Source organism: Micromonospora carbonacea, assembly GCF_014205165.1.
GTDB classification, from domain to species: domain Bacteria; phylum Actinomycetota; class Actinomycetes; order Mycobacteriales; family Micromonosporaceae; genus Micromonospora; species Micromonospora carbonacea.
The window spans coordinates 6,997,169-7,053,671 of sequence record NZ_JACHMZ010000001.1 but is presented as its reverse complement, the minus strand read 5'-3'; the positions used below and the strand labels follow the sequence as shown (position 1 = coordinate 7,053,671).

The following is a 56,503-nucleotide window of genomic DNA, read 5'->3' as shown; positions in this document are numbered from 1 at the left end:
GACCCGCCGTCCCTGTCCCGGGCACGACCAGCGGCCCGGGACGGGGACGGCGACGGCCCGGTCGGGTCCTCCGGTGGGCAATGTGCCGGATGCGCCGACACCGGGCCCGCCACCGGTGGAACCTGCGAGAGGAGCAGGATCCGCGACGGTGGCGAGGAGGCCGGGTTGACCCTGGATCGCAGGCTCGTCGCGCTGCTCGTGCTGACCGCCGTGTTCCCGGCGGTCGAGGCCACCGTCCTGGTCGCCATGGGCTTCGTGGCGGCCGAGGGGATCGCGCCCCAGGTGAGTGCCGTCTGGCCGTACGACACGTACCACGACCTGCGGTGGCTGTTCGTCTACCACCAGTGGTGGCCGGAGTTCGTCCTCTGGCTGGTCTACGTGGCGCTCACCCGGGGCGCGCTGACCACCGTCCTCGTCGTGCTGGCCTGGCCGGTCGAGGTGGTGCCCCGGCCGCCCGTACGCCAGCTTTTGAAGCGCAACGTCGGCATCTCCGTGGCGGTCACGGTCCTCGTCGTGCCGTGGGCGGTGATCTCGGTGGCCGCGTCGGTGGTGGCGCTGTCCTGGGTGCTGCTCGCGTCCCTGCTGCCGATGTTCCTGCTCGCGCCGTTCCTGCAACGGGCCGCCGCCGTCGGGCCGTGGTGGCGGGGGTTGCCCTCGCTGTCCCTGGTGGGGTGGACGCTGCTGAACTTCGTGGTGCTCACGATGGCCGGGGCGGTGGCGTGGAGCGTGCCCGGCTGGTGGACGGTGCCGGTGGCAGCGGCGGCGGGCGTGCTCAACGGCGTGCTGTGGAACCGGACGGTACGGGCGGCGGTGCTCGCGCCCCGGCTGCGGTGGGCCCGGGTGCCGGTGGCCCCGATCGCGGCGCTGCTGGCGCTCGTCGTGCCGCTGCTGATCCCGTCGCTGGTCAGCACGGTGCCCGGCAACCAGTTGCGCACCGAGGACGTGCTGCTCACCCGGCCGCTGCCGGCGGGGGTCACCGAGGCGGTGGTGGTGCTGGCCGGCTACGGCTCGGCGTACGGGGGCGAGCAGCCCCGCGACCCGAGGGTGGAACGGTTCTCCTATCGGGGGCTGGGCCCCGACGGCCGTCCCCTGCCCTACCGGCCGCAGGACACCACCATCTCGGTGGCGGACAGTGTCGGGCTGCTCGCCGCGCAGGTGGAGCGGCTGCACCGGCGTACCGGCCGGAAGGTGGCCCTGGTCGGGGAGAGCGAGGGGGCGGTCGTGGCCCGCACCTACCTCGCCCGGCGGCCCCATCCGGCGGTGGACGCGCTTGTCATGTTCAGTCCGCTGATCAACGCCGGCCGGGCCTACTACCCGCCGCGGGGGCGGGAGCACGGGTGGGGCGTGGTCACCGGCTGGACGCTGCGGGCCATGTTCGGGCTGGGGCGGCTGGCCGGCGCGCCCGGCAACGGGCCGGACGAGCCGTTCATCCGGTCGCTGCTCGACGACGCGCCGTTCTACCGCAACCAGCTCATGTGCCCGGTGCCCGGTGTGCGGATCGTCGCCTTCCTGCCGTACACGACGGCCGCCGAGGCGCCGCCGGGCGACTACGCCGGCATCCCGGTCTTCCAGACGCCGGGCGTGCACGGCGGCCTGCTCAACCGGTCCCTCGTCCAGGACCGGCTGGTCAACTTCCTCCGTGGCGAGCCGGTCCAGCGGACCCGGCGGGAGTATTCCCTGTTCCAGCGGCTCGGGGCCGCCTGGCAGGCGCCCCCGCTGGCGATCTCGGCCAACCCGGTGTGGGAGGAGAGCGAGCAGCCGGACCCGGCGCTGACCGGCAAGGTCTGCCAGCCGACCCGGGAACCCGGGTAGCGCCGGTGCTCGGGCCCGACCGGCCCGGTGAGCCGGTGCGGTGGTCAGGCGCGCGTCGGCGAGCGCCGCTGCCGCAGCACCAGGCGGGCGGCGGCCAGGGCCAGCCCGAGGACGATCAGCACCCGGAGCGGGTGGTAGGTCAGGATCAGCAGGTGCGTCGCGACGGCTGCGGCGACGGCGAACAGCGCGAGCCGGGCGGACCAGCGCCGGCCCAGCGGGACGAGCGCCCCCGCCACCACCAGCAGCACCCCGGCGGCGAGGCTCGCCCAGGCCCAGCCGGTGACGTCGTAGTGGTACATCGCGCCGCCCTCGATGGAGACGTACGGGTCGCCGACGAGGTCGCCGACGCCGGCCAGCACGTCGAAGACGCCCGCCCCGCCGAGCAGGATCCCCGCCAGCACCAGCGGGCGTTCGTTCGTGCCGCCGTCGACCACGGTGCCCCCCGTCCGGCCGTTCCCGAGGGCCACGGCCCGGCCGTTTCCCCGGATTCGGCTCCGCCCCCTCTGGGCTTCAGGCTAGGGGCCGCCCGGCCGGGTGTCCCCCGATCAGCGGGGGGAGCCGGGGTCGACTCCCCGCAGGGTCCGCCAGCCGACGGCGGCGGCCACCGAGAACACCGAGGCGGCCCCCCCAGGCGACGGGCGGCATCCCGTACGTGTGCCCGGCGAGCCCGGCCAACGTCGCCCCGACGGGCGCGGTCACCAGCCCGGCCAGCACCAGGCGCAGCACGGGCAGCGTGCCGAACCGCCCGGCCGGAAGTGCAAGATCGCCGCTTGGGGGTGGGCGGCGAACCCGGCAGGCAGAGGAGCAGGAGGGTGGAGAGGGCGAAGGTCGGGGCGTCCACGGCGAAGGGGAGCGGTACGGGTCACCGGTCGAGGGTCAAGTTCCGGGCGAATGGGGGCAGCCGGGCGTCGGTGATCACCGGTACGGTGGGCGCCGGCATCGGACCGGGGAGCAGCAGCGTTGGACCGCACCTTCCAGGTCGACCTCCGGGGTGTGGTCGACCTGCTCAGTCATCACCTGTACGGCAGCCCACGGGTCTACGTCCGTGAGCTGATGCAGAACGCCGTCGACGCGATCACCGCGCGCCGGGCGGGCGAGCCCGACGCCCCGGCGCTGGTGCGGATCTTCCCGCCCGAGCTGACCGGCGACGGGACGCTGCGGGTGCACGACACCGGCATCGGCCTCACCGAGGCGCAGGTGCACGAGCTGCTGGCCACCATCGGCCGCAGCTCCAAGCGCGACGAGCTGGGCTTCTCCCGGCACGAGTTCCTCGGCCAGTTCGGCATCGGGCTGCTCTCCTGCTTCCTGGTGGCCGACGAGATCCGGGTGGTCACCCGGCACGCCGACGAGCCGACGGTGCTCTGGACGGGCTACGCCGACGGCCGGTACGCCGTCGAGGTCGCCCCGGCGGCCCAGCAGCGCCCGGAGATCGGGACGACGGTGACGCTGGTCCCGCGCCGCGACGCCGATCAGTGGTTCGCCACCGCGACCGTCACCGAGCTGGCCCGGCTCTACGGGTCGCTGCTGCCGGTCACCGTGCGGGTCGGCGACACGGTCACCACCACCGGCGGGCCGCCCTGGCCGACCGCACCGGGCACGGGCGTCGACCGGCCGGCCCTGACCCGCTACGCCCGGCAGCTCCTCGGCGTCGACCCGTTCGACGTGGTGCCGCTGTCGGTGCCCGAGGCTGGCCTGACCGGCGTCGCGTTCATCCTGCCGACCCCGGTGAACCCGGCGGCCCGCGCCGGCCACCGGGTCTACCTCAAGCGGATGCTGCTCACCGAGCACGCCGACGGGCTGCTGCCCGACTGGGCGTTCTTCGCCCACTGCGTGATCGACGCCGGCGAGCTCCGGCCCACCGCCAGCCGCGAGGCGCTCTACGAGGACGCCCTGCTCACCGCCACCCGGGAGGCCCTCGGCGAGCAGGTGCGCGGCTGGCTGGTCCGGCTGGCCCGGCACGACCCGCGCCGGCTCGGCGAGTTCCTCCAGGTGCACCACCTCGGCGTGAAGGCGCTCGCCGTGCACGACGACGAGATGCTCCGCCTGGTCGACCGGTGGTGGCCGATGGAGACCAACGTCGGCACCCTCACCCTGGCCGAGTTCCGGCAGCGCCACGGCGTGCTCCGGTACGCGGCCAGCCTGGACGAGTTCCGCCAGCTCGCCGCCGTCGCCGCCGCGCAGGACCTGGCGGTGGTCAACGCGGGCTACACCTACGACACGGAGCTGATCGAGCGGCTGCCGACGGTGGACCGGTCGGTGCTCATCGAGCGGCTGGAGCCGAGCGACCTGACCACCCGCTTCGACGCCGTCGACCCGGCCGTCGAGTTGGCGCTGCGGCCGTTCCTCGCCGCGGCGCAGCGGGCCCTGGAGCGGCTCGGTTGCGAGGTGGTGGTGCGGGCGTACGACCCGGTGTCGCTGCCCGCGCTCTACCTGGTCAGCCGGTCGGCGGCGTTCAACGACCAGCTCGCCGCGACGCGGGACGCCGCCGACGAGCTGTGGGGCGGGGTGCTCGACGCGCTCGCCGCTTCCGCCCCGCCGGACCGCCCGCAGCTCGTGCTCAACCACCGCAACCCGCTGGTCCGCCGGGTCACCACCCTCGACGACCCGGAGCTGGTCGGGCTCGCCGTCGAGGCGCTGTACGGGCAGGCCCTGCTGCTCGGGCACCACCCGATCCGCGCGGCCGACGCCGCGCTGCTGAACAGTTCCTTCCTCGGCCTGCTCGGCCGGGCCGTACCGGGACGGGAGTGAGTGGCACCGATGAGTGACGACGAGCTGTGGCGGATGCTGCACGACAGCGGCGACATGCCGTACGGCGCCGGGCGCACGGCCGCCCTGGAGCAGCTGCTGCGCCGCGCCGACACCGGCGACGACCGGCACCTGGCGTTCGCCGTGCGGATGCACGCCACCACCGCGTACGTCTACGGCGGCGAGCCGGCGAAGTCCTTCGTCACCTTCTCCTGGTGCCTGGCCGAGTTCGACCGGGACCCGCAGCCCTACCACGAGCGCTACGCCCACCAGCTCCTCTGGCACTTCAAGTACATGGTCAACGCCATGCTGAAGTTCCCCGAGCTGCCGTTGGACCGCACCTACGCGGTGCTCGACGACATGCAGCGCCGGTACGCCAACGCGGGGCACAGCCTCCAGGCCGTGCACAAGCACCGCTACCTGGTCGCCGACCACGTGGGCGACGCCGAGGCCGCCGAGCGGTGGTACCAGGAGTGGCTGACCGCCCCGCGCGACGAGCTGTCCGACTGCGCCGGCTGCGATCCCACCACCCAGGTCGCCCACCTGGCCCACGCGGGCCGGCACGACGAGGCGGCGGCGGTGGCAGAGCCGGTCCTCGCCGGCCGGCTGACCTGCACGGAGCAGCCGCAGGCGATCCTCACCGCGCTGCTGCTGCCCTACCTCCGCTCGGGGCGGGGCGACGCGGCGCGGGACGCGCACCGGGAGGCGTACCGGCGGCTGCGGGGCAACCTGTCGGACCTGTGGGACATCGGCGACCACGTCGAGTTCTGCACGCTGACCGGCAACGAGGCGCGGGCCGTGGAGATCGTCGAGCGGCACCTCGACTGGCTGGACCGCGCACCCACCCCGGCCGCCGCGATGCACTTCGCGGCCGCCGCCGCCGCCGCGTTGCGCCGCGCCGCCGCAGCCGGCGACGTCACCCTGCACCGGCGGGCGGCCGGCGACCGGCCGGCGGGCGAGGTGTCCGCCGCCGCTCTCGCCGCCGAGCTGACCGACACGGCGACCGCGCTGGCCGCGCGGTTCGACGCCCGCAACGGCACGACCCACCAGTCGGAGTGGATCGCCCGGCGGCTGGCCGCCGCCCCCGACGGCGAGCACCTGCCGCTGTCGGCCAGCCTCCGCCGCCGCCCGAGCCGCCGGCCCGAGCCGCCGGCGACGCCGGCCCCGGCGGCCACCGTGCCGGCCGGGGCCACCGCCGACGAGCTGCTCGACCTGGCCGACGAGCGCTGGCGTACGCACGACCGGGCGGGCTTCGCCGCCGCGCTGGCCGCCTACGACGAGCGGTTCGGGGCGACCGGGCAGCCGCCCCGGACGGCGGCGCGGCGGCTGGAGCTGCGGGCCGGCGAGCTGACCGACGCCGACGGCCCGCAGGCGGCGCAGGAGGCGAACCGGGCGGCGCTGGCCGCGTACCGGGAACTGCCGGACCCGGTGCGGGAGCAGGTGGTCGCCGGCCGGCTCGGCGCGCTGCTCTGCCTCACCGGCGACGGCGAGGAGGGGCTGGCGCTGGCGCGGGACGCCGCCGACTTCCTCGCCGGGCACGGCGACGCCCGGGAGCGGGCCGCCGCGCACGACCGGCTCGCCCTCGCCCTGGCGCACCTCCACCGCTGGGAGGAGGCGCTGGCCGCCGCCGACCGGGCCGCCGCCGAGGCCGACGTCGACCCGTGGCTGGCCGCCCGGGTGGCGCTGCACCGCGCGCACGTGCTGGAGGAACTGGAGCGGCCGGCGGAGTTCCGGGCGGCGGCCGAGCTGGCCCGCCGGCTCGCCCGCGAGGTGGGCGTGGGTGAGCTGGTCACCGCCGCCACCCTGGCGTACGCGCGGGCGACGGACGACCCGGCCGAGCGGGTGGCCGCCTGCGACGAGGCGCTGGAGACGGCCCCGGCGCAGGCCCGGCTGCCGGTGCGGGTGTTCCGGGCGCGGGCCCTGCTGGGCGCGGACCGGGCGGCCGAGGCGGTGGAGGACTTCGCCGAGGCGGTGACCCTCTGCGTGGAGCAGGGCGCCGACGGGGACGCCTTCCTGCGCTGGGAGCTGGCGAACGCCTACCGGGCGGCGGGGCGGCCGGCGGAGGCGGCCGAGGTGGCGGAGGAGGCGGTGCTCGGGCTGGACCGGCTCGGGGCGCAGGCCGAGGCGGACCGCTGCCGGCACCTGCTGGCCGGGATCTACGTCGACCTCGGTGAGCTGGAGCCAGCGTTGGCCCTGCTGGACCAGCTCGCCCGCAACCTCGACGGCCCCGACAACCTGCCGCACCGGGCGCAGGTGCTGGAGGAGGCCGGGGGCCTGCTCTACGACGCCGACCGGGACGCGCTGGCCGCGCAGCGGTTCGCCGAGGCGGCCACCGCCTACCGGCTGGCCGGCGCGCCGGTCGACGAGCTGCGCGCCCGCCGCCGGGAGGCGGACGCCCTGAACTGGTCCGGGGACGTGCCGGCGGCGGTGCGTGCCGTCGGGGTGGTGGACGGGCTCGCCGCCGCGCTGACCGGTCGGCCGGAGGTGCCGCCGGTGGTGACGTACGAGGCGGCGCTCGCGGCGGAGGTCGGTGCCCGGGTGCTGGCCGCCGACGACCGGCCGGACGACGGGCTGGACCGGCTGGTCGGGGTGCCGGCCCGGCTGCGGTCGATCGAGGCGTTCGGCGAGGCGGCCCGGGTGGAGCTGCTCGGTGGCGAGCTGCTGATGCGCGCGGGCCGGCCGGGCGAGGCGGAGCCGCGCCTGCGGGAGGTGCTCGGCGGCCTGCCCCCGGGCTCCCGGCCGGCGTCCCAGGCGGCGTGGCTGCTCGCCCGGGTGCTCGACGAGCTGGGCCGCCCGGATGAGGCGGAGGCGGTCCGGGCGGAGCACGGCCTGGGCGACGACGACTGACGGGGCCGACCGGCGGGTAACCTAGGCACCCGGGCGGGTCTACGCTTGCCGGGTGACGGTGGAACAGCGGGCACGGGGAGCGGCGAGCGGCGTGGCGGGCACTGGCAGGAGACGGTCGCGGCGGGACGAGATCCTGGAGATCGCGGTCGGGCTCTTCGCCGCGCGGGGCTACCACGGCGTGTCGATGGACGACATCGGCGCGGCGGCGGGCGTCACCGGCCCGGCCCTCTACCACCACTTCGCCGGCAAGGAGGCGATGCTGGCCGCCGCGCTGATCCCGGTCAGCGAGGGGCTGCTCGACGGCGGGCGGGAACGGGTCACCGGCCGCTCCGACGACCCGCGCGGGGTGCTGGAGTCGCTGATCGACTTCCACGTCGAGTTCGCGCTGGCCAATCCGGCCGTGATCGCCCTGCACCTGCACGAGCTGGACCGGCTGCCGGACGAGCCGCGCCGCCGCATCCGCCGGCTCCAGCGGCTCTACGTGGAGCAGTGGGTGACGGTGCTGACCGCGCTGCACCCGGGCCTGCCCGACGGCGAGGCGCGGGTGCTGGCGCACGCCGCGTTCGGCCTGATGAACTCGACGCCGTTCCTCGGCGGCGAGGTGGACCGGCAGCGGCGGGCCGCGCTGCTGCGCGCCGCCACGCTGGCCGCCCTCCTCGCCGAGGCCGACGCCGACGCCTGAGCCCCTGCTCCGCGCCGGGCTCGACCGGGACAAGTCGCTCCGCGCCGGGCTCGACCGGGACAAGTCGCTCCGCGCCGGGCTCGACCGGGACAAGATCACGCTCGATCAGGGAAACAGTGGTCTCGTTCCCCGGCGGAGGCCACTCTTTCCAGGATCGAGCACGACCTTCGGCCTGCGCCGCCCCGTATGTCGGGTATATCGACCCGGGCCCTGGCCTCATCGCTCCGGGCGGTCAGTGGCGCTCGGTTCGGTGGGGGCGCGTCGGGGAGAGCCAGCCGAGGAAGCGGGCGTGCATCGCGGCCCTGTCGGGTCGGCCGCCGAGCCGGTACATGTCGTCCATGGCATCCCGCATCGCGGCGGCCAGGTAGAACGCGAGCGCGACGCTGTGGCCGTGGAACTCGGTGGGCAGGTCGAGCCGCGCGGGCGGGCAGGGCCACTGGGCGGCGCAGACCCGGCAGAGCCAGGCGGGACGCATCGGTAGGTGCCGGCGGGGCAGCACGGCACCAGCGCGGGGCACCGGGGGACCCGGGCGGGGCATCAGCGCACCCGGGCCGGGCTCGTGTTCCGGGCGGGCGCGGCCTGCCGCAGGGCCGGGCTCGTGTCCCGGGCAGGCGGGGCCTGCCGCAGGGCCCCGGCGAGCCGGTGCAACCCCGCGCGCAGCACGAACAGTTCGCGCTTGGCGACGGCGTCGCCCCGGGCGTCCAACTCGTACGCCTCGATCCACGTCCAGCCGTGGTAGGTGTGCCGGTCCGGCACCTCGCGGATGACCCGCACGGTGATCGGCTCGACGAACTGCGGGCTCGCGGCGCGGGTCAGGCGCAGCACGTCGCCCGGGGCGATCGACCGGCCGGTCACCGCCGCCTCCCGGCCCCGGCGGTCGCCGGCGCGCTGGGTCCTGCTCGGTTCGGCATCTGCTTCCCCTGTCCGTGGCCGGTGGAGAGGGGACCGCCCGCGCCTGGTGCGCAGGACCGGCCGGGCGGCCCCCTCGACGAACGCGGGCGGGGGCTTCTCCGCCCTCCCGACCCACGCCGTCCCGATGACAGCCTGCCCAGGGTTGCGGCGCAATCACACAGCGTTAGATGATTTCCTTCGGACGTTCCGTCGGTTCCTGAAGGGACTCAGGCATGAATCATGCGTTCGTCACGGCCCTCGCCGAGGCGTCGGAGACCGCTGAGAGCTTGGCAGGTCGCATAGGGCTTCACCCGAAGACCGTCGCCCGCTGGGCGAACCCCGGGCGCATTCCGCAGACCCGGCATCGTGGCGAAGTCGCGAGGATCCTCGGCAAGGATGTGGCAGACCTCTGGCCGGATGCCCTGCGCCGCGAGCCGGTGTGGTTCCGGCCGTGGGTCGACATCGAGCGCGAGGCGGTCGCCCTGCGCGCCTTCGAGTTGGCCTGGGTGCCGGGCCTGTTGCAGACCGAAGCGTACGCCCGCGTCACGTTCCACGGGCAACCCCTGTCGCCGGTCGAGGTCGACGACCTGGTGGTGGCCCGCATCGCCCGGCAGGGGATCCTCACCTGCGACCGGGCGCCCACGACCGTCGTCGTCATCGACGAGCAGGTGATCCGCCGGGTGCCGGCCGGCGGGCGGGCGATCATGGCCGACCAGCTCGCCCGCCTGGTGACCTGCGCGGAGTGGCCGACCATCCAACTGCACATCGTCCCCCGCGACGCCCCGACCTATCCGGGGCTCGACGGTCCCTTCACGATCGCCGAGCTTCCCGGCGGGACGCGGGTGGCCCACGTGGACAGTCAGGCCCAGGCGCAGATCATCGATCAGGCCGCCCAACTTGCTACGCTCGAACGACGGTGGGAGCGCATCCGGGGCGAGGCCCTGTCCCGGTCGCAGTCCCTGGATCTCCTGAGGAAAGCGGCAGCAGCATGGACATGACCGGCGCGCAGTGGCGCAAGAGCACCCGCAGCGGCGGCAACGGCGGCAACTGCGTCGAGGTCGCCGACAACCTGCCCGGCGTCGTCCTCGTCCGCGACACGAAGGACCGCGACGGCGGCACCCTCTCCTTCTCGCCGGCCTCCTGGCGCGGCTTCCTCACGCTGGCGAAGCGCGTCGCCTGACCCGCTCCACCGGCGGCCCCTCGGCCCACAGCGCTTCCGCCCGCAGTCCCTTCGCCCGAAACCCTGTCGACCCGCAACCCCGTCGATCCGCAGGCCCTCGCACCCGCCGGGGGCCTGTGCTGTGTCTGTGTCCACGGCGGTCCGACACGGGCCGCTGGATCCGCCCCGCCGCCGCGCGCTTGACTCGTGGCCGGCCCGTCACCCATGGTTCCCTGGCATCGTCCCCACCCCTGGACGCTGGAGGAGAACATGATCGAATCGCTGCTGGTGGCCAACCGCGGCGAGATCGCCCGTCGGATCATCCGAACCGCGAACCGGCTCGGCATCCGCGCGATCGCTGTCCACTCGGAGGCCGACGCCGGCCTGCCGTTCGTGACCGAGGCCGACGAGGCCGTCTGCGTGGGACCGGCGAACCCGGCCCAGAGCTACCGCAACGTCGAGGCCATCCTCGCCGCCGCCAAGTCGACCGGCGCGCAGGCGATCCACCCCGGTTACGGCTTCCTGTCGGAGAACGCCGACTTCGCCCGTACCGTCGAGAGCAGTGGGCTGATCTGGGTCGGACCCGGCGCGGACGCGATCTCCGCGATGGGCGACAAGATCAACGCCCGGAACCTGATGGCGGCGGCCGGGGTGCCGGTCGCCCCCGGCACCACCGAACCGGCCGCCGACCTGGACGCGGCGGTCGCCGCCGCCGCGGAGATCGGCTACCCGGTGATGGTCAAGGCCGCGGCGGGCGGCGGCGGCATGGGCATGGGCGTGGCCGCCGACGAGGCGGCGCTGCGCACCGAGTACGACAAGGTGCGCGCGTTCGCCGAGCGGATGTTCGGCGACGGGTCGGTGCTGATCGAGCGGTACTTCCCCCGGGTGCGCCACGTCGAGGTGCAGATCCTCGGCCTGGCCGACGGCCGGGTGGTGGCGCTCGGCGAGCGGGAGTGCTCGGTGCAGCGGCGCAACCAGAAGCTCGTCGAGGAGTCCCCGTCCCCGGCGGTCTCGCCGGAGCTGCGCGCGCGCCTCCTGGCCGCCGCCGTGCGGGCCGGCGAGGCGGTGGGCTACCGCAACGCGGGCACGGTGGAGTGCCTCTTCGACCCCGCCACGCAGGAGTTCTTCTTCCTGGAGATGAACACCCGGCTCCAGGTCGAGCACCCGGTCACCGAGCTGGTCTACGGCGTGGACCTGGTGGAGGAGCAACTCCGGGTCGCCGCCGGCCTCGCGCCGACGTTCGACCCGGACGCGCTCGCCCCGCGCGGTCACGCCATCGAGCTGCGGGTCAACGCCGAGGACCCGAAGCGCTTCCTGCCCGGCCCCGGCGTGATCACGACGTGGCGCGAGCCGGCCGGCGAGGGCGTGCGGGTCGACTCCGGCTACGTCGACGGCAACACGGTCACCCCGTTCTACGACAGCCTGCTGGCCAAGCTGATCGTCGACGGCCGCGACCGGGCGGAGGCGATCGAGCGGGCCCGCGCGGCGGTCGCCGCGTTCGAGGTGGCCGGCCCCAAGTGCAACCTGCCGTTCTTCGCCGAGCTGCTGGAGAACGACGAGTTCCTCTCCGGCGACTACGACACGGGCATCGTCTCCCGCATGCGCTGACCCCTGCTTCGCCTCGTTGATCAACTTCGGCGGTGGGGCGGCCTGGCGGCGGGGTCCGGCGTTCTGGTTGTCTGGAAGGACCACTGGTCGTCGGGCGTCGCGCCGTCGGCCGTCCCCACGAGGGGCGGCGGCGCGTGCGACACCCCCGGCGGCCCGACGTCACAGCGAGGTGACCATGAGCCAGATGCCAGCGGCGGTCTCGATCCGGGAGGTCGGGCCGCGCGACGGGCTCCAGAACGAGGAGCCCATCCCGACCGACGCCAAGGTGCGGCTGCTCGACGCGCTCTCCGGCACCGGCGTGCGCCGCATCGAGGCGGTGTCGTTCGTGCACCCAAAGGCGATCCCGCAGATGGCCGACGCGGACGAGGTGTGGCGGCGGGCGGCGAAGGTCGACGGGGTGCGCTACTCGGCGCTGGTGCCGAACACCCGGGGCGCGCAGCGGGCCCTGGCGGCCGGGTTCACCGAGATCGAGGTGGTGGTCTCGGCCAGCGACACGCACAACCGGCGCAACGTCAACCGGTCCACCGCCGAGTCGCTCGACGACATCGCCGAGCTGATCGACCTGCTGCACGGCGCCGGGGCCACCGCCGAGGTGATCGTGGCGACCAGCTTCGGCTGCCCGTACGAGGGGGACGTCGACCCGGCGCGGGTCGCCGCCATCGTCGACCGCGTGGTCCGCGACGGCGCGGACCGGGTCGCATTCGGCGACACCACGGGCATGGGCACGCCGCGCCGGGTCCGCGAGCTGATCAGCGCGGTACGCGACCGCGACGCGCACGTGCCCGTGCTGCTGCACTTCCACAACACCCGGGGCACGGCACTGGCCAACCTGTTGACGGCACTGGAGCTGGGGGTGACCGAGTTCGACGCCAGCGTCGGCGGCCTCGGCGGCTGCCCGTACGCGCCGGGGGCCAGCGGCAACCTGGCCACCGAGGAGGCAGTGCACATGCTGCACGACATGGGCATCGACACCGGCATCGACCTGGCGGCCCTCGTCGAGGTGGCGGAGCTGGCCGAGGAACTGCTCGGCAAAAAGCTGCCCTCCGGCGTCCTGCGGGCGGGCCCGCGCACCCGGCTGACGCCCCTGCCGGCCTGACGCCCCTGCCCGCCTGACCGGGCGAAGGGGGTCGGGCGACGCGGCGGAGGGGCCGGCGGTGTGCCGGCCCCTCCGGTGTTCCCGCTCGGTCAGCTCACCGGGGCGAGCGCGGCCGGCCAGCTGTCCTGGAAGACGGTCGGCCCGCTGTCCGCGCCCCGCTCGGTGCTGCGGGTGCCGGCGAACAGGCTGGTCACCCGGCTCGCCTCGGCGCTGCTCGGGTACGGGTTGGTGCAGCTCGTGCCGGCGCTGCCGCCGGACATGAGGATCGCGCAGTTGCCGTTGTAGTTGTCGGGCAGGCCGAGGATGTGCCCGATCTCGTGGGTCATGATCCGCAGCGGGCTGTACTGGGCGGCCTGCTGGGTGTCGATGTAGACCCGCCCGTTGCCGAGGCTGGTCCGCACGGCGTACGAGCCGCCGCCGGTGATCTGGTAGATCCGGAGGTTGGTGCCGCAGTTCGCGGTCAGCGTCAGGTTCGACGTGGCGTTGTTCCAGATCGTGGCGGCCTGGTTGGCGATGCTGGCGTAGCTCGGGGCCTGGCTGGTGTTGTAGCAGATGGTCATGGCAGCGGACGCGGGCGACGGGTTGGCGAGGGTGACGCCGAGGGTCGCACCGGCCGTGGCGAGCATCGCGACCAGGGTCCGGCTGATTCGTGAGGCCATCGCTGACTCCAATCCGGGAGGGGGTGACGGGAGCCTAACGATAATCATCTACGCATTTCAATATTTGGATCACGATCGGTCGATTCGTGGCGCGCCGGCGTCCGGTCCGCCCCGGGGTCGCCGATCGGGCGGCGGATGAGATAACCTAACGATCGTTCAGGGTGGCCGGCGTGCCCGTGCGGCGGCCGGCGCGGTGGCGGCGATGGGGAGTCGGCGTGACGCTCGACGGTGAGGCACTGGAGCAGCTACGCAAGCGCGCGAGGGCCGGCGGTGCGGACAAATACCACGCGGCCAACTCGGCCAAGGGCAAGCTCTTCGCCCGCGAGCGGGTGGCGCTCCTGGTCGACGAGGGCTCGTTCGTCGAGGACGGCCTCTACGCGAACGCCCTGGCCGACGGCCTGCCCGCCGACGGCGTCGTCACCGGCACCGCCGCCATCGACGGCCGGCCGGTCTGCCTGATGGCCAACGACTCCACGGTCAAGGCGGGCAGCTGGGGCGCGCGTACCGTCGAAAAGATCATCCGGATCATCGAGCGCGCCTACTCGACCGGCGTGCCGATGGTCTACCTGGTCGACTCGGCCGGCGCGCGCATCACCGACCAGGTCGACCTGTTCCCCGGCCGGCGCGGCGCCGGGAAGATCTTCTGGAACCAGGTCCGCGCCTCCGGCTCCATCCCCCAGGTCTGCGCGCTGTTCGGCCCGAGCGCGGCCGGCGGGGCCTACATCCCGGCCTTCTGCGACGTGGTGGCGATGGTCGAGGGCAACGCCAGCATGTATCTCGGCTCCGACCGGATGGTCGAGATGGTGACCGGCGAGAAGACCACCCTGGAGGCGATGGGCGGGGCGCGGGTGCACTGCGCCGAGTCCGGCGTCGGGCACTTCCTCTGCAAGACCGAGGCCGAGGCGCTCGACGTGGTCCGCCGCTACCTGTCCTACCTCCCGGCCAACTGGACCCAGCCGCCGCCGGCCGCCGAGGCGACCCCCGCGCCGGCCAAGGCCGACCTGGCCGCGCTCGTGCCGGCCAGCGAGCGGCAGGCGTTCGACATGCGCCGGTACGTCAAGGGCCTGCTCGACGACGGCAGCTTCTTCGAGATCCAGGCACTCTGGGCCAAGGAGCTGACGATCGGCTTCGGCCGGCTCGACGGCGAGGTCGTGGGCGTCGTCGGCAACAACTCGATGTTCAAGGGCGGGGTGCTCTTCGTCGACTCGGCCGACAAGGCGACCCGGTTCGTGCAGCTCTGCGACGCGTTCAACGTCCCGCTGCTGTTCCTGTCCGACGTGCCCGGGTTCATGGTGGGCAGCGCGGTGGAGAAGCAGGGCATCATCCGGCACGGGGCCAAGATGATCACGGCGATCTCCGAGGCGACGGTGCCGAAGATCTGCGTGGTGGTCCGCAAGGCGTACGGCGCGGGCCTCTACGCGATGGCCGGCCCCGGCTTCGAGCCCGACGCGACCATCGCCCTGCCCACCGCGAAGATCGCGGTGATGGGGGCGGAGGCCGCCGTCAACGCCGTCTACGCCAACAAGATCGCGGCCATCGCCGACGAGGCGGAACGGGCCGCCTTCGTCGCCGCCAGGCGCGCCGAGTACGAGCGCGACATCGACGTCGTCCGCCTGGCCAGCGAGCTGGTGGTCGACGCGATCGTCGAGCCGCACGACCTGCGCGCCGAGCTGGTCCGCCGCTACGCCGCCGCCCGCACCAAGGACCGGAGCTTCTCCCGCCGCCGGCACGGCGTCACACCGGTCTGACCCGCCGCGCCCCGGCCGGCGCCGCCACCGCGACCCCGGCCCGCCACCGCGACGCGCCCACCAGCACAGCGACGGCCACCACCGACGGCCACCACCGCGACCCAGGACCACCCCACCCCGTCGGCGTCACGAGCGCCCGGCGGAGGACTGCGTACAGGAGGAACCGATGGACTTCCGGCTCACCGAGGAGCAAGAGGCGCTGCGGTCCAGCGTGCGGGACTTCGCCCGCGAGGTGGTCGCCCCGGTCATCGCCGAGCACTACGAGAAGCACACCTTCCCGTACGAGGTGATCCGGCAGATGGGCAAGATGGGCCTGTTCGGTCTGCCCTTCCCCGAGGAGCACGGCGGCATGGGCGGCGACTACTTCGCGCTCTGCCTGGCCCTGGAGGAGCTGGCCCGGGTCGACTCCAGCGTGGCGATCACCCTGGAGGCGGCGGTCTCCCTCGGCGCGATGCCGATCTTCCGCTTCGGCACGGCCGAGCAGCGGGAGCGGTGGCTGCCGAGGCTGCTCAGCGGCGAGGCGCTCGCCGGCTTCGGCCTCACCGAGCCCGGCACCGGCTCGGACGCGGGCGGCACCCGGACCCGGGCCGTCCTCGACGAGTCCACCGACGAATGGGTGATCAACGGCTCGAAGGCGTTCATCACCAACTCGGGCACCGACATCACCGCGCTGGTCACGGTCACCGCCGTCACCGGCACCCGGCCGGACGGCAGCAAGGAGCTGTCCACGATCATCGTCCCGTCCGGCACCCCCGGCTTCACGGTCGCCCCGGGCTACTCGAAGGTCGGCTGGACCGCCTCGGACACCCACGAGCTGACGTTCGACGACTGCCGGGTGCCGGCGGCCAACCTGCTCGGCGAGCGCGGCCGGGGCTTCGCCCAGTTCCTGCGCATCCTCGACGAGGGCCGCATCGCCATCGCAGCCCTGGCCGTCGGCCTCGCCCAGGGCTGCGTGGACGAGTCGATCAAGTATGCGAAGGAGCGCCAGGCGTTCGGCCAGCCGATCGGCAACTACCAGGCCATCCAGTTCAAGATCGCCGACATGGAGCTGAAGGCGCACACCGCCCGCCTGGCCTACTACGACGCGGCCGCCCGGATGCTGGCCGGCGAGCCGTTCAAGCGGCAGGCGGCGATCGCCAAGCTGCACGCCAGCACGGTCGCCGTCGACAACGCCCGGGAGGCCACCCAGATCCACGGCGGCTACGGCTTCATGAACGAATACCCGGTGGCCCGGTTCTGGCGCGACTCGAAGATCCTGGAGATCGGCGAGGGCACCAGCGAGGTCCAGCGCATGATCATCGCCCGCGACCTCGGCCTGTGAAAGGAAGGGCCCCCTATTAACGCCTGAGGTAGAGAAGGGTCCCCTTCTCACGCCGGTAAGCTCCCGGGCGGGGCGCTGTCGGATATTTGTGCCGGTCAGCGTCGGCAGGGCGACGGTTGGCTGACGACAGTCACACCCGATCCGTACCCTTCCTGCCCATGGCTCCCGATCATGGCCGTCCGCCGGGCGCGGACGGTCGTACCGGACTGTCCGCCTTGCTGCGCGCGCACCGGCACGCCGCCGGCCTCACCCAGTCCGACCTGGCCGCCCGCGCGGGGGTCGGGGTGCGGACGGTCCGCGACCTGGAGCGGGGCCGGTCCGCGCGGCCGCAGCGGACCACCGTCGACCTGCTGGCCGGCGCACTCGGCCTCGCCGGGCCCGCCCGGGCGGCGTTCGTCGCCGCCGCCCGGGGGACGACGCCGGCCGACCCCGCCCGCGCGGCCGACGAGCCACCCGCCGCCCCGCCGCCGTCGGTCCCCCACCCGGTCGGCGTCGGGCCGTCGTCGGCCGCCCACCCCGGGGGTACGCCGATCGCGCTCCCGCCCCCCGTCGCGCTGATCGGCCGGGAGCGGGACGTCGCCGAGCTCGTCGAGCTGCTCACCACCGACCACGGCCCGCCGGTGGTCAGCCTCGTCGGGCTGGCCGGCGTGGGCAAGACGGCGCTGGCCCTGGCGGTCGCCCACGCCGTCGCCGGGCGGGCTCCCCGCGAGGTCGCCGGGGTGCTCGTCGGGGAGGGCTCGGACCCGGCCGACGTGCTCTCCGCAGCGGCGGCGGCCTTCGGCGCGGCCCGCGCCTCCGACCTCGCGGTGCAACTGGCGGCCCGCCCGGCGCTGCTGCTGATCGACGCGGTGGAGCGGGCGCCCGACCCGGTGGCCGGGGCGCTGCACCGGCTCGCGGGGGCGGTGCCCACGCTGCGGGTGCTGGTCACCGGGCGGCACCCGGTCGGCGTGCCTGGCGAGCGGGTCTGGCCCGTGCCGCCACTGGACGTGCCGCCGCCCGAGCTCGACCCGGCCGGGCCGGACGTGCTGGCCGGCTACCCGGCGGTGGCGCTGTTCACGGCGCGACTGGCCCGGGTGCGGCGGGAGCCGCCGGACCCGGACGAGCTGCCGGCACTCGCCGCGCTGGCCCGCCGGCTGGGTGGGCTGCCCCTCGCCATCGAGCTGATGGCCGCCCGGGGGCGCATCCTCGACCTCAACGAGCTGCTCGACCGGTACGGCGACCGCGTCCTCGACCTCGCCACCTCGCCGGCCCAGCGGCCCGACCCCGGGTGGACGCCGGGAGGCGGGGCGACGGTCACCCTGCGGGACGCGGTGGCGGCCAGCTACCGCCTCCTCGCCCCGGACGAGCGGGCCGCCCTGCGTCGGCTCTCCGTGTTCCGCAACCGTTGGTCGGTGGAGCTGGCCGAGGAGATGCTGGCCGACGACGCCGACCCGGAGGGCACGGTCTCGATCGATCCGGTGCCGTTGCTGGACCGGTTTCTCCAGCTCGGCCTGCTGAGCGTGCGGGGGACCGGCCCGTTCCGGTTCCGGCTGCTCGACGCGGTCCGGGAGTTCGCCACCGAGCGGAAGATCGGCGCCGGGGAACGGCACGACGTCCGGCGGCGGCACGCCGAGGTCTTCGCGCGGCTGGTGGCCCGGACCGCTCCCGACCTGGCCGGCCCGCTGCTGACCTCGGCCGTGCGCCGCCTCGACGAGGCGACCGGCGACATCACCGCCGCGCTGGCCCACGCCGCCGTCGACGACCCGACGACGGCGCTCCGGCTGGCCGTCGGGCTGGCCCGCTGGTGGCGGTTCCGGGGCCGGGACGTCGTCGGGCGGCAGTGGCTGCGGCGGCTGCTGGCCGACCCGCGTACCGCCGCCGCCGATCCGGGGTTGCGCGCCCGGGCGGTGCTGGGCGCGGCCCGGCTCGCCGTCGAGCACGGGGCTGCGGAGCAGGAGCTGGCGGCGGCACGCGACGCCTGGGCCATCCTGCACCGGGCCGGCGACGTGGCCGGGGAGCTGGAGGCGCGGGCGGTGCTCTGCGCCCTGCTGGGCGCGACCGGGGGCCACGACGAGGCGCGCGACCAGGCCGCCGCCGTCCTCGCCCTGGCCACCCGGCACGGGCGGCTGCGCGACATGGCCGTGGCGCAGCACAGCCTCGCCTGGCACGACATCCGGGTGGGCGACCTGGCCGGGGCGCGGCGTCGCCTGGCGGCCATGGACCGGTTGGCCGCCCAGTCCGGCGAGCGGCGGTTGCGCCTGCTGGCACGGGCGGACCTGGCCGAGGTCACCCGCCTGGAGGGCCGGTACGCCGACGCCGTGGAGCAGGGCCGCCGGGTGGCCGCCGGGCTGGTGGAGGTCGGCGACCCGGGGCACCGGCGGCGGGCCCTCGGCACGATCGGCCTGGCGCTGGCCCAGGACGGGCGGCCCGACGAGGCGGCCGAGGTGCTGGCGGGGCTGCGCACCTGCGCGGCGGGTGACGCGGCGCTCGGCACCGAGCTGCTGGGCGGCCGGCCGGGCGAGTCCCGGTTCGAGGACGGGATCTGTGCGCTCATCGAGGCGAACATCGCCCTGCACCGGGCCGATCGTGAGCTGGCGGCCGAGTGGTTCGCCGCCGCGGCGGAGGGCACCGTCGCCGGCCAGGACCGGCGGGACCTGGTGGAGGCGCTCGTCGGGCTGGCGGCGAGCACCCGGGACGCGGCCGTGCTCGACCGTCTCGACGCCGCCTGTCGGCGGAGCGGGATCAGCCTGCTGCCCCGGGAGGCCGAGGTGCTGGCTCCACTGCGGCGGCCCGGTCGGCCGGAGCCGACCGGGCCCGCCCGGAGATGTTGACGCGGGGGCGGCGCGAGCGAAGAAGCCCCCTGGTTTTACCCCTCGCTCATCGCCCGCGCCGGCACCCCCCGGTGCGCCCCCGCTGAGAGAACAGTAGCCACTCCCGGCGGGGAGGTTTGTCCGCTTAATGCCGTTTGTTGCCGCTGGTGGGGCGGTTCTGCCGGTCTTTCTGCCGGTGCCCCTCCCACCCGGTGCGACCGGGCCCGTGGACGTGCTGGGCCCGCCCGCCGGGGCGTCAGGAGGGGGCGGCCTCCGGCGGGACCGGATCGGTGCTGCCGGCGGTCGCGCCCGGATGCACCGCGTCGCGTACGCGCCGGAGGCCGTGGAGGAGGGCGCGCAGCTCCTCCGGCTCCAGTTGGCCCGTGAACCACTCCTCGATGATCTTCAGGTGCCCGGGGAGGGTCTGGTCCAGGCGCTGCAACCCGGCGGCGGTGACCACCGCGTACGAGCTGCGCCGGTCCGACGGGCAGGCCCGGCGGCAGAGCAGGCCGTCGCGTTCCATCCGGTCGACCACCCGGGTCACGCCGCTGGTGGAGAGCGAGGTCTGCGCAGCGAGGTCGGTCATGCGCAGCTGGTTGCCGGGCGAGCGGGCGAGACGGGTGAGCACCTCGAACTCGACCGGAGAGAGCCCGTGCTCCTCGAACTGGGCGGCGAACCGGGCCGACAGCCCGGCGTGCGCCTCGACGAGGAGACCGACGGCGGTGATCCGGGGGTCGTCGAACACGTTCTGGTCCACGAGTTCATCATAGCAATACTTGACACACGGAATATTGCTCTGTCTATAGTTGCTCTGTCAGTCGTTGGGGCACTTAACGAACTCTTCTCCTGGAGGACAGCACCATGACCAGCAGCAACGGATCGGTTACCCGCGAGTGGGAGGGCCTCACGATCCCGGCGGCCGGCACCTACCTGCTGGACGTCGCCCACAAGCGGGTCGGCTTCGTCGCCCGGCACATGATGGTCAGCAAGGTTCGCGGCGAGTTCGCCGACGCGAGCGCCACCATCACGATCGCCGAGGACCCGATGCAGTCGTCGGTCTCCGCGACCATCCAGGCCGCCAGCATCAGCACCGCCCAGGCCGACCGGGACGCCCACCTGCGCAGCCCCGAGTTCCTGGACGTCGAGGCCTTCCCGACCCTGGAGTACCGCAGCACGGGCGTCAAGTCCCGCGACGGCAACGAGTTCGTCCTCACCGGTGAGCTGACCATCAAGGGCGTGACGCGCGCGGTGGAGCTGGAGGTCGAGTTCGAGGGCGTCGGCCGCAGCCCGTTCGGCCAGGACATCTTCGGCTTCTCCGCCAGCACCGAGATCGACCGCGAGGACTTCGGCCTGACCTGGAACGTCGCTCTGGAGACGGGCGGCGTGCTGGTCGGCAAGAAGATCAAGATCGAGATCGAGGGCGAGGGCGTCCGCCAGGGCTGACCGCCCCGCTCCCCGAGACCCGGGCCCGCGTCGCACCAGTCGACGCGGGCCCGCAGTCGTCCTGCCGCGGTCCTCCCAATGGGAGCGTGCGAATTGTCACGGTGGGCCCCTCGGCGGGGGCGGTGGCGCGTGCCGCCACCTGGGTAGAGAGGCGGTCGGGAGCGCGTTCCGGGCCGGTCGCGGTCGCCACCGGGGTGACCGTCCGGCGTCGGCCTCTGGCCCGGCGCGGGGGGTGCTTTTACCGTAGAAGGTTCATAATGTGCGCTGCGGGCGGCATGCCCCGCCGCGCCTCGCGCCGGGAGGACACATGGGCAGGGACGTCGAGCAGGGCGCCTTCTCCCGAGAGGACAGGCTCCACTACCGGCAGAAGGTCCGGAGGTGCCTGGACGTCTTCGCGTTGATGCTGGACGACTTCGGCTTCGACGCCGACCGGCCGATGACCGGGCTGGAGATCGAGCTCAACCTGGTGGACCCGGCCGCCGAGCCGGCGATGCGCAACGACGAGATCCTCGCGGACATCGCCGACCCGCTCTTCCAGACCGAGCTGGGGCGGTTCAACCTGGAGCTGAACGCCGAGCCCCGGCTCATCGGGGGCACCGGCTTCGCCGACTACGAGCGCGACCTGCGCAGCAGCCTGGACCGGGCCGACGCGCGGGCGGCCCCGTCCGACGCGCGGATCGTCCTCGTCGGCATCCTGCCCACGCTGACCGAGCGGCACCTGGTGGCCGACAACCTCTCGACCGCCGCCCGGTACCGGGTGCTCAACGACCAGATCGTCGGCGCGCGGGGCGAGGCCATCGAGCTGGACATCCGGGGCGTCGAGCGGCTCCAGACGCACACCGACTCCATCGCGCCGGAGGCCGCCTGCACGAGCCTCCAGTTCCATCTCCAGGTCGCCCCGGACAGCTTCGCCGACTACTGGAACGCCTCCCAGGCCATCGCGGGGGTGCAGGTCGCCGTCGGGGCGAACTCCCCCTACCTGTACGGCCGGCAGCTCTGGGCCGAGACCCGGATCGCCCTGTTCCAGCAGGCCACCGACACCCGCCCCGACGAGCTGAAGGCCCAGGGCGTACGCCCCCGGGTCTGGTTCGGCGAGCGCTGGATCACCTCGATCTTCGACCTGTTCGAGGAGAACGTCCGCTACTTCCCGCCGCTGCTGCCGATCTGCGGGGACGAGGACCCGGTCGAGGTCCTGCACGCCGGTGGCGTGCCCGAGCTGGCGGAGCTCCGGTTGCACAACGGCACGGTCTACCGCTGGAACCGGCCCGTCTACGACATCATGGACGGTCGGCCGCACCTGCGCGTGGAGAACCGGGTGCTGCCCGCCGGCCCGACCGTGGTCGACATGCTCGCGAACGCCGCCTTCTACTTCGGCCTGGCCCGGGGCCTGGCCGAGGCGGACCGGCCGATCTGGAGCCAGCTCACCTTCAGCTCGGCCGAGGAGAACTTCCACGCCGCCGCCCGGCGCGGGATGGACGCGGTCCTGCACTGGCCGCGCCTCGGGGACGTGCCGGTGACCAAGCTGGTGCTCGACACCCTGCTGCCGACGGCGGCCACCGGGCTGGACCGCTTCGGCGTCGCGCCCGCCGAGCGCGACCGCCTGCTCGGCATCATCGAGCAGCGCTGCCGCACCGGCCGCAACGGCGCGGTCTGGCAGACCGAGACGGTCTGGGCGGCCGAACGCCACCGGGGCATGGACCGCGACACGGCCCTGCACCACATGGTGCAGCGCTACGCGGAGTTGCAGCGGAAGAACGAACCGGTGCACACCTGGCCGGTCGACTGACGGGTCCCACCCCGGCGGGCGGCCCGGAGCACGACGTCGGGCTGCCGCGCCGGCTCGGTCGGCTGGTCGGCCTCTGCGCCGGGTCGGTCACGCCGGCTGGTCGGCCTCCGCGCCGGCCGGCCGGGCCGGCCCGGGAGCGGTCGTCGCCGTCGCCTCCCCGGCCGCTGCGGAACGCTGCCGGGGCAGCGCCGCCGGCCCGGCGGAGCCGCGTCCGCCCGCCGTCGGCTGTGCGGGACCGTCCGCCGGCCCGCCCCGGTCGCGGCGGGCGCTGCGGCGGTTCGCGGAGCGCTGGGCGAGCGCCGCCGTCAGCACCGAGCCGGCCAGGCCCAGCACCACGGCGTACGGGGCGACGAGGTGCGCCGACACCTGCTCCCGGCCGAGCGTGCCCAGACCGGGCACGACCAGCAGGTACGCCAGCGCGACGAGGATCGGACCGGCCCCGCCGGAGGCCGCCGCCCCGAGCCGCTGCTCCGCCGACCGGGCCGCGCGTCGCGCGGCCAGCGCCCCGATCAGCAGCGCCGAGCCGAGTGCCAGCACCGCGCCGGGCCAGTAGAACCAGTCCCGGATCCAGAAGCCGGGCCGGTCGGCGCTGAGCTGCCAGATCCCGAGCTGGGCGGTGGTCAGCCCGCGCCCGGCGAGCACCCCGTCCACCACGGCGACCACGGCGAGGAGCCAGAGCCAGCCGACCGTGGCGATCACGTTCGCCGCCGCAGCGGGCGAGCGCAGCGCCCAGACCGCCACCAGCAGCCCGAGGAACAGGCCGGCCCCGGCGTACCCGGCGGCAATGGCCTGCGGCGCGGCGACGCCGGGCACCTCCGCCATCCGCGCCGGCACGGCGACCAGCAGCACGGTGACCAGCGCGCCGACCGCAGCGGCCAGCGCCAGCGCGACCGCTCCCGCCGCCGGGCGGGGCGGGTCGGTCGGCTCCGGGCCGGCGGCCCGGTCGGCGGCGTCGACCACATCTGGCCCCGGTGCGGCCGGCTCCGGATCGGCGGGCTCCGCGTCGATCGTGGGGTCGTCAGTTGCGGGGTCGTCGGTGAGGGCGGTGTCGGTCGGGACGCCGGTGGTCGGGACGTCGGTGGTCGTGGGGTCGTCGGTCGGGGCCGCGTCGGTCGGGGCGTCGGCCGGGCCGGTCGCGGCCGGGTCCTCGCCCCGGGCGACGGGACGCCGCAGCCGCTGGGCGCAGACCGCGCCCGCGATCGTCGAGGTGGCCGAGATCCAGGTCGCCCAGGCGAGGCTCGCCACCCACGCCGCCTCGCCCGCGCCGACGCCCGACGCCGACCAGTTGATGATGCCCAGCCCGTAGCCGAAGCCCAGTTGGGCGGCGCCCGCGCCGGCAGCGACACCGATCGCGGTGGCGATCGATCCTCCCCAGCCCCGTCTGGCCATGCCGGGCAGCGTAACCTCCCGTGGTCGGACCGGCGAGTCGTGGCACCGAACTCGGGCCTGGGCACCCGGCGCGACGCGGGTACGGTCGCCGGTGATGAGGTGGTGGACGCTATGACGGACGGGAACACCGCAGGGGAGGCGTACCCCGACGAGGCCGACCCGCCGGGCTCCGGCCGGTCGGCCAAGGTGCTGGGCGGCAGCCTGGCTGTCGCGCTCCTCGCGCTGGTCGGCGCGGCCGGTGGCTGGCTGCTGGCCGGGGAGGACGACGCCTCGCCCGGTCCGTCGGCCGCGCAGCCCGGCGTCTCGGCCCCGGCGTCCCCGTCCGAGGCCCCGGCGTCGCCGGCCCGGACGACCGCGCCGGCGACCCGGACCACCGCGCCCACCCGCTCCACCGGGCTGACCGTCCCGCCGGTGGTCGGCACGGACTTCGAGGACGCGCGGGACGAGCTGCGGGACCTGCGGCTGGGCTGGCGGCTGGTCTTCGGCACCGGGTCGGGGCGGGACGTGCGGAGCGCCGACCCGCCCGTCGGCTCCCCCGTGTCGCGGGGCACGACCGTCGCGTTGTACGTCGCCGGGCCCGCACCCGAGGTCAGCGTCCCTGACCTGGTCGGCGACGACTGCGACGACGCGGCCGAGGACCTGGTCGAGGAGGGCCTCTACCCCGGCTATCCGACGGGCCGGACCGGCGTCGTCACGGCCCAGGCGCCGGCGGCCGACAGCACGGCGCACTGGAACGACAAGGTGGCCCTGACCTGCGGCGCGGATCCCGGCGAGCCGAGCGCGGAGCCGCCGCCCACCCCGTGACGGCGGCTCGCCGTGCCGGTACCGGCCGCGCTGGCCCACAGCGGTTAGCGTGGTTGGGAGGGCCAGCCACCCGCCCGGTGTGGGAGAGGACGTGCCATGAGCGACGACCGCCAGGACCCGCCCCCCGACGACGCCGGTGACCAGACCCGACCGCTGCCGAAGCCCGGTGACGACGCCCGGCCGAAGCCGGCCGGCGGGGAGGTGTGGTCCGGTCGGGCCGGGGTGCCGCCGCCCCGACCGGCGGACTACGGGCCCCCGACCGGCGAGTGGTACGCCGAGGAGCAGCCCGGCCGGCGCTGGTGGACGCCGATCCTGCTGGGTGTCGTGGCGCTGCTGCTGCTCGGCCTGCTGGGCGTCGGCTTCTGGTTGGCCCTGTCGACCGGCGGCGACACCGACCCCGGGCAGACGCCGTCGGCGGGCCCGACCTCGGCACCGCCGACGACCGGGGCGCCGACGACCGAGGCGACGACGGGTGGGCCGTCCTCCGCCCCGGCCACGACGCCACCGGCGACGGCCCCGGCCGGGGTGCCGATGCCGCCGCTGGTGGGGCTGCCCCGGGCGACGGCCGAGCGGATCCTGGACCGGATCGGGGTCGACCACCGGGTCGAGACCCGCGAGTCGGACCGGCCGGCCGGCACGGTGCTGGAGACGGACCCGGCGGCGGGCGAGCTGGTGCCGGCCGGCGCACAGGTCACCCTGGTGGTCGCCGCGACACCGACGCCGACGAGCAGCGCGGCGGCCCCGACGGCCACGGCGACCCCGACCCCCTGACGGCGACGCCGGTCAGCACCCCCGGCGTCCGGCGTCGGCACCCCGCTCCGGGCGCGGTGCCGGTCACCACCTGCGGCGTCTGGTGCCGACCAGACCCAGGCCGGCGAGGGAGATGGCGAGCCCGAGGAGGCCGGACCAGAACAGCGAGCGGCTCGTCTCGTCCCGCAGGGAAGCGGGCCCGGCGGGGGCCCGCCCGGCCTCGACCACCGGGTCCGTTCCGACGCCGGCCCCCGCGCCGGCCGGTGGACCGGTCGGCACGCCCGGCGCGCCCGCTTCCGCGCCGATCGGGCCCGGCACGGCCGGTGGATCCACGGGGTCGGCCCAGTCCGGCTCGGGCTCCCCGTCGACGACGGTGATCTCCGGCGCGGGGACCGGCGTGGCCAGCTCGGTGGCCGACAGGGCCGGGTAGCGGACCACCACCCCGAGGGTGGTGGCGGCGCCGAGGAGCGCCAGCAGCCCGAAGGCGTAGACGGTGCGGGACCTGTGGTGCCGCCGCGCGGCGGGCAGTATGACCATGACCATCCCAGGTTCAGGGTCCGGGACGCGCGGGGTGGAGACGATCGCCGGGGTGGGCGTACCGATTCTATGGCGGTGGCACGCCCACCGGGACGGGTTTCGGCTGGTCAGCCGACCCGGGCCGGGGTACGCACCACGGGCCGGCGCGGCCGGACGGGGACGGTGCGCTGCCGGGGTTGGGCGGCGACCCGGAGCTGGCGCAGCCCCTCGGCCTGCACGTAGATCGAACGCCTGCTGACCGCGTCCCCCGCCGCGTTCAGCTCGTAGCCGTCGAGCCACATCCATCCGTCGTAGGTGGGCCAGTCGAGCACCCGGATCACGCGGAACATGATCGGTTTGAGGAACTGGACACTCGCCGCGCGCGTCACGTGCAGCACGTCACCTGAGCGGGGAAGCACAGAGGTCTCCTGGAGATCGGCCGGCGGGCATGCCGGTGGCTGGAGTTTCGGGGGATGTCTCGCCTGGTGACGGGGTTGTGCCTCGTGAACCGGCGGCGCTGGTGGTGCTGGTCGGGCCGGGCGCGTTGGTGGCGTGCCACGACCCGACCAGCACCCCGCCGCTCCCGGTCGCCGCGCCCGCCGTCGCAGTCAACCTGACGTGCGGCAGCGGGGCTCTCGCCCGGAGCGGACCTGTCGTGCGGTGCCGAGCTGGTATCCCTCGACCGGACGCCCCACCCGTCGGTGGGTCGTCCCGCCCCGGCGGCCGACCGGAACGCTGAGTGATTCGAGCCCTACGGACAGATTGCATGAGTGGCGTGCCTCATGCAAGTTGCATGTCGACTTTTGCCGATACGTGAGCGGCTCGCGGAAATAGACGCTTGATGCCGCTGTCCCCGGACCGGCACACTGGACGCCGGTTTCGCCCGTCGCGGCCGGTCGACGACCGGCACCATCACCCCTGCCGCGAACGCTCGCCCGCCGTTTCGACGGTCGCGCCCCCGGCGGGCGTCGACCCCTGGCGCGATCGACCGGAGGTAACCGGGTGAGGGCGAGCAGCGAGCGATTCGACCCGACGGGTCGCCGGGGGGCGTCGTGAGCGAGCGGCGCAGCCCGACCATCCGCCGTCGCCGGCTCGGAGCCGAACTGCGCCGGCACCGCGACGCCGCGCGCATCACCATCGAGGTGGTGGCCGAGCGACTGGAGTGCTCGGCGTCGAAGATCTCCAGGATCGAGACCGGCCACACCACGGCCACCCCGCGCGACGTCCGCGACATGCTGCTGATCTACGGGGTGTCCGGCGCGGAGAGCGACGAGCTGGTGCAGATCGCCCGGGAGGCCCGGCAGAAGGGGTGGTGGCACCCCTACAGCACGGTGCTGGTGGGTGCGTACGTCGGCCTGGAGTCGGCGGCCAGCTCCATCCGGCAGTACGAGCAGCAGGTCGTCCCGGGCCTGCTGGAGACCGAGGAGTACGCCTCAGCGATGATCCGGGCCGCCCGCCCGGACTTCACCACCGAACAGGTTCAGCAACGGGTGCGTGTCCGATTGGATCGTCAGTCGTTGTTGACCCAGGACGATCCGGTCGATCTGTGGGTGGTGCTCGATGAGGCGGTGCTGAGCCGGCCGGTGGGCGGCGACGCAGTGATGCGTGCTCAGCTCAAGCGGCTGGTGGAGGTGGCGGAGTTGCCGAACGTGACGCTTCAGATCCTGCCGTTCTCGGTCGGGGCGCACGCCGGCATGGACGGCACCTTCACCATCCTCAGCTTCCCAGAAGCCAATGATCCGGATGTCGTGTACGCGGAGAACGCCACGGGTGGGCTCTTCCTGGAGAAGAGCGACGAGCTACAGAAGTACAGCTTCATCTTCGATCATGTTCGAGCAGCGGCCATTCGCCCGGAGGAATCCATCGCACAAATCGCAAAACTGGCAGAGGAGCCGTTGTGGAAATGGCGACCAAGGGGTTCCGTGGGGACCTGACGCGGGCGACGTGGTTCAAGAGCTCGAAGAGCGGGCCGAACTGTGACAACTGCGTGGAGGTGGCGTACGTGACCGGGGCGGTCGGGGTACGGGACTCGAAGGACAAGAGCGGTCCCAACCTGGTCTTCGCTCCGGCGGGCTGGCACGCCTTCGTCGCCGGGGCCAGGGACGGCGCGTTCCTCCGGGACTGATCGCTGACCCCTAGACACGACGGGCGCGACCCCTCTTCCGGCAACGTGGCCGGGGCGGGGGTCGCGCCCGTCGCGTTTCCACCGTCGGCCCTGGTCGTTGAACCCGTCGGGACGGCGCTGGTCGACGACCCCGGACCAGCTACCGGATCGGCAACGGCCACCCGGATCGGCACCCGAGCGAGGCAGGCGAGACGATGACGACGATCGGTTCAGAGAACCTCACCAACGGTCCGGGCAAGCCGGAGCGGTTCGGCGGGAAGTACCGCGGGGCCCGCCGGGACACCGTCCTGACGGAGGTGGTCTCCACCGATTCCGAGATCGGCGCCCGGGACGACGGCTCGACCGCCCTCGACCAGGTCGGCCCGCCGCTGTCGCTGCCGTCGCTGGATCCGAACCCGCTGACCGAGCCGTCGTTCCCGCCGTCGGGCTGGTCGACCGGCTCCTCGGGCACCGACTCCCTGGTCGACCACCCGCTGCTGCGCGGGCTGCTGCTGGAGCTGCCCCCCCGGGGCAGCGTGCCGCCGCCCGGCTGGCTCGACCGCTGGTTCGAGGCCACCCGGTCGATCCTGGAGCTGCTATACGTGCAGGGCAGCGCTGGCCGCTCGCGCTGACCCGGGGCGGCGGGTCAGCGACCGCTCGGCGAGGCGGCTGTGGCGCAGCGCGTGGCGTACCCCGATCGCGGCGACGCCCAGCGCGGCCACGGTGACGGCGGCACCGGTGGCGCCGGGCCCGGCGAAGAGGTCGAGGCCGCTGGCCGACAGCACCGCCGGCACGGTGGCCAGGCCGGTGACCTGAAGCGGCAGGCCGATCAGCGGGTGCGCTGCGGCGGCGCGCAGCCCGTGCGGGGCCGGCGTCTCCGGCGCGGCGGCGAACGCCCCCGCGGCAGCCCAGAGCCGGCGCACCCGGCGGGCGGTGACGGTCGCCACCAGCAGCGCCGGGGTGGCCGCCAGGGCCAGGCCGGCCGCGGCCCGGTCGATCGTGCCGGTGCCGGCGCTGGTCAGCCCGGCGGCGAGCACGGCCGCCGTCAGGCCGAGGCCGGTCGCCGTCAGGGCGAGCAACCATCCGGTACGCCGGCGCAGCGGGCGGGCGTGGTGCGGCCGGGGCAGCCGCTCCGCGAGGAGACCCGCGGCCAGCCACACGCCGGCGATCGGCAACAGCACGATGAGATGCCCGTCCATGCCGTCAGCCTTGCCCAGTTCGACGCCCGCCGAATCCGGGTCGGCCCCCTGTTCGTCCCGCAGCCCCGCCCCGTAGGGGTGGCGCGGGGCCGGTCTAGACGGCGAAGGTGGCGGGGCGCTCGGTGGCCGGAGTGGGCGGCTTCGCCTTCCACAGTCCGGTCTTCTGCGCCGCCAGCCGGGCCAGGTACGCCGGGTTGAGGACGACGTACCGCCGCCACAGGCGCTTCGGCTCCAGGCCGAGCCGCCAGAACCACTCCAGGCCGGCCCGCTGCATCCACGGCGGCGGGTTGCGCAGCAGCCCCGCGTGGTAGTCGAAGGCCGCACCGACGGCCATCATCGGCATGTCCAGCAGCGGACGCATCGCGTAGGTGAAGACCTCCTGCCGGGGACAGCCGAGCCCGACCAGGACGAGCCTGGCCCCGCTGGACCGGATCCGGTCGGCGATCTCGGCGTCCTCGCCGGGCTGCACGGCGCGGAACTTCGACGGCTCCACCCCGGCGATCTTCAGCGCCGGGAACATCCGCTCCAGGGCGGGGATCAGCCGCGCCAGCGTCTCCTCCGTCGAGCCGTACAGGTAGACCGGAAGGCCCTCCTCGGCGAAGCGGCGCAGCACGTGCAGGGTCAGCAGCGGGCCGTAGACCCGGTCGGCCAGGTTGGCGTGGTGCAGCAGGTTGAGTGCCCAGCGCACCGGCTGCCCGTCCGGGGTGACCACGTCGAACGAGTTGAGCCGGGCGTTGTGGGCCGGGTCGAGCACCCCGGTCATCACCCCGTGCACGGCGAGCGCGGTGAGCGCCAGCGGGCGCCGCTCGTGCGCCGCCGCCACCACCCGCTCGGTCGCGGTGGCGTAGTCGGTGGCGTCGACGAGGACGCCGAGAACGTTGCGCTTGCTGCCGTCGGTCATGCCCCGGGCACCCACTTGTCCACGTTGGCCTCGTAGATCTCACGCATGATCATCGGTACGTCGTAGACCTGCTTCCAGTCCGGGTAGTCGGCCTGGAACGCCTCGTTGGAGCCGATCCACCACTTGTGGTCGCCGATCCGGTTCGCCTCGACGTACTCGGTGATCATCTCCTGGCCGGTGATCTGCTCGGCCAGGGCGAACGCCTCCCGGTTGGAGGTGTTGGAGTGCCGGCCGCCGCCCAGGTTGTAGACGGCCGCCGAGCGCGGGTCGCGGAAGAACGCCTCGAACGCCGACACCACGTCCGAGCTGTGGATCGCGTCCCGGACCTGCTTGCCCTGGTAGCCGAAGATCTTGTAGGTGCGGCGCTCCATGTTGGCGCGCATCACGTACCCGAGGAAGCCGTGCAGCTCGGTCGCCGAGTGCGCCGGGCCGGTCAGCGTGCCGCCCCGGAAGCAGGCGGTGCGCATGCCGAAGTAGCGGCCGTATTCCTGCACCATCACGTCGGCGGCGACCTTCGACGCGCCGAAGACCGAGTGCAGGCAGGCGTCGATCGACATGTCCTCGCGGATGCCCTGCGCGTACGGGTGCCCCGGCTCGATCTCCCAGCGGGACTCCAGCTCGACAAGCGGGAGGCTGTTGGGGCGGTCGCCGTAGACCTTGTTGGTCGAGCAGTGGATCACCGGCGCCTCGATGCAGTGCTCGCGCACGTTCTGCAACACGTTGAGGGTGCCGCCGGCGTTGACGTCGAAGTCGGTGAACGGGTCCCGCACCGCCCAGTCGTGCGACGGCTGCGCGGCGGTGTGGATCACCACGGCGATGTCGCGGCCGTACCGGGTGAAGAGCTTCGCCAGCGAGTCGCGGTCGCGGATGTCGATGCTGTGGTGCGAGTACGCCCCGCCGAGCTCCTCGGCCAGCCGCCGGACGTTCCACGCGGTGGACGCCTCGGCGCCGAAGAACTCCTGCCGCATGTCGTTGTCGATGCCGACGACGTCGAGACCGAGGCCGGCGAAGTGCCGGACCGCCTCGGAACCGATCAGGCCGCCCGACCCGGTCACCAACGCGACACTCACACGCCACTCCTGGTCCATCGGAGGCAGGGAAACGATCGGAGCATAGCGTGACGTCCGGCACCCGCCGGATGGGACGCCGGGCCCATGGAACGGCGAAAGGGCCCCGCGTCGTGCGGAGCCCTCGCTCTGGTGGGGAAGGGGGGAGTTGAACCCCCACGCCCTTTCGGGCACACGGACCTGAACCGTGCGCGTCTGCCATTCCGCCACTTCCCCGTGGCTTGACCGGGAACACTTTAGCCTGCCCCGGACCCGCTGTCCCCAGCGGCCCGGCACATCCTACGGTGTCCCTGGCCTGCGCCGCGACCGGTTACCGTTCGTGGCGGACGAAACTGTAGCACGCGGTAAAGGGCCCGTTCGAACGGGCCGGCGACGGCCGGCCGAGCGGCGTGTGAGCTGCGCGCGCGCCGGCCGGATACCATCATGTCCTCGGGACCCGAGGAGGAGCCGGTGAGCGTGCTGCAACGCTTCGAGAAGCGTCTGGAAGGCCTGGTGGAGGGAGCCTTCGCCAAGGTCTTCAAAGGGGTGGTGCACCCCGTGGAGATCCTCAACGCCATGCAGCGGGAGGCCGAGGCGCACAAGGCGATCCTGGCCGGCGGGCGCACGTTGGTGCCCAACCGCTACGTGATCGATCTCTCGCCCTACGACCACAACCGCCTGGCGCCCTACGCCGCCGCGCTGGCCCAGGAGCTGGCCCAGTCGCAGGCGGAGTTCATCGGCGAGCAGGCCTGGACGGTCTATGGCGACGTGATCGTCGAGATCGAGCGCGGCGAGGGCCTCGACACCGGCATGTTCCGGGTCACCGCCGAGGTCTACACCGGCGGCGACGTGGCGCCGGTCTCCGCGCCGGGCTACGACCAGGGCGGCTACGACGCCGGCCCCGCCTACCCGGCGTACGACCAGGGCGGCGGCTACGGCCCCCCGCCGGGGCACGGCGGCGGGCGCAACGTCCGGCTGGTCTCGGGCGACGGCCGCACCTACCCGCTCCAGATGGGCTCGACCGTGATCGGCCGGGGCGACCAGGCCAACCTGCGCCTGCCCGACGTCGGGATCTCCCGCCGACACGCCCGGCTGGACTTCGACGGTGGTCAGGTCGTGCTGACCGACCTCGGCTCGACGAACGGCACGATGGTCAACGGCCAGCGGGTCTCCGCCGTCGCGCTCAACCCCGGCGACATGATCCAGCTCGGCACGACCACCCTGACCTTCCGCGTGGACGGCTGATCCGCCTTGCCGGAACTCGTCATCACCGTCGCCCGGTTCGGGTTCCTGATCCTGCTGTGGATCTTCGTGTTCACGGTGGTCGGCGTCATCCGCCGGGACCTGTTCGCCGGCGCCCGGTCGGGCCGGCTGGTGGCCGCGCCCCGGGCCGTGGGCGCCTCGACCGGTCAGCCGCAGGCCAAGCCGGCCAAGGCGAAGCGGGGCAGGGCCGCGCACCAGCTGGTGGTGACCGCCGGTCAGCTCGCCGGCACCCGGATCACCCTGGGCGAGGCGCAGATCACCATCGGCCGGGCCGAGGATTCGACCCTCGTCATCACCGACGACTACGCCTCGGCGCGACACGCCCGGCTCGTGCCCCGCGACGGGCAGTGGTTCGTCGAGGACCTCGGATCGACTAACGGCACCTACCTCGATCGCGCTAAGGTCACCGGACCAACCCCCGTCCCCCTCGGCGTGCCGATCCGCATCGGGCGCACCTCTCTCGAATTACGGCCATGACTCTGACCCTGCGCTATGCGGCCCACAGCGACCGCGGTCTGATCCGAGACGGTAACCAGGATTCCGTCTACGCCGGGCCGCGGCTTCTCGCCGTAGCCGACGGCATGGGCGGCATGGCCGCCGGTGACGTCGCCAGCAACATCGTCATCGGTGCCATGGCGCCGCTCGACGAGGACGTCCCCGGTGACGCCCTGGTCGACGCGCTGCGTTCGGCCGTGGGCACCGCCAACCAGCAGCTCCGCGACACCGTGGACGCCAACCCGCAGCTGGAGGGGATGGGCACCACGCTGACCGCGACCCTCTTCTCCGGCACCAAGCTCGGCATGGTCCACATCGGCGACTCGCGGGCCTATCTCCTGCGCAACGGCGAGTTCGCGCAGATCACCAAAGACGACACCTACGTCCAGATGCTCGTCGACGAGGGCCGGATCAGCGCCGAGGAGGCGAGCAGCCACCCCCAGCGCTCGCTGCTCACCCGGGCGCTCGACGGCCGCGACATCGACCCGGAATACAGCGTCCGGCAGGTGCTCCCCGGCGACCGCTACCTGATCTGCAGCGACGGCCTCTCCGGCGTGGTGAGCGCCGAGACCATCGCCGACACCATGCGGGAATACACCGACCCGCAGCAGTGCGTCGAGCGGCTCGTCCAGCTCGCGCTGCGCGGCGGCGGCCCGGACAACATCACGGTGATCATCGCCGACGCCACCGACCGGGACATCGTCGAGGCGAGCCCGATCGTCGGCGGCGCCGCCGCCCGGGACCGGGGCATGGCCACCTCCGCCGACGTCTCCACCCCCGCCGCGCGCGCCTCCGCGCTCTCCGCCCCCCGGCCGCCCGCCCCCGAGGAGCCGGCCGACGACGACGGCGACGACGACCGCCCGAAGCGCCGCCCGCTGCGCACCGTGGCGATGACCCTCGCCCTGCTGGTCATCCTCGGCGGCGCGCTCGTCGGCGGCTGGACGTACACGCAGCGGCAGTACTACGTCGGCGCGACCGAGGACGGCCGGGTGGCCGTGTTCCGGGGCGTGCAGGGGCAGATCGCCGGGCTCGACCTCTCCGCCGAGCACTCCGTCAGCCCCGCCCGGCTCGACGACCTCACCCTCGCCGCGCAGGAGCAGGTCAAGCAGGGCATCCCGGCCCGCGACGAGCCCGACGCCGAGCGCCGGCTGGCCGAGCTGACCAGCGACGACCCGCTGAACCCCAACCTCAAGCCGATCTGCCAGCCGACGCCGACCCTGACCCCGACGCCGACCCTGACCCCGACGCCGACCCTGGCCCCGACGCCGGAGCCCACGAGGTCCCCGGACCGGCCGGGGGCGACCCGCACGGCCTCCGGCAGTCCCCGGCCCGTCGCCACCCCGACCCCCGCGCCCACCGAGACGCCCGACGTGCTGCCCTCCGACACGGTTCCGCCGGCCGACCCGGCCGGGTGCCGGTCGCCGGAGTGAGCGTCGACTGAGAAAACCGAGGACATCTCCGTGACCGCAGCCGCCGCACCGGCCGCCTCGCCCGCGACGACGGGCGAGCAGCCCGGCGTACGCCTGGCCCGGTCGCGGCGCAACGCCGAACTGTCGTTGCTGCTGCTGGCCCTGGTGATCGTCGCCGCGTACGGCGCGACGGTGGAGGCGACCGTGCTCGACACGGTCACCCCGGACTTCTGGGTCCCCACCGCCGTGCTGGCGGGCGTCTTCCTCGCCCTGCACGTCGTCATCCGGTTCCTGGCCCCCTACGCCGACCCGGCCCTGCTGCCGGCGGTGGCGCTGCTCAACGGCATCGGGGTGGGCTTCCTGCGCCGGCTCGACCTGGCCCGGGCCGCCCCCGCCGACCGGGAGTCGCTGGCGATCTTCGCCGGCAACGGCGGCCGGCAGTTCGCCTGGACGCTGGCGTCGGTGATGCTCGCCGCCGGCCTGCTGGCGCTGATGCGCGACCACCGGTCGGTCTCCCGCTACGCGTACACGCTGGGCCTCGCCGGCATCGTGCTGGTGATGATCCCGGCGGTGCTGCCGGCGAAATACTCGGAGATCTACGGCGCGAAGCTCTGGATCATCGTGCCCGGGGTGGGGCAGATCCAGCCGGGTGAGTTCGCCAAGCTCGCGCTGCTCGCCTTCTTCGCCTACTACCTGGTCCGCAAGCGCGAGGTGCTGTCGCTGGCCAGCCACCGGTTCCTCGGCATCGACTTCCCGCGCGGGCGGGACCTGGGGCCGGTGCTCGCGGTCTGGGCGCTGAGCGTGCTGGTCCTCGTCTTCGAGAAGGACCTGGGCACCTCGCTGCTCTACTTCGGCATGTTCGTGGTGACGCTCTACATCGCCACCGAACGGGTGAGCTGGCTGCTCATCGGCCTGATCCTGTTCTTCGGCGGCGCCTACCTCGCGTACGTGCTGGGCGGCGTCGTCGGCGGGCCGTTCGCCAACTTCCACCTGCGGGCGCAGATCTGGCTGGACCCGTTCGCCGACCCCTACCAGGACGGCTACCAGCTCGTCCAGGGCCTGCTGGCGCTGGGCAGCGGCGGCCTGTTCGGCGCGGGGCCGGGCGGCGGCGAGCCGCTGGAGATCCCCGAGGTGCAGAACGACTTCATCTTCGCCGGCATCGGCGAGGAGATCGGGCTGTTCGGCCTCTCCGCGCTGCTGGTGGTCTACCTGCTCATCGTGGAGCGGGGCCTGCGGGCCGCGCTCGCCGTGCGGGACTCGTTCGGCAAGCTGCTCGCCGGGGGCCTCGCCTTCACCCTCGGCCTCCAGGTCTTCGTGATCGTCGGCGGGATCAGCAAGCTCATCCCGCTGACCGGTCAGACCACCCCGTTCCTCTCCGCCGGTGGCTCGTCGCTGATGGCGAACTGGCTGCTCATCGCGGTGCTGCTGCGGGTCTCCGACGCGGCCCGCCGCCCGGTGACCGGTGGCGGCGGCCCGGCGGCCCGACCCGGGGGCGGCCCACCCGAGCAGTTGCACGGTGCCCCCACGGAGGTGATCCGGCCGTGAACGCACCCCTGCGCCGCGTCGGTGTCGTCGCGATGGTCCTGTTCGGTCTGCTCTTCGCGAACCTGAACTGGATCCAGGCCTACAAGGCCGACGAATACCGCAACAGCGACTACAACGGCCGGGTCCAGGTGGCCGAGTACGAGCGCAAGCGCGGCAACATCGAGGCCGGCGGCACGGCGCTCGCCACCAGCAAGGAGACCGGCGGCAAGCTGCGGTTCCTGCGCACCTACCCCGGCGGGGAGAAATACGCGCACGTCCTCGGCTACAAGCCGGTCAACCTCGGCGACACCGGCATCGAGCGGGTCGAGAACGACTTCCTCGCCGGCACCAGCGACGCGCTGATCGCCAACCGGATCAAGGACATGTTCACCGGCGACGAGACCGGCGGCGGCAACGTGCTGCTGACCCTCTCCAAGCGGGCCCAGGACGCCGCGTTCAACGGGCTGTCCAACAACCAGGTCGGGGCGAAGAAGGGCGCGGCGATCGCGTTCGACCCGCGTACCGGGGCGGTGCAGGCGCTGGTCTCCATGCCCAGCTTCGACCCGAACCCGCTGGCCAGCCACGACACGGACGAGGCGACGGCGGCGTACAACAAGCTGGAGGGCGCGGAGGGCGGCCCGCTGAAGAACCGGGCGCTGTCGGAGGTGCTGCCCCCGGGCTCCACCTTCAAGATCGTGGTGGCCGCCGCCGCGCTGGAGAACGGCATCGGCAAGAACACCCAGATCCCGGCGGGCCCCAGCTACACCCCGCCGACGTCGGGCACCCCGATCCGCAACGCGGTGCCGTCGATCTGCCCCGAGTCCGAGGTGACCCTGATCAGCGCGGTCACCGAGTCCTGCAACACGGGCTTCGCCAAGCTCGGCGTGGAGCTCGGCGCGGACACGGTGAAGGAGAAGGCCCGGCAGTTCGGCTTCGAGCAGGACGACCTGACCGTCGGCCAGCTCGGCGAGGACGGGCTGCCGGTGGCGGCCAGCCGCACCGGGGCCATGCAGGGCCCCGACGGCAGCACCGACCCGGCCGCGCTGGCCCAGTCCTCCATCGGCCAGCGCGACGTCAAGATGACCCCGCTCCAGGGGGCCCTGATCGCCGGGGCGGTCGCCAACGGCGGCAGCCAGATGCGGCCCTACCTGGTGCGGCAGCTCCTCGCGCCGGACCGCACCACCAGCTACTACACGGCCAAGCCGCGCGAGCTGCGCCAGCCGGTCAGCGGGCAGGTCTCGTCGGACCTGCGCGACATGATGGTGAGCGTGGTGGAGAACGGCACCGGCCGCAACGCGAAGTTCAACGGCTACACCGTCGGCGGCAAGACCGGCACGGCCCAGTCGGGCCCGCAGACCCCCGACCACGGCTGGTTCATCGGCTTCGCCCTGGATTCGAAGGGCACCCCGGTCTCCGCCGTGTGTGTGGTGCTGGAGGAGGCGGGCAGCGGCGGCAGCGCCGAGGCGGCCCGGATCGCCGGCAAGATCATGCAGGCGGCGGCCGCCGACTCCGGGGGGCGCTGACATGCTCAGCCCCGGGGTCCAGCTCGGCAACCGCTACCGACTCGACGAGCGGATCGCCAGCGGCGGCATGGGCGACGTGTGGCGCGGCACCGACCAGGTGCTCGGCCGCACCGTCGCCGTGAAGAGCCTGCTCCCGGCGCTGCTCGACGACCCCGACTTCGCCGAGCGCTTCCGCGGCGAGGCCCGCACCATGGCCACGATCAACCACCCCGGCGTGGTCGACGTCTACGACTTCGGCCACGACCAGCAGATCGCCTTCCTGGTGATGGAGTACATCGAGGGCGATGCGCTCTCCTCGACGCTGGGGCGGGTCGGCCGGCTCACCCCGGCGCGCACCATGGCCCTGCTCGCCCAGGCCGCCGACGCGCTGCACGCGGCGCACTGCAAGGGCATCGTGCACCGCGACGTGAAGCCCGGAAACCTGCTGGTCCGGCCCAACGGCACCCTCGTGCTGACCGACTTCGGCATCGCCCGGTCGGAGCTGGTCGCCCAGCTCACCGCCGCCGGCTCGGTGCTCGGCACCGCCTCCTACATCTCCCCCGAGCAGGCCACCGGCGCGGTGGCCACGCCCGCCTCCGACGTCTACGCCCTGGGCGTGGTCGCCTACCAGTGCCTCGCCGGGCGGCGGCCGTTCGAGGGCGACAACCCGCTGGAGATCGCCATGAAGCACGTCCGGGACACCCCCCGGCCGTTGCCGGCGGACATCCCGCCCCCGGTCCGGGTGATCGTCGAGCGGGCCATGGCGAAGGACCCGGCCGCCCGCTGGCCCAGCGCCGCCGCGCTCGCCGGGGTGGCCCGGCAGGCGAAGCTCGCGCTCGGGCAGCAGTCCCGGGGCGGCGGCCACGTCGGGCAGGTCTCCGCCGCACCGGCGTCCCCGGCCGGCCCGCAGGCGCGCGCCCAGGTGCCCCCCGCCTCCCGGCAGCAGCCCCGGCCGCCCGCGGTGGCGCAGCGCCCGGTGCCGACCTCCGGCCCGCCGCAGCAGCGTCCGGTCCCGGCGTCGGCCCCGCCGCAGCAGCGGCCCCCCGTGGCGGCGCCCCGACCCCCGGTCACCCACCAGCCCCCGGTGACCCACCAGCCCCGCCCGCCGGTGGTGCACCAGCCGCCCCACCCGCCGGTGGCCAACCCGCCGGCCTACCCGCGCGGCGCGGCCACCGTGCCGCCGCCGGTCCCGGTCCGCCAGGCCAACCCCCTCGCGTACGCCCGCCCGCCCGGCCCGCCCCCGGCCCCGCCGCAGCAGTCCAGGTCAGGAGCGGTCTGGCTGTTCATCCTGGTGGCCACACTGGTCCTGCTCTGCTCCGGCGTGATTTCCTACAACCTGCGGAAGAACGCGGCGGCCGGGGAGCCCGGCGGGTCCGGCGCCCGGGTCGTGGCGTCCGGCGCGGTGCAGGCCGGTGGGCGCGACGATCCGTCCGGGACGCCGTACCGTCGGGTGGAACGACCACTCCTGCCGGGCGGCGGCGAGACGACGACGAGCGAAGGACGACAGACGCGATGACAGCGCAGGCCCGCCTGCTCGGTGGCAGGTATCAGGTCGGCGAGCTGCTCGGCTACGGCGGCATGGCCGAGGTGCACCGCGGCCGTGACCTCCGGCTCGGTCGGGACGTCGCGATCAAGATGCTCCGGGCGGACCTGGCCCGCGACGCCACCTTCCAGATGCGGTTCCGCCGCGAGGCGCAGAACGCCGCCTCGCTCAACCACCCGGCCATCGTCGCGGTCTACGACACCGGCGAGGAGACGGGGCCCACCGGCGAGACGCTGCCGTTCATCGTGATGGAGTTCGTCAACGGGCGGACCCTCAAGGAGGTGCTCGGCGTCGAGGGGCGGCTCCAGCCGCGCCGGGCGCTGGAGATCTGCGCCGACATGTGCGCCGCGCTGGAGTTCAGCCACCGGCACGGGATCATCCACCGCGACATCAAGCCCGGCAACGTGATGCTCACCCAGACCGGCCAGGTCAAGGTGATGGACTTCGGCATCGCGCGGGCGCTGGCGTCCGGCGCGACCACGATGACGCAGACCAGCGCGGTCATCGGCACGGCGCAATACCTCTCACCCGAGCAGGCGCGTGGCGAGGCGGTCGACGCCCGCTCCGACGTGTACGCCGGCGGCTGCGTGCTGTTCGAGCTGCTCTGCGGCCACCCGCCGTTCGTCGGGGACAGCCCGGTCAGCGTGGCGTACCAGCACGTGCGGGAGGCCCCGCCGACGCCGAGCGACATCAACCCCGACGTCAACCCCGCGGTCGACGCGATCGTGCTCAAGGCGCTGTCGAAGAACCCCCTCAACCGCTACCAGAGCGCCGGCGAGATGCGGGCCGACCTGCTCCGCGCGGCGGCGGGCCGGCCGGTGCTCGCCACCCCGGTGATGCGGGAGGCCGAGACCGCGCCGATGTCGGCCGCCGGGTCGGGCTACCCGACCCAGGTCGTCGGTGGCGCGGCCACCCGGCAGCAGCCGCCCGCCCGGGTCGGCGACCCGCGCCAGCGCCGCGCCTCCTCCTGGGTGATCGCCACCTTCGCCGCGCTCGGCGTGCTCGCGATCATCGCCCTGATCACCGCCTTCCTGATGAACGGGAGCGGCACCGAGAAGATCGCCGTCCCCGACCTGACAGGGCAGACCCAGGCGGCGGCGGTGTCCCAGCTCGAACAGGCCGGCCTCGTCCCCGCCGTCGGCGACCCGATCGCCAACAGCACCTGCAAGAAGGACACCGTCGCGGCGCAGCAGCCGCCGCCGACCACCCAGCTGGAGAAGGGCCGGGGCGTCACCATCCAGATCTGCTCCGGCAAGCCGGAGGTGACGATCCCCAACGGGCTGGTCGGCTCCCAGTTCGACAACGTCGAGCCGCAGCTCAAGGCCCTCAAGCTCAAGGTGGTCAAGAAGGAGGTCAGCAGCTCCTCGCCGGAGGGGATCGTCACGAGCGTCTCCCCGAAGTCCGGCACCAAGGTCGCCGAGGAGAGCACCGTGACCCTGGAGGTCTCCCGGGGCAACGTCCGGCAGGTGCCGAACGTCGTCGGCTCCTCGGCCAACGACGCCAAGCGCGAGCTGGAGCAGGCCGGGTACGTGGTGCAGATCGTCGACGGCGACGAGGTCCCCGCCGACCAGGCCGGCAAGGTGTCCGGCCAGAACCCCCGGGGCGGCACGGAGCTGGAGCGGGGCAAGCGGGTCACCATCGAGGTCGACATCCCCGAGCCCACCCCCGACCCGACCGAGCCGACGGGCGGCCCGCCCACGCCCACGCCCACCCCGACCGAGGACGGCGGCGGCAACGGCGGCGGCTTCCCCTTCCCGACCCCGCCGGTGCGCCCCAACCAGGACTGACGCCGGCCGACGGGTGTCCTACCATCTGGCCGATGGAGATCGAAAGCGCACGGAGCGGATCGAGGGCGCGCACCTGGGTGACGCCGGCCCGGGTCGCGTGGCTCGGGGCGGCAGCGGTGGCGTTCCTGCTGATCGTGCCGATCCGCATCCTCGGCCCGGGTGACCACGAGCGGCAGAGCTGCGGCAATACGCTACAGACCGACCTGGACCGCTGGCGGGGCCCCTCGGACGGGGACTACTGGGAGAAGGCGTACCGGGCCTGCAACTCGGAGCGCATCGACCGGATCGGCCAGGCCGTCGGCGTCGTCTCGTTGACGGTCCTGGCCGTCACCCTGCTGACCGCCCGTGCCCGCCGGCGGGGCGACGAGCACTGACGGTACGACCCACGAGCCCGTCACACCGGGGCGAAGGCGGCCCGGCGGCGCGCGTCCACCTCGGCGGCCAGCGCGGGGGCGCGTTCCAGCGCCGCCGGGTGGCCACAGGCGGCGAGCCAGTTCGCCAGCATCAGGTGACCGCCCTCGGTCAGCACCGACTCCGGGTGGAACTGGACGCCCTCGATCGGCAGGGTGCGGTGCCGCATCGCCATGACCACCCCGGAGCCCGTCCAGCCGGTGACCTCCAGCTCCTCGGGCAGGGTCTCGGGCAGCACGGCGAGGGAGTGGTAGCGGGTGGCCGTGAACGGGTCCGGCAGACCGGCGAGCACCCCGACGCCGTGGTGGCTGACCTCGGAGGTCTTGCCGTGCAGCAGCTCGGGGGCGCGGGTCACGGTGGCCCCGAACGCCTCGCCGATGGCCTGGTGGCCCAGGCAGACGCCGAAGATCGGCAGCTTGCCCGCGTACCGGCGGATGACGTCGAGGCAGATGCCGGCGCGGTCGGGGCTGCCCGGCCCCGGAGAGAGCAGGACGCCGGCCGCGCCGACCCGTCCCACGTCCGCGACGTCGATCTCGTCGTTGCGCCGCACCTCGCAGTCCACCCCGAGCTGACCGAGGTACTGCACCAGGTTGAATACGAACGAGTCGTAGTTGTCGATCACCAGGACGCGCATCGTCACCTGCTCGGAGAGGGGGGCGGGGTGTTGTTCTGCTCGGTGTCGTACGGCAGGTCGTGCTCGTCGCCGGCCGGCGGGGCGTCGCCGTCCACGCCCGAGCCGCCGCCCGGCACCCCGGAGTCCTGGGTGACCTGGACGTCGTCGAAGGGGAGCAGCGGCTCCGCCCACGGGAAGACCACGTACCAGAGCAGGGCCACCGTGGCGGTGGCGAGCAGCAGCGAGCCGATCAGCTTGCCGGGCACGCCCAGCGGCAGCTTGCGCCAGATCCAGGCATACATCGTCAGCCCCCCAGCTCCGCCGGTCGGCCCGCCGACTTGGGCTGCGTACGGGTCAGCTCGGCGTGCACGATCAGGCGCTGGTAGTTGTCGAACTTCGGATTGCAGGTGGTCAGGGTGAGCACCTTCTTCGTCGGCTTCGCGTCCGGCTCCATCGGCACCGGGGCGACGACCTCGACCTGGTTGGGCTTGACGATGCGCGACTTGTAGACCTGGTAGACGTACCACTCGGTCTTGCCCTCGACGACGATCGCGTCGCCGGGGTCGAGCTCGTCGAGCCGCCAGAAGGTCGCCCGGTTGCGGTGGCCGGCGACGGAGAAGTTGCCCACCTCGCCGGGCATCGCGCTGTCCGGGTAGTGGCCCGGGGCATACCGGATGTCCTGCTGGGTGACCCCCTCGACCACGACCCAGTTCTTGTCGAGCTTCGGGATGTAGAGCCCGGCGAGCGGCTTGCCGTGTGCCGGCGGCTTGGCCTTCGTCGACGCGCTGGCGCTGGGCGCCACGGTCGGATCGCCGGTGGGGCCCCACGCCTGGGCGAGCTGGTTGCTGAGGTCGTTCTGGTGGGCGTCGACGATGGCCGACTTGCCCCACACCTCGTAGCCGGCGAAGAGGAGCACCACCAGGCCGAAGGTGATCAGCAGCTCGCCGGTGAACCGGACCCCGGTGCGCAGCCGGCTCCAGAACGTCGGCCGGGTCAGGTCGGAGTAGACGCTCTTGTAGCCCTCGTCGGTCTGCTCGGCCCGGAGCTGGACCACCCGCTCGCCCCGGCGTGGGCGGGGCGGCTCGGCCGGCTCCGCGCCGGTGGCGGCCTCGTCGCCGCTGTCGGGCAGGCGCGGCACCGCGCCCATCAGCGCGGTCGCGTCGGGGGCCGGAGGCCGAGGGGGCACGGCCGGGATGACGGCGGTGGCCGCCGGGTCGGCGGGGTGACCGGTGCCGCCGCCCGGCGGGACCGGACGCCCCGCGCCGGGGGGCACCGGAGCGGGCGACACCGGGCCGGGCCGGTCGGCCGGGCCGGTCGGCGGAACGCCGGGGCGGTGGCCCGTGGGCGGGGTGCCGGGGTGGCCCGTGGCGGTCGGCACCGGGCCGGGGCGACGGTCGGCAGGGGTGCGGTGGACCGCGTCGGGCGGCACGGTGCCCGGGAAGCCGGCCCCACGGGGTGCCCCGGACCGGTCGGCGGCGCGTGCCTCGACGGGGGGGAGGAAGGCCGTCGGACCGTCGGCGTCGTGCGCCGGGCGGGGTGGCGGCCCGAACTCGGCCGGCCGGCGGGCCGGGACGTCCACGGGTGGCCGGGCGGGCGTGGCCTGCGGGGGCGTGCCCATCGGGGGAGGTGCCGGGGCCGGTGGCCCGGACGCGGGTCGTTGCGGGGTGCTGGCGAACCAGTCGGGGGCGTGCCCGGGGTCCGCTGCCGGCGCGGGCCGCTCCTGGGCGGTGCGGGGCCCGGCCAGGGGCGGAGCCGCCTCGGTGGGCACCCGGTCGGCCGTCGCCGGCTGGTGGGCGTGAGGCGTCGGCCGGTGGGCGTGGGGCGTCGCCGGGCGGGGCGTCAGCACCGGGGTGGGCCAGGGGCCGGTCGGGCCGGGCCGCTCCGCGCGGACCGGGCCCGCAGGATCGGCGGTCGCCGGGCCGGGGGTCGCCGGGCCGGGGGTCGCCGGGCCGGGGGCGGCCTGGTGACGGATGGCGGCGCCCGGGTCGGCCGGACCGGCACGGTCGAGCCTGGGGAGGAAGGCGGTGTCCTCCTCCTGCCGGTCCTGGTGCCGGCCGTCCCAGCCGTCGTCCGGCCTCCGGGTCACCGGGGCACCGTCGCCGAGCGTAGGGCTGTCGAGTCCTCGAACGCCGGCACCGTGACCGTCGAGACGGTCTCCCGGTAGCCCAGCTGGAAGTCGTTGACCGCGCCCTTGAACATCTGCACTCCCTCAGACGCGGCGAGGGCCTGCCGGAGCGCAGCGGGGTCGCCGATTGCAACGATCTTGAATGGAGGGGAGTACACCCGCCCATGGAGCAGCAGGGTGTTACCTACGCAGCGTACCGCGCTGGTGGCGAGGACGCGGACGTTCATGATTGACATCGCCTCCGCGCCGCCGGCCCAGAGCGCGTTCACGACGGCCTGCACGTCCTGCTGGTGGACGACCAGGTCGTCGTTGGTGGCCCCGTCGGGCAGCTCCTGGTCCGCCCGCCGGACGGCGTCGTTCAGCTCGACCGTGACGCCCACGCCGGTGAGCGCGGTGAACCCGGCGTCCTGCCGGCTGGCGGCGGCGCGGTCCCGCTGCTCCCTGATCGGGCCGTCGGAATCGGCCAGGGTGGCCGTCTCGTCCTCGACCTCGGCCCGGAGCTGGGCGGCCCGGCGCTCGCTGGCGGCGACCTGCGTGCGGCGGTCCTCGATGAGCTGGGTGAGCTGGGGCCGGCGGTCCTCACGCAGCGCGGTGCCGCCGGCGGTCGTCGCGGTGGTGGTGAACAGCAGCCCGGCCGCGGCGGCGATCAGCGGCACGCCGATCGACCAGCCCGGCCGCCGCTGCCGGGGACGCCGGGGCAGGAGGCCGGCGACCGCCCGGCGGAGGACCTTCTGCCAGGAGGCCGCGCCTGACGTGTACTCCACCGAGCGCTCCTTCCGCGTCGTCTCGTGTCAGCCCGCGACGACGCGGGCCGGTGCGGCGACCCGAACAGTCCCGCCTTTTTCGGTCACTCCGTGCATCGGCCTGACCCCATTCATGGCCTGAACGGGTCATCCGGACTACGCTAGCTGTCGAACATTATTGGCCATGGACCGTCGCCCCCGCGCCCGGTTGTCAGGCCGGACGAGGTCGTCACCCCTCTGGAGAGCGTCGTGCCCAAGTCTCAGGTCCGCAAGAAGAAGGTGTACACCCCGCCGACGGACGTGCGTCCGACGGCGACGGCGGCGACGCGCAAGCCTAGCCCGGTCTGGCTGCCGGTGACGGCGGTCGCGCTGATCGTGAGCGGCATCGCCTGGCTGGTGGTCTACTACCTCTCCGAGCAGGAATACCCGGTGATGTCGTGGGGTTACTGGAACCTCGCGGTGGGTTTCGGCGCGATGGTCGCCTCCCTGGTCCTGCTCTCCCGCTGGCGCTGACCGGCGGACCCGGCCGTCACCTGCCGGCCGGGCGGCGTCGACCCGCCCGGCCTGCCCTTGTGGCGCGCTCCACGTCACCCCGCCGAGCCCCTGCCCGGCGTTTCGGCGTCGGGCACCCTATGGTGTCCGCAGGGCGGCGCGGCTCGGCTGCGAGATGACTCACGTTACTGCTGGGTAACTCTCGCGTAGGCTGCACTGCATGACCGAGCGGGACAAGGTCATCGACCGGTCCGGTCGGGGTGCGACGAAGGCGCAGCGCCGGTCGCGCCCCTGACCCGGCCCGGCCGCCGAGCCGCTCGACAGGCAGCAGACCGGGAGGCCAACTCGATGGGCAGCGTCCAGATCGTCACCACGATCCTCGCGGCCGCCATCACCGCCGTGGCGGTGTGGCTTGCGGTACGCGCGGTCATGAAGATCGTGGCAGTCGTCCGGCTGGGTCAGCCCGACCCGGAACGGTTCGGCGACCGGGGCACCCGCACGAAGACGATGCTGGCCGAGACCGCCGGTCACACCAGGATGCTGCGCTGGAGCGTGGTCGGCGCGGCGCACTGGTTCGTCATGGTCGGCTTCATCGTGCTGTCGCTGCTGGTCCTGGAGGCGTACTTCGAGGTCGTCTCCCCGACCGGCGGCCTGCCGCTGATCGGCGGCCTGGCGGTCTACGGCCTGGTCACCGAGCTGATCGCGGTGCTCGGCACGGTCGGCATCGTGGTGCTGATCGCGATCCGGGTCCGCAACCGGCCCACCCGGCCGGGCGGCCGGTCCCGGTTCACCGGCTCGACCATGTGGCAGGGCTACTTCGTCGAGGCCGTCGTCCTCGCCGTGCTGATCATGGGCTTCGTGATCCGGGGCTTCAAGGTGGCCACCGACCACTTCGAGTACCCGCTGTGGGCCACCCCGGTCAGCCACGCCGTCGGCGCGCTGCTGCCCGACTGGTCGGCCGGCGTCAGCATCGCCGCCCTCATCAAGATCGCCATCTCGATGACCTGGCTGATCGTCATCGCGCTGAACGTGACCATGGGCGTCGCCTGGCACCGGTTCCTCGCGTTCTTCAACATCTTCTTCAAGCGCGACCCGGGCCGGGCCGGCTCCGGGCTCGGCGCGCTGCGGCCCATGATGAGCCAGGGCAAGCCCCTCGACTTCGAGGAGGCCGACCCGGAGAAGGACCAGTTCGGTGTCGCCCAGGTCGAGCAGTTCACCTGGAAGGGCCTGCTCGACTTCAGCACCTGCACCGAGTGCGGGCGGTGCCAGTCGCAGTGCCCGGCCTGGAACACCGGCAAGCCGCTGTCGCCGAAGCTGCTCGTGCTCAGCCTGCGCGACCACGCGTACGCCAAGGCCCCGTACCTGCTGGCCGGCGGCGGCAAGGACCTCACCGGCGAGGAGAAGGCCACCGCCGCCCAACTCGCCCACATGGACGTGCTGGCGCTCGCCGAGGCCGAGAAGCCGCTGATCGGTGGTGCCGAGGATGGCGGCGTCATCGACCCGGACGTGCTCTGGTCCTGCACCACCTGCGGCGCGTGCGTCGAGCAGTGCCCCGTCGACATCGAGCACGTCGACCACATCGTCGACATGCGCCGCTACCAGGTGCTCATCGAGTCGAGCTTCCCCTCTGAGGCCGGCGTCATGCTGCGCAACCTGGAGAACAAGGGCAACCCCTGGGGCGCACCGCAGAACACCCGCGAGGACTGGACCAAGGGCCTCGGTTTCGAGGTGCCGCGCGTCGGCGAGGTCGACGACTTCGAATACCTCTTCTGGGTCGGCTGCGCCGGCGCGTTCGAGGACCGGGCCAAGAAGACCACCCGGGCGGTCGCCACGCTGCTCAACGAGGCCGGCGTCTCCTTCGCCATCCTCGGCGAGGGCGAGACCTGCACCGGCGACCCGGCCCGCCGGATCGGCAACGAGTTCGTCTTCCAGATGCTCGCCCAGCAGAACGTCGAGACGCTGAACGAGGCGTTCGACGGCCGGGAGAAGAGCAAGCGCAAGATCGTCGCGACCTGCCCGCACTGCTTCAACACCCTCGGCAACGAATACGGGCAGCTCGGCGGCGAGTTCGAGGTGGTCCACCACACGCAGCTCCTGGCCCACCTGGTCAGCGCCGGCAGGCTCACCCCGGTGCAGCCGGTCGACGGCGGCCTCACCTACCACGACCCCTGCTACCTGGGCCGGCACAACCGGGTCTTCGCCGCCCCACGCGAGGTGCTCGGTGAGTCCGTCGCGGGCGGGATCACCGAGATGCCGCGCAACAGCGAGCGCTCCTTCTGCTGCGGCGCCGGCGGCGCCCGGATGTGGATGGAGGAGAAGATCGGCAAGCGGATCAACGTGGACCGGGTCGAGGAGGCCATGTCCACCGGGGCGAGGACCATCGCCGTCGGCTGCCCGTTCTGCTCGACGATGCTCAACGACGGGGTCAACGGCAAGGGGGCCGGCGAGCAGGTCGAGGTGGTCGACGTCGCCAGCGTGCTGCTCCGCTCGCTCAAGCCGGCCGATGCCGCCGGCGAGAAGGAGACCGCCACCTCCGGCAGCTGACCCGACGAGGCCGGTGCCGCGCGTAGTGATGTGCGGCCCGGCCCGTCGTGGAACAATCCTGCCGAGGTGAACCGATCATCGACAGTCTTCTGGTTGCCACGGTGTTGCCCCTGGCCGGCTTCGTGCTGCTGACCGCGGGCAACGCGTTCTTCGTAGCGGCCGAGTTCGCCCTGGTCACGGTGGACCGGCCGGAGATCGACCGACGGGCCGCCGCCGGTGACGGCGCGGCCAGGACGGTCCGCCGCGCGCTGCACGAGCTGTCCTTCCAGCTCTCCGGCGCGCAGCTCGGCATCACCATCACCGCCCTGCTCACCGGGTATCTGGCCGAGCCGGCGCTGGCCCGGCTGTTCGCCCCGGCGCTGCACCCGCTGGGGCCGGCGGCCGACCGGTTCACCCCGTTCCTCGCCCTGGCCCTGGCGACCCTGCTGTCCATGCTCTTCGGCGAGCTGGTGCCGAAGAACCTGGCGCTGGCCCGGCCGATGCCCGCCGCGCTGGCCACCGCCCGGGGCATGCGCGGCTTCTCCCGGGCCTTCGGCTGGCTGATCCGGGGGCTGAACAACTCGGCGAACACGCTGGTCCGCCGGCTCGGGGTGGAACCGCAGGAGGAGCTGGCCAGCGCCCGGTCCCCCGAGGAGCTGGGGCTGCTGGCGGCGATCTCGGCCCGCGCCGGTGCGCTCCCGCCGGACACCGCGATGCTGCTGCGGCGCACCATCCGCTTCGGCGACAAGCGGGCGGCCGAGGCGATGACCCCCCGGGTGGACGTGATCGCGCTGCGCGCCACGGCGAGCGTCGCCGAGCTGCTGACCCTCGCCCAGCACACCGGGCGGACCAGGTTCCCCGTCTTCGAGGAGACCCTCGACCTGGTCACCGGCGTCGCGGCGGTGCCGGACGCGCTGGGCGTGCCGCTGGCCAACCGGGCCAGGACGACCGTCGCGTCGGTCGCCCGCGAGCCCGTGTACGTGCCGGAGAGCCTGGACCTCGACGGCGTCCTGGCCGCCCTCAAGGCGGCCGGCGCGGACCTGGCCATCGTCGTCGACGAGTACGGCGGCACCGACGGCGTGGTGACCGTGGAGGACCTGGTGGAGGAGCTGGTCGGGGAGATCGCCGACGAGTTCGACCCGGACGCGGTCGACGATGTCGGGCCGGTCGAGCTGACCGTGCCCGGCGGCGAGCGGACCGTCCTGGTCGACGGGGTGCTCCGCGAGGACGAACTGGTCGAGCAGACCGGCTTCCGGCTGCCCGAGGGCCCCTACGAGACGCTCGGCGGCTTCCTGATGGCTCGGCTCGGGCACATCCCGGTGGCCGGCGAGACGGTCGAGGAAGGCGGGTACGAGTTCACCGTGGTCGAGGTGGAGCGGCACCGGATCGAACAGGTGCGGGTGCTGCGCCCGGAGGAGCCCGGGGACGATGCCTGAACTGCTGGTCACCGTGCTGCTGCTGCTCGGCAACGCGTTCTTCGTCGGCAGCGAGTTCGCGCTGATCGCCTCCCGGCGGACGGTGATCGAACCGCTGGCGGCCGGCTCGAAGCGGGCCCGCTGGGCGCTGTCGGCGATGAACCAGATCCCGCTGATGATCGCCGGGGCGCAGCTCGGCATCACCATCTGCTCGCTGGGTCTCGGCGCGATCGCCGAACCGGCGCTGGCCCACCTGATCGAGCCGCTGTTCCACGCGCTGGGCCTGCCCGACGGCGCCGTGCACCCGGTGGCGTTCCTGATCGCCCTCGGTGTGGTGGTCTTCCTGCACACCGTGGTCGGCGAGATGGTGCCGAAGAACATCACCCTGGCCGGGCCGGAGCCGTCGGCGCTCTGGCTGGGGCCGGCGATGCTGGCGTTCTGCACGGCGACCAAGCCGCTGCTGCTGGCCATGAAGTGGGCGTCGCGGCAGGTGCTGCGGATCTGGCGGGTCGAGGCGACGGACGCGGTCAAGACGGTGTTCACCGCCGAGGAGTTGGCCGGTCTCGTCTCGCAGGCGCGGACGGAGGGCCTGCTCGACGCCGAGGAGCACGCCCGGATCACCGGGGCGCTCGCGCTGCACACCCGCACGGCGGCGGACGCCCTGCAACCCTGGTCGACGGTGACCACAGTGGCCGAGGACGTGTCGCCGGCCTCGCTGGAGGTGCTGGCCACCCGCACCGGCCGGTCCCGGTTCCCGGTGGTGCAGCGGGCCACCCGCCGGGTGCTCGGCTTCGTGCACGTCAAGGACGTCCTCGGCTACGCGGGGGCGGAGCGCCGCGCCCCCGTGCCGGCCGGGGTCTACCACCCGCTGGCCGTGGTGCCGCCGGACCGTACGCTGGCCGACCTGCTGCTGTCGATGCGCCGCGAGCGACGGCACATGGTGCTGGTGAGCGACGGCCGCCGCCCGCTCGGGGTGGTGACCCTCGACGACGTGCTGACGGCCATCGTCGGCTGACGGCCGGGCCGCCCGGTGCCGGTCGTCTCCGTCGCCGCAGCGCCGCCCACACCCGTTGTGCCGGAACGGTTTGCGGGGCGTCACGGTGTGCCGACCCGCCTTGATTCCTCGCGCGGGACTCCCCTAATGTGAGGCGCTGACCGCTGTGGGTCGTCTGCCTCGATCTTCCCTCTCGCGAGGCGCCCGGCGGTCGGTTGCGAAGGAGTCGGTGCCGGTGGCAACCATGCCCCCTCATCGTCATGCCCCGGAACGGTCACCCGCTCGCCCGGGTGGTGCCCGCCGTTTCGCACGTCGCCTGCTCACCCTGGTCGCGGCGGTCGCCGTCGGCGCCGGGACACTGGCCGCGCCCGCGTACGCCGAGCCGTCGGTCGACGAGATCGAGGCGCAGATCGACAAGCAGTGGGAGCAGCTCGAGCCCACCATCGAGCAGTACAACAAGGTCCGCGCCCAGCTCAAGGTGAACCGCGAGAAGGCGGCGGAGGTGCAGAAGAAGATCGAGCCGCTGGCGCTCGAGACAGAGCTGGCCATGAACCGCGTCGGCGACCTCGCCTCCCGCTACTACATCTCCGGCCCGTCGCAGGACATCGGCGCACTGCTGGTCAGCACCAAGCCGGGCACCCTCGCCGAGCAGCTGACCATCCTGGACCGGCTGGCCGCGCAGGAGCGCAAGCAGGTCGAGGGCGTGCTCGCCGTCCGGGCGAAGTACGACACCGAGAAGCAGAAGCTCGACACGCTCATCGCCTCCCAGGAGAAGCAGACCAAGGAACTGGCGGCGAAGAAGACCAAGATCAACGGTGAGATCAAGCGGCTCCAGGCGTCGATGCCGAAGACCGTCGTCTCCACCGAGGGCTGCCCGACGGTCACCGGCGTGGTCAGCGCGGCCGCCCGCACCGCCATCAAGACCGCCTGCGCCCAGGTCGGCGACCCGTACGTCTGGGGCGCCACCGGCCCGAACTCGTTCGACTGCTCCGGCCTGACCCAGTTCGCCTACCAGGCCGCCGGGATCCACCTGACCCACTTCACCGGCGCCCAGTGGAACGAGGGCCGTGCCATCCCGCGTTCCGAGGCCCGCCCCGGTGACCTGGTGTTCTTCTTCAGCGACCTGCACCACGTCGGCCTCTACATCGGCAACGACAAGATGGTGCACGCGCCCCGGGCCGGCAAGCCGGTCAACGTGAGCAGCATCAACACCATGCCGGTGGCCGGCTTCCGCCGACCCGGCTGACCCGGCCCGGCCACCGCGAAGGCCGCGCCGCGCAGCACCGCCCGAAGGCCCCCGGTCACCCGACCGGGGGCCTTCGCCGTGCGGCGGACATCGACGCCGACGAGGGGTCTGTACGGAGTGTCACGGCCGGTCGGGTTGCGGATCGACGGCGATCGTCTCTACTCTGGCCAATTGTCGGCCGGTAGCTGCACCGCCCAGCCGGGCGGTGACGGTGCGACACCGCCGAGTCGCCTCCGGGCGAGCCGGGGACCCAGGTACGCCGGGGTGAATCCGCAGCGGCGCTGCGGTAGGGCGCTCTCCCTTCCCGCCCGAACCCGTCAGCTAACCCGGTAGGCGGTAGAGGAAGAAGGAGAACGGAGCCCGGTGGCACACCATGCTCCGCGGCGCCCGTCACGCCGGTCGGCCGACGCCGACCGGACGCCGGCCGCGCCGCGTCCCCGCTGGTCACGCTGCACCACCGTCCTCGCCGCACTGGTCGGCGTCGCCGTCGTCCTGACCGGCGCACCGACCGTGGCCCACGCCGACCCCTCGGTCGCCGAGATCGAGCGGCAGATCGACGAGGACTGGAACAAGCTCGAACCGATCATCGAGCGGCACAACGCCACCCGCCAGGACCTCGCCGCCAAGCGCAAGCAGGCCGACGCGCTCGCCGCGCAGATCGGGCCGCTCCAGCGCCAGGTGGACGAGGCGCTGAAGAAGGTCGGCGGCCTCGCCGCCGAGGCGTACAAGGGCGACAACCTGTCGGTGGTCAACGCCCTGCTCGGCAGCCGCACGCCCAGTCAGATGATGGGGCAGCTGGAGCTGCTCGACCGGTTCGCCCAGCGCCAGCAGCACGACGTCCAGGCGGTCGTCGACCTCCGTGACGAGCTGGCCGCGAAGAAGCGGCCCCTCGACGAGATGGTCGTCCAGCTCACCCGCACCGAGGCCCAGCTCGCCGCGAAGAAGAAGCAGATCAACGCCGAGATCGACCGCCTGCAGAAGCTGCGGCTGAAGGTGTACGGCAACGGAGGCGGCGGCCCGCTGAAGCCCGCCCCCTGCCCGGCGTCCTACCCGGGTGGCGGCGCGGGGACGGCGGTGAAGTTCGCCTGCGCCCAGATCGGCAAGCCCTACGTCTGGGGCGCGGAGGGCCCGAACTCGTACGACTGCTCGGGGCTGATGCTGGCCTCGTGGGCGAAGGCCGGCGTCTCGCTGCCGCACAACGCGGCCCAGCAGCGGTCGGTGACCGCCCGCGTCAGCCGCGCCGACCTGCGCCCCGGCGACCTGGTCTTCTACTACTCCGACCTGCACCACGTCGGCATGTACGTGGGCGGGGGCTGGGTGGTGCACGCCTCCCGGGCCGGCGTCCCGGTGAAGATGAAGCGCGTCGACGACGGCCCGATCCACAGCTACGGCCGCCCCTCCTGAGGGGGTAAGGAAGGGCCCCTTCTTAACGCATACGGTCGAGAAGGGGCCCCTTCTCACACCCTGGCGAGGGCGGCGTGACGCGCCGCCGCCCACCGCAGCAGCACAGCAGCGGGAGGGTCAGCGGGGCGGCGTCAGCGGGGCGGCCAGGTGCGCCAGTTGCGCCAGGAGCGGCTCGGGGTCGGGCCGCGCTGGCCCTGGTAGCGCGAGCCGTAGACCGCCGAACCGTACGGGTGCTCGGCCGGCGACGACAGCCGGAAGATGCAGAGCTGGCCGATCTTCATGCCCGGCCAGAGCGTGATCGGCAGGTTCGCCACGTTGGACAGCTCCAGCGTGACGTGGCCGGTGAAGCCCGGGTCGATGAAGCCGGCCGTGGAGTGGGTGAGCAGCCCCAGCCGGCCCAGCGAGCTCTTGCCCTCCAGTCGGCCGGCGAGCTGGTCGCCGAGCGAGATCACCTCCAGCGTGGAGGCGAGCACGAACTCGCCGGGGTGCAGCACGAACGGCTCGCCGTCGGGCACCTCGATCATGGAGGTCAGGTCGTCCTGCTGCACGGACGGGTCGATGTGCGTGTAGAGGTGGTTGTTGAAGACCCGGAAGAGCTTGTCGAGGCGTACGTCGATGCTCGACGGCTGCACCAGGGTCGGCTCGAACGGCTCCAGCGCGAGCGTGCCGGCCTTCAGCTCGGCGACGAGGTCGCGGTCGGAGAGCAGCATCGCAACACCATAGCGAGGTGCGTTGGTGGGACCGGTCAGCGGGGCTGGTCAGCGGGCCTGCGAATCGGGTGCCCGACCCGCGCGTCGCGCTTCGCGTGTCGTACAGGTGTTCGATAGAATGCGGGCATGGCTTCCTGGTCCGAATTCGCCGCTGACGAGCCACGACTCGCCGACGGGATCCGTCATCTCATGCAGCAGTACGGGCCGGGCTTCGGCTACCTGGCCACCGTCCGCGCCGACGGCGGGCCCCGGGTGCACCCGGTCTCCCCGGTGATCACCGACGAGGGGCTCTTCTGCTTCGTCGTCGACTCGCCGAAGCGGCGCGACCTCGAACGCGACGGCCGCTACGCGCTGCACTCCTTCCCGCCGGAGGACAGCGACGACGAGGCGTACGTGGCCGGGCACGCCCGGCCGGTGACCGACCAGGCCCGGGTGGCCCGGCTCGCCGAGATCGGGCGGGCCGCGCCGCAGGTGGACTGGCGGCTCTTCGAGTTCACCGTCGACGTGGCGATGCTGGCCCGGCGCGGCGACGTCGGCACCGTCCGCCCCGGCGAGGCGACCGACCGGCCCGCCGTGCAGGTCTGGCTCGACCCCGGAGCCGCCGGAGCCGCGAGCGCCGACACCACCACCACCACCGACGCCGCGAGCGCCGCCCCGGGCGGGGGCGCGGTGGGCGTACCGGATCGGCGGTCGGCCCTCGACGGGCGCGGCGCCCATCGTGCGGCGGCCTGACCCCCACAGACGCCGGTGCCGGCCCGTCGGGAGACGGAGCCGGCACCGGGGCGATCAGCAGCAGGGGTACGTCAGGCCGCGCGGTACGCGTTCCACGCGGTCAGCATCCGCTCCGCCTGGCCGGCGGTGAACTGGTACATGCACGTGTCGTAGGTGTAGTCCATGAAGTTGGTGATCGGGTCCAGCCCGGCCGCGGTGCAGGTGTCCCGCCCGGTCGGGCACTGGTACGCCGGCTCGGCCTCGGCCGGGGTGTCGCTCACGCCGTCGCCGGAGCCCCGGCAGCCGCCCTGGAAGGTGTGGTAGAGGTTCAGCCAGTGGCCGACCTCGTGGGTGCCGGTGTCGCCCTGGTTGTAGTTGGTGGCGGTGCCGCCCGGCAGCGACTCGGTCAGCACGACGACGCCGTCCATGCTGTCCAGCCGACGCTTCGGGAAGGTGGCCCAGCCGAGCAGGTCGTCGCTCAGCTCGCCGAGGTAGACGTTGAGGGTGTTCTTGCCGCCCTCGCGCAGCGAGGTCTTCATCGAACGCTCGGCCGAGGAGCCCTGCACGATCGGGTACCACGCCGGGTTGGTGACCCGGTTGATCTTCTGGAGCTGGAAGCTGAAGGCGGTGGCCGCGCCGCCGGTGCCACCGCTGTAGGCCTCGTTCAACACGCTGATCTGCGAGTTGATCATCGAGTCCGGGATGTTGCCGCCGGCCCGGGTGCCGTCCTCCTGGATGACGTGCACGACGACCGGGATGGTCACGGCGGCGAGCGCGGCGGCGCCGGCACCGGTCCGGAAGTTGGCCCGCTCGCGCAGGGCGGCGGCGAGGTCGGCCTCCCGCTCGCGGGTCTCCTTGGCGGTCAGTTCGTTCGGCTCCTGCTTGGCGTGCGCGCCGGCCTTCACCCGGGCGTCCGAGTGGACGTCGGCCGGCTCGGCGCACGCGTCGGCCGGTGCGGCGGAGAAGGCCGAAGCGGCCGGGACGACACCCACGGCGGCGGTGCTGAGCAGGAGCGCGAGGGTCGTCGACGCGACGCCGGCAGTGCGCCGGGTCAGCAGGTTGGGACGGGGTCCCATGGGCCCACCTCTTTCTGGCGGCGCGGCAGGGGGTGTGTCGCGCCGTGGCTTGAACGTGCGGGAGACGTTACAACCGATCGAGAGATTTGAGAATGGGCATATGTTGCCGCGATGAAAATCCTGCGCACCGTCGATGGCCTGCGGATCTTGGTCGCCGGGGTGTCGGCGTGGTCGGGCTGGTGGAGCACGTGAGGGGGTGCCTGGGTGCAGGCGGCGACGGCGTCGGGTACAGTGGTTCCGCCTGCGGGTGTAGTTCAATGGCAGAACATCAGCTTCCCAAGCTGACAGTGCGGGTTCGATTCCCGTCACCCGCTCCACGCACGAAGGCCCTGGTCGGGACGCAAGTCCCGAGCCGGGGCCTTCGAGTTTTCAAGGTCAACGATCACGCGGCGTGCCACTGGTGCGCCATTGCCCCGGTCGGGAGGGCGGCTTGCCTGCGAAGCTGACCCAGGACGAGGCGATCCACCTCGTCGAACGGATCATGCGGCTCGACTATGCCGACGACACCGAGCTGAACGACTGGCTGGACAGGCTCGAACGAGATCTCGTCTGTCCGGACGTCTCTGAGCTGATCTTCAACGTCATGCCGGAGCTGACGGCTGCCGAGGTCGTCGACCGCGCCCTGGCGTACCAGCCGGTCGAGATGCGGGCCATCCCGTGGACGCAGCCGGGCGACCAGCCGCACCTGGCGCCCTGATCCTGATCCTGCCGGCCGACTTCATGTCGGCGACATCGCTGTGTCCGGGCACCGGGACGCCGCCACATCGCCGGCATGAAGTCGATCATGGTCACCGGAGGAACGTGAACAGCGCCCCGGAGGCGGTCAGCGGTCGGGGCGTGCCCGTGAACCGGTGCACGCCGACCGAGAAGAGCACCCCGTCCGGCGCGTGGAACGCCCGCTCGGCGAAACCGGAGTCCCGCAGCCAGCCCCGCAGCGCCGGGGTCAGGTCGGGGGCGCGCCGGGTCCGCGTCCAGATCACCGTGGCACCGGCCGCGCAGAGCTGCGGCAGGGCGGCCACGGTTCGGCGTACGTCATGGTCGTCGATGTTGCCGAGGACGCCCGCCATCAGCACCAGGTCGGCGGGCACCGAGCCTGCGTACGACGAGAGTCGGCCCGCGTCCGCCCGCCGGACGGTGACGTGTGCGAGGCCGGCCCGGGCGGCGGCTGCCCGGGCGGCGGCGACGTTGCCCGGGTCGTACTCCAGGAGCGTGGCGCGGACGC

Annotated in this window: 52 protein-coding genes, 2 tRNA genes and 1 riboswitch (1 of these 55 only partly in view); of the genes, 35 read left to right on the top strand and 19 right to left on the bottom strand. The window is 73.7% G+C overall.

Annotated elements, in window-relative coordinates:
* Positions 1-246: 246 nt before the first annotated feature.
* Complete coding sequence (locus tag HDA31_RS29690; protein WP_376701475.1) at positions 247-1,812, top strand: alpha/beta hydrolase; 1,566 nt, start codon at positions 247-249, stop codon at positions 1,810-1,812.
* Between the two features lie 44 nt (positions 1,813-1,856).
* Here HDA31_RS29690 and HDA31_RS29685 read toward each other — a convergent pair whose 3' ends face one another.
* A complete protein-coding gene (locus tag HDA31_RS29685; protein WP_178062738.1) occupies positions 1,857-2,279 on the bottom strand; it encodes a DUF7144 family membrane protein in 423 nt (140 codons plus the stop codon).
* Positions 2,280-2,772: 493 nt separating this feature from the next.
* On the opposite strand from HDA31_RS29685, the gene HDA31_RS29680 reads away from it, so the two are divergent.
* From HDA31_RS29680 to HDA31_RS29670, 3 genes are read left to right on the top strand one after another with little or no spacing between them, the layout of a single operon-like run.
* Positions 2,773-4,560, top strand: coding sequence for an HSP90 family protein (locus HDA31_RS29680; protein ID WP_178062739.1), 1,788 nt, complete (start codon positions 2,773-2,775; stop codon positions 4,558-4,560).
* 9 nt (positions 4,561-4,569) lie between these two features.
* Entirely contained in the window at positions 4,570-7,404 is a 2,835-nt protein-coding gene (locus HDA31_RS29675) for a hypothetical protein (protein ID WP_178062740.1), read from the top strand.
* Positions 7,405-7,456: 52 nt separating this feature from the next.
* Positions 7,457-8,086, top strand: coding sequence for a TetR/AcrR family transcriptional regulator (locus HDA31_RS29670; RefSeq protein WP_178062741.1), 630 nt, complete (start codon positions 7,457-7,459; stop codon positions 8,084-8,086).
* A 232-nt stretch (positions 8,087-8,318) separates the two neighbouring features.
* Here HDA31_RS29670 and HDA31_RS29665 read toward each other — a convergent pair whose 3' ends face one another.
* Together HDA31_RS29665 and HDA31_RS29660 are read right to left on the bottom strand one after the other, a co-directional pair.
* The gene (locus tag HDA31_RS29665) at positions 8,319-8,603 is read right to left on the bottom strand and encodes a hypothetical protein (protein WP_246384245.1); all 285 of its coding nucleotides are present in this window, start codon (positions 8,601-8,603) and stop codon (positions 8,319-8,321) included.
* A gap of 20 nt (positions 8,604-8,623) precedes the next feature.
* Positions 8,624-8,941 (bottom strand): hypothetical protein, encoded by a 318-nt coding sequence (locus tag HDA31_RS29660; RefSeq protein WP_178062743.1) that lies wholly within the window; start codon positions 8,939-8,941, stop codon positions 8,624-8,626.
* Between the two features lie 269 nt (positions 8,942-9,210).
* On the opposite strand from HDA31_RS29660, the gene HDA31_RS29655 reads away from it, so the two are divergent.
* The 4 genes from HDA31_RS29655 (at position 9,211) to HDA31_RS29640 (ending at position 12,840) form a co-directional block, all read left to right on the top strand.
* Positions 9,211-9,975, top strand: coding sequence for a DUF5753 domain-containing protein (locus HDA31_RS29655; RefSeq protein ID WP_178062744.1), 765 nt, complete (start codon positions 9,211-9,213; stop codon positions 9,973-9,975).
* Positions 9,972-10,157 carry a DUF397 domain-containing protein gene (locus HDA31_RS29650; RefSeq protein ID WP_178062745.1) on the top strand — a complete coding sequence of 62 codons (186 nt, stop codon included), beginning with the start codon at positions 9,972-9,974 and terminating at the stop codon, positions 10,155-10,157. Before HDA31_RS29655 ends, HDA31_RS29650 begins: the two co-directional genes overlap by 4 nt.
* Before the next feature lie 249 nt (positions 10,158-10,406).
* The gene (locus HDA31_RS29645) at positions 10,407-11,744 is read left to right on the top strand and encodes an acetyl-CoA carboxylase biotin carboxylase subunit (RefSeq protein ID WP_178062746.1); all 1,338 of its coding nucleotides are present in this window, start codon (positions 10,407-10,409) and stop codon (positions 11,742-11,744) included.
* A gap of 175 nt (positions 11,745-11,919) precedes the next feature.
* On the top strand, positions 11,920-12,840 hold the full coding sequence (locus HDA31_RS29640) for a hydroxymethylglutaryl-CoA lyase (protein WP_178062747.1): 921 nt from the start codon (positions 11,920-11,922) through the stop codon (positions 12,838-12,840).
* Positions 12,841-12,929: 89 nt separating this feature from the next.
* On the opposite strand, the gene HDA31_RS29635 is transcribed toward HDA31_RS29640, so the two are convergent.
* On the bottom strand, positions 12,930-13,499 hold the full coding sequence (locus HDA31_RS29635) for a snapalysin family zinc-dependent metalloprotease (RefSeq protein ID WP_178062748.1): 570 nt from the start codon (positions 13,497-13,499) through the stop codon (positions 12,930-12,932).
* A 215-nt stretch (positions 13,500-13,714) separates the two neighbouring features.
* Between HDA31_RS29635 and HDA31_RS29630 the strand changes: the two genes are divergently transcribed.
* The 3 genes from HDA31_RS29630 (at position 13,715) to HDA31_RS29620 (ending at position 19,378) form a co-directional block, all read left to right on the top strand.
* Positions 13,715-15,247 (top strand): acyl-CoA carboxylase subunit beta, encoded by a 1,533-nt coding sequence (locus HDA31_RS29630; RefSeq protein WP_178062749.1) that lies wholly within the window; start codon positions 13,715-13,717, stop codon positions 15,245-15,247.
* 166 nt (positions 15,248-15,413) lie between these two features.
* Positions 15,414-16,568: an acyl-CoA dehydrogenase family protein gene (locus HDA31_RS29625; RefSeq protein WP_074475689.1), complete on the top strand. Its 1,155-nt coding sequence runs from the start codon at positions 15,414-15,416 to the stop codon at positions 16,566-16,568.
* A gap of 158 nt (positions 16,569-16,726) precedes the next feature.
* Positions 16,727-19,378 (top strand): ATP-binding protein, encoded by a 2,652-nt coding sequence (locus HDA31_RS29620; RefSeq protein WP_178062750.1) that lies wholly within the window; start codon positions 16,727-16,729, stop codon positions 19,376-19,378.
* A gap of 235 nt (positions 19,379-19,613) precedes the next feature.
* Here the strand turns inward: HDA31_RS29620 and HDA31_RS29615 are convergent, their stop codons facing one another.
* The gene (locus HDA31_RS29615) at positions 19,614-20,114 is read right to left on the bottom strand and encodes a MarR family winged helix-turn-helix transcriptional regulator (protein WP_074475687.1); all 501 of its coding nucleotides are present in this window, start codon (positions 20,112-20,114) and stop codon (positions 19,614-19,616) included.
* A gap of 104 nt (positions 20,115-20,218) precedes the next feature.
* Here HDA31_RS29615 and HDA31_RS29610 point away from each other — a divergent pair, with 104 nt between their 5' ends.
* Positions 20,219-20,800: a YceI family protein gene (locus tag HDA31_RS29610; protein WP_074475686.1), complete on the top strand. Its 582-nt coding sequence runs from the start codon at positions 20,219-20,221 to the stop codon at positions 20,798-20,800.
* A 307-nt stretch (positions 20,801-21,107) separates the two neighbouring features.
* Entirely contained in the window at positions 21,108-22,586 is a 1,479-nt protein-coding gene (locus HDA31_RS29605; protein WP_074475685.1) for a glutamate-cysteine ligase family protein, read from the top strand.
* A gap of 87 nt (positions 22,587-22,673) precedes the next feature.
* On the opposite strand, the gene HDA31_RS29600 is transcribed toward HDA31_RS29605, so the two are convergent.
* Entirely contained in the window at positions 22,674-23,975 is a 1,302-nt protein-coding gene (locus HDA31_RS29600) for a hypothetical protein (RefSeq protein ID WP_178062751.1), read from the bottom strand.
* A gap of 111 nt (positions 23,976-24,086) precedes the next feature.
* On the opposite strand from HDA31_RS29600, the gene HDA31_RS29595 reads away from it, so the two are divergent.
* Both HDA31_RS29595 and HDA31_RS29590 read left to right on the top strand, forming a co-directional pair.
* Positions 24,087-24,779, top strand: a complete 693-nt coding sequence (locus HDA31_RS29595; RefSeq protein WP_178062752.1) for a PASTA domain-containing protein — start codon at positions 24,087-24,089, stop codon at positions 24,777-24,779.
* A 96-nt stretch (positions 24,780-24,875) separates the two neighbouring features.
* Entirely contained in the window at positions 24,876-25,550 is a 675-nt protein-coding gene (locus tag HDA31_RS29590) for a PASTA domain-containing protein (protein WP_178062753.1), read from the top strand.
* A 63-nt stretch (positions 25,551-25,613) separates the two neighbouring features.
* Here HDA31_RS29590 and HDA31_RS29585 read toward each other — a convergent pair whose 3' ends face one another.
* Both HDA31_RS29585 and HDA31_RS29580 read right to left on the bottom strand, forming a co-directional pair.
* Positions 25,614-26,072, bottom strand: coding sequence for a hypothetical protein (locus tag HDA31_RS29585; protein WP_178062754.1), 459 nt, complete (start codon positions 26,070-26,072; stop codon positions 25,614-25,616).
* A gap of 101 nt (positions 26,073-26,173) precedes the next feature.
* Complete coding sequence (locus HDA31_RS29580; RefSeq protein ID WP_074475680.1) at positions 26,174-26,464, bottom strand: hypothetical protein; 291 nt, start codon at positions 26,462-26,464, stop codon at positions 26,174-26,176.
* 633 nt (positions 26,465-27,097) lie between these two features.
* Between HDA31_RS29580 and HDA31_RS29575 the strand changes: the two genes are divergently transcribed.
* From HDA31_RS29575 to HDA31_RS29565, 3 genes are all read left to right on the top strand, one after another.
* A complete protein-coding gene (locus HDA31_RS29575) occupies positions 27,098-27,979 on the top strand; it encodes a helix-turn-helix domain-containing protein (protein WP_074475679.1) in 882 nt (293 codons plus the stop codon).
* Positions 27,949-28,170, top strand: a complete 222-nt coding sequence (locus HDA31_RS29570; protein WP_043961068.1) for a DUF397 domain-containing protein — start codon at positions 27,949-27,951, stop codon at positions 28,168-28,170. The genes HDA31_RS29575 and HDA31_RS29570 overlap by 31 nt, the downstream gene beginning before the upstream one ends.
* Before the next feature lie 194 nt (positions 28,171-28,364).
* Positions 28,365-28,781: a hypothetical protein gene (locus HDA31_RS29565; protein ID WP_178062755.1), complete on the top strand. Its 417-nt coding sequence runs from the start codon at positions 28,365-28,367 to the stop codon at positions 28,779-28,781.
* On the opposite strand, the gene HDA31_RS29560 is transcribed toward HDA31_RS29565, so the two are convergent.
* From HDA31_RS29560 to HDA31_RS29545, 4 genes are all read right to left on the bottom strand, one after another.
* On the bottom strand, positions 28,746-29,348 hold the full coding sequence (locus HDA31_RS29560) for a hypothetical protein (protein WP_178062756.1): 603 nt from the start codon (positions 29,346-29,348) through the stop codon (positions 28,746-28,748). The genes HDA31_RS29565 and HDA31_RS29560 overlap by 36 nt on opposite strands.
* Positions 29,349-29,442: 94 nt before the next feature.
* Positions 29,443-30,249 (bottom strand): WecB/TagA/CpsF family glycosyltransferase, encoded by an 807-nt coding sequence (locus HDA31_RS29555; protein WP_074475759.1) that lies wholly within the window; start codon positions 30,247-30,249, stop codon positions 29,443-29,445.
* Positions 30,246-31,319: an NAD-dependent epimerase/dehydratase family protein gene (locus HDA31_RS29550; protein ID WP_178062757.1), complete on the bottom strand. Its 1,074-nt coding sequence runs from the start codon at positions 31,317-31,319 to the stop codon at positions 30,246-30,248. Before HDA31_RS29550 ends, HDA31_RS29555 begins: the two co-directional genes overlap by 4 nt.
* 127 nt (positions 31,320-31,446) lie before the next feature.
* Positions 31,447-31,532: transfer RNA gene (locus HDA31_RS29545), tRNA-Leu, on the bottom strand.
* A 207-nt stretch (positions 31,533-31,739) separates the two neighbouring features.
* Here HDA31_RS29545 and HDA31_RS29540 point away from each other — a divergent pair.
* From HDA31_RS29540 to HDA31_RS29505, 8 genes are read left to right on the top strand one after another with little or no spacing between them, the layout of a single operon-like run.
* Positions 31,740-32,540 (top strand): FHA domain-containing protein, encoded by an 801-nt coding sequence (locus HDA31_RS29540; protein ID WP_043961072.1) that lies wholly within the window; start codon positions 31,740-31,742, stop codon positions 32,538-32,540.
* A gap of 6 nt (positions 32,541-32,546) precedes the next feature.
* Positions 32,547-33,035 (top strand): FHA domain-containing protein FhaB/FipA, encoded by a 489-nt coding sequence (locus tag HDA31_RS29535; RefSeq protein WP_074475676.1) that lies wholly within the window; start codon positions 32,547-32,549, stop codon positions 33,033-33,035.
* On the top strand, positions 33,032-34,483 hold the full coding sequence (locus HDA31_RS29530; RefSeq protein ID WP_178062758.1) for a PP2C family protein-serine/threonine phosphatase: 1,452 nt from the start codon (positions 33,032-33,034) through the stop codon (positions 34,481-34,483). The genes HDA31_RS29535 and HDA31_RS29530 overlap by 4 nt, the downstream gene beginning before the upstream one ends.
* A 30-nt stretch (positions 34,484-34,513) precedes the next feature.
* Positions 34,514-36,007 carry an FtsW/RodA/SpoVE family cell cycle protein gene (locus tag HDA31_RS29525; protein WP_043961074.1) on the top strand — a complete coding sequence of 498 codons (1,494 nt, stop codon included), beginning with the start codon at positions 34,514-34,516 and terminating at the stop codon, positions 36,005-36,007.
* On the top strand, positions 36,004-37,509 hold the full coding sequence (locus HDA31_RS29520) for a peptidoglycan D,D-transpeptidase FtsI family protein (RefSeq protein WP_178062759.1): 1,506 nt from the start codon (positions 36,004-36,006) through the stop codon (positions 37,507-37,509). Before HDA31_RS29525 ends, HDA31_RS29520 begins: the two co-directional genes overlap by 4 nt.
* Position 37,510: 1 nt before the next feature.
* The gene (locus tag HDA31_RS29515) at positions 37,511-39,004 is read left to right on the top strand and encodes a serine/threonine-protein kinase (RefSeq protein WP_178062760.1); all 1,494 of its coding nucleotides are present in this window, start codon (positions 37,511-37,513) and stop codon (positions 39,002-39,004) included.
* Positions 39,001-40,818 (top strand): Stk1 family PASTA domain-containing Ser/Thr kinase, encoded by a 1,818-nt coding sequence (gene pknB / locus HDA31_RS29510; protein ID WP_178062761.1) that lies wholly within the window; start codon positions 39,001-39,003, stop codon positions 40,816-40,818. The genes HDA31_RS29515 and pknB overlap by 4 nt, the downstream gene beginning before the upstream one ends.
* Positions 40,819-40,850: 32 nt before the next feature.
* Positions 40,851-41,192 carry a hypothetical protein gene (locus HDA31_RS29505; RefSeq protein WP_178062762.1) on the top strand — a complete coding sequence of 114 codons (342 nt, stop codon included), beginning with the start codon at positions 40,851-40,853 and terminating at the stop codon, positions 41,190-41,192.
* Between the two features lie 20 nt (positions 41,193-41,212).
* On the opposite strand, the gene HDA31_RS29500 is transcribed toward HDA31_RS29505, so the two are convergent.
* From HDA31_RS29500 to HDA31_RS29485, 4 genes are read right to left on the bottom strand one after another with little or no spacing between them, the layout of a single operon-like run.
* Positions 41,213-41,863, bottom strand: coding sequence for an aminodeoxychorismate/anthranilate synthase component II (locus tag HDA31_RS29500; protein WP_178062763.1), 651 nt, complete (start codon positions 41,861-41,863; stop codon positions 41,213-41,215).
* A gap of 2 nt (positions 41,864-41,865) precedes the next feature.
* Positions 41,866-42,144, bottom strand: coding sequence for a hypothetical protein (locus HDA31_RS29495; RefSeq protein ID WP_074475670.1), 279 nt, complete (start codon positions 42,142-42,144; stop codon positions 41,866-41,868).
* A gap of 2 nt (positions 42,145-42,146) precedes the next feature.
* Positions 42,147-43,928 (bottom strand): class E sortase, encoded by a 1,782-nt coding sequence (locus HDA31_RS29490; RefSeq protein ID WP_178062764.1) that lies wholly within the window; start codon positions 43,926-43,928, stop codon positions 42,147-42,149.
* A complete protein-coding gene (locus tag HDA31_RS29485) occupies positions 43,925-44,731 on the bottom strand; it encodes a DUF881 domain-containing protein (RefSeq protein WP_074475669.1) in 807 nt (268 codons plus the stop codon). The genes HDA31_RS29490 and HDA31_RS29485 overlap by 4 nt, the downstream gene beginning before the upstream one ends.
* Positions 44,732-44,959: 228 nt before the next feature.
* Here HDA31_RS29485 and HDA31_RS29480 point away from each other — a divergent pair, with 228 nt between their 5' ends.
* The 6 genes from HDA31_RS29480 (at position 44,960) to HDA31_RS29455 (ending at position 52,784) form a co-directional block, all read left to right on the top strand.
* On the top strand, positions 44,960-45,223 hold the full coding sequence (locus tag HDA31_RS29480; protein WP_178062765.1) for a cell division protein CrgA: 264 nt from the start codon (positions 44,960-44,962) through the stop codon (positions 45,221-45,223).
* Positions 45,224-45,550: 327 nt separating this feature from the next.
* Positions 45,551-47,746 (top strand): (Fe-S)-binding protein, encoded by a 2,196-nt coding sequence (locus tag HDA31_RS29475; protein ID WP_178062766.1) that lies wholly within the window; start codon positions 45,551-45,553, stop codon positions 47,744-47,746.
* Between the two features lie 104 nt (positions 47,747-47,850).
* Entirely contained in the window at positions 47,851-49,161 is a 1,311-nt protein-coding gene (locus HDA31_RS29470) for a hemolysin family protein (RefSeq protein ID WP_219825066.1), read from the top strand.
* A complete protein-coding gene (locus tag HDA31_RS29465) occupies positions 49,154-50,155 on the top strand; it encodes a hemolysin family protein (protein ID WP_074475666.1) in 1,002 nt (333 codons plus the stop codon). The genes HDA31_RS29470 and HDA31_RS29465 overlap by 8 nt, the downstream gene beginning before the upstream one ends.
* Before the next feature lie 208 nt (positions 50,156-50,363).
* Complete coding sequence (locus HDA31_RS29460) at positions 50,364-51,380, top strand: C40 family peptidase (protein ID WP_178062767.1); 1,017 nt, start codon at positions 50,364-50,366, stop codon at positions 51,378-51,380.
* A 210-nt stretch (positions 51,381-51,590) separates the two neighbouring features.
* Positions 51,591-51,731, top strand: a riboswitch (cyclic di-AMP (ydaO/yuaA leader).
* 12 nt (positions 51,732-51,743) lie between these two features.
* Positions 51,744-52,784 (top strand): C40 family peptidase, encoded by a 1,041-nt coding sequence (locus tag HDA31_RS29455; protein ID WP_178062768.1) that lies wholly within the window; start codon positions 51,744-51,746, stop codon positions 52,782-52,784.
* 131 nt (positions 52,785-52,915) lie between these two features.
* Here HDA31_RS29455 and dcd read toward each other — a convergent pair whose 3' ends face one another.
* Entirely contained in the window at positions 52,916-53,494 is a 579-nt protein-coding gene (gene dcd / locus HDA31_RS29450) for a dCTP deaminase (protein WP_074475664.1), read from the bottom strand.
* A gap of 126 nt (positions 53,495-53,620) precedes the next feature.
* On the opposite strand from dcd, the gene HDA31_RS29445 reads away from it, so the two are divergent.
* Positions 53,621-54,226, top strand: coding sequence for a pyridoxamine 5'-phosphate oxidase family protein (locus HDA31_RS29445; protein WP_178062769.1), 606 nt, complete (start codon positions 53,621-53,623; stop codon positions 54,224-54,226).
* A gap of 71 nt (positions 54,227-54,297) precedes the next feature.
* Here the strand turns inward: HDA31_RS29445 and HDA31_RS29440 are convergent, their stop codons facing one another.
* Entirely contained in the window at positions 54,298-55,281 is a 984-nt protein-coding gene (locus tag HDA31_RS29440; RefSeq protein WP_178062770.1) for a zinc metalloprotease, read from the bottom strand.
* 243 nt (positions 55,282-55,524) lie between these two features.
* Between HDA31_RS29440 and HDA31_RS29435 the strand changes: the two genes are divergently transcribed.
* Both HDA31_RS29435 and HDA31_RS29430 read left to right on the top strand, forming a co-directional pair.
* A tRNA-Gly gene (locus HDA31_RS29435) sits at positions 55,525-55,598 on the top strand.
* 113 nt (positions 55,599-55,711) lie between these two features.
* Positions 55,712-55,978 (top strand): bacteriocin immunity protein, encoded by a 267-nt coding sequence (locus tag HDA31_RS29430; protein ID WP_178062771.1) that lies wholly within the window; start codon positions 55,712-55,714, stop codon positions 55,976-55,978.
* A gap of 91 nt (positions 55,979-56,069) precedes the next feature.
* On the opposite strand, the gene HDA31_RS29425 is transcribed toward HDA31_RS29430, so the two are convergent.
* Positions 56,070-56,503, bottom strand: partial view of a class I SAM-dependent methyltransferase family protein gene (locus tag HDA31_RS29425; protein ID WP_246384247.1) — the 3' portion only. 310 nt of this gene lie beyond the right edge of the window; only the last 434 of its 744 coding nucleotides appear in the window; the start codon falls outside the window, past its right edge — the gene reads right to left on this strand; its stop codon occupies positions 56,070-56,072.

Bases quoted from the DNA above. Each gene is read 5' to 3' on its own strand.
- HDA31_RS29690 (WP_376701475.1), top strand. From the start codon at position 247: ATGGGCTTCGTGGCGGCCGAGGGGATCGCGCCCCAGGTGAGTGCCGTC.
- HDA31_RS29675 (WP_178062740.1), top strand. From the start codon at position 4,570: ATGAGTGACGACGAGCTGTGGCGGATGCTGCACGACAGCGGCGACATG.
- HDA31_RS29655 (WP_178062744.1), top strand. From the start codon at position 9,211: ATGAATCATGCGTTCGTCACGGCCCTCGCCGAGGCGTCGGAGACCGCT.
- HDA31_RS29650 (WP_178062745.1), top strand. From the start codon at position 9,972: ATGACCGGCGCGCAGTGGCGCAAGAGCACCCGCAGCGGCGGCAACGGC.
- HDA31_RS29645 (WP_178062746.1), top strand. From the start codon at position 10,407: ATGATCGAATCGCTGCTGGTGGCCAACCGCGGCGAGATCGCCCGTCGG.
- HDA31_RS29640 (WP_178062747.1), top strand. From the start codon at position 11,920: ATGAGCCAGATGCCAGCGGCGGTCTCGATCCGGGAGGTCGGGCCGCGC.
- HDA31_RS29635 (WP_178062748.1), bottom strand. From the start codon at position 13,499: ATGGCCTCACGAATCAGCCGGACCCTGGTCGCGATGCTCGCCACGGCC.
- HDA31_RS29625 (WP_074475689.1), top strand. From the start codon at position 15,414: ATGGACTTCCGGCTCACCGAGGAGCAAGAGGCGCTGCGGTCCAGCGTG.
- HDA31_RS29620 (WP_178062750.1), top strand. From the start codon at position 16,727: ATGGCTCCCGATCATGGCCGTCCGCCGGGCGCGGACGGTCGTACCGGA.
- HDA31_RS29610 (WP_074475686.1), top strand. From the start codon at position 20,219: ATGACCAGCAGCAACGGATCGGTTACCCGCGAGTGGGAGGGCCTCACG.
- HDA31_RS29605 (WP_074475685.1), top strand. From the start codon at position 21,108: ATGGGCAGGGACGTCGAGCAGGGCGCCTTCTCCCGAGAGGACAGGCTC.
- HDA31_RS29600 (WP_178062751.1), bottom strand. From the start codon at position 23,975: ATGGCCAGACGGGGCTGGGGAGGATCGATCGCCACCGCGATCGGTGTC.
- HDA31_RS29595 (WP_178062752.1), top strand. From the start codon at position 24,087: ATGACGGACGGGAACACCGCAGGGGAGGCGTACCCCGACGAGGCCGAC.
- HDA31_RS29590 (WP_178062753.1), top strand. From the start codon at position 24,876: ATGAGCGACGACCGCCAGGACCCGCCCCCCGACGACGCCGGTGACCAG.
- HDA31_RS29585 (WP_178062754.1), bottom strand. From the start codon at position 26,072: ATGGTCATGGTCATACTGCCCGCCGCGCGGCGGCACCACAGGTCCCGC.
- HDA31_RS29570 (WP_043961068.1), top strand. From the start codon at position 27,949: ATGGCGACCAAGGGGTTCCGTGGGGACCTGACGCGGGCGACGTGGTTC.
- HDA31_RS29565 (WP_178062755.1), top strand. From the start codon at position 28,365: ATGACGACGATCGGTTCAGAGAACCTCACCAACGGTCCGGGCAAGCCG.
- HDA31_RS29560 (WP_178062756.1), bottom strand. From the start codon at position 29,348: ATGGACGGGCATCTCATCGTGCTGTTGCCGATCGCCGGCGTGTGGCTG.
- HDA31_RS29555 (WP_074475759.1), bottom strand. From the start codon at position 30,249: ATGACCGACGGCAGCAAGCGCAACGTTCTCGGCGTCCTCGTCGACGCC.
- HDA31_RS29540 (WP_043961072.1), top strand. From the start codon at position 31,740: ATGTCCTCGGGACCCGAGGAGGAGCCGGTGAGCGTGCTGCAACGCTTC.
- HDA31_RS29530 (WP_178062758.1), top strand. From the start codon at position 33,032: ATGACTCTGACCCTGCGCTATGCGGCCCACAGCGACCGCGGTCTGATC.
- HDA31_RS29515 (WP_178062760.1), top strand. From the start codon at position 37,511: ATGCTCAGCCCCGGGGTCCAGCTCGGCAACCGCTACCGACTCGACGAG.
- pknB (WP_178062761.1), top strand. From the start codon at position 39,001: ATGACAGCGCAGGCCCGCCTGCTCGGTGGCAGGTATCAGGTCGGCGAG.
- HDA31_RS29505 (WP_178062762.1), top strand. From the start codon at position 40,851: ATGGAGATCGAAAGCGCACGGAGCGGATCGAGGGCGCGCACCTGGGTG.
- HDA31_RS29500 (WP_178062763.1), bottom strand. From the start codon at position 41,863: ATGCGCGTCCTGGTGATCGACAACTACGACTCGTTCGTATTCAACCTG.
- HDA31_RS29495 (WP_074475670.1), bottom strand. From the start codon at position 42,144: ATGTATGCCTGGATCTGGCGCAAGCTGCCGCTGGGCGTGCCCGGCAAG.
- HDA31_RS29475 (WP_178062766.1), top strand. From the start codon at position 45,551: ATGGGCAGCGTCCAGATCGTCACCACGATCCTCGCGGCCGCCATCACC.
- HDA31_RS29465 (WP_074475666.1), top strand. From the start codon at position 49,154: ATGCCTGAACTGCTGGTCACCGTGCTGCTGCTGCTCGGCAACGCGTTC.
- dcd (WP_074475664.1), bottom strand. From the start codon at position 53,494: ATGCTGCTCTCCGACCGCGACCTCGTCGCCGAGCTGAAGGCCGGCACG.
- HDA31_RS29445 (WP_178062769.1), top strand. From the start codon at position 53,621: ATGGCTTCCTGGTCCGAATTCGCCGCTGACGAGCCACGACTCGCCGAC.
- HDA31_RS29440 (WP_178062770.1), bottom strand. From the start codon at position 55,281: ATGGGACCCCGTCCCAACCTGCTGACCCGGCGCACTGCCGGCGTCGCG.